This window comes from Bdellovibrio sp. (genome assembly GCF_047637665.1).
Lineage (GTDB): Bacteria > Bdellovibrionota > Bdellovibrionia > Bdellovibrionales > Bdellovibrionaceae > Bdellovibrio.
Genome location: NZ_JBLJBT010000039.1, coordinates 1 through 57,671 on the forward strand (window position 1 = coordinate 1; position 57,671 = coordinate 57,671).

A 57,671-nucleotide genomic window follows, 5' to 3' on the forward strand; every position below is an offset into this window, starting at 1 on the left:
TCCCTTTTATTAATCAGTACCTTTTTAGGGGTACAGATCATTCAGCCCCTTTTTTTATTTTGTAATCTGGAGTTCTTTTAAGGCGCCTTCAGTTGAGGACAGCGTTTTTTGATAAAAGCTGGAAATGTATTTTCAGAGTACTTGAAGATCACATCCCCATCGCTTGTGTATTTAAAAAGTTCACTGTTTCGAATCGAACAGGTTTTTCCCACCGAATCCTTCATCACCGAACTATTGCTGGCATTTCCCGTTGGAGCACTGCCAATTTTGAAGCCACCATCAAGCAAAAGCCCCTGGTAGTTCGTGATTTCCACACCCCCTCGATTGCCGGGTTCGACATAGTCAGCCACTTTTACGCTGGCGGCGCCCGAAATGCTTTTCAACCGTGCTTTGCGGGTGTCAAAGATAAACTTATCTCCCGTGACATGAGTGACTTCCAACTCTTGGGCATCGAAGTTCCATTTAAATTTAATGTCGCTCAGCGGGCGTGGGAACATAAAGAACTCTCGCGCTGCCGTCGTCTGAGATTCATCACCAGGGCCATAGGAGTTAAACACCATGAAGAGACCCTCGGTCGAAAATAGAAAATCACGATAGACTAAGTCCACGTAACCATCCATTGGGTGCACGGAGAAAAAGCAGGAGTTGGTCGCGTCTGACCAAATCATCTGCACTTGTGTGTTGTCCTGGCGCTCAACAATATCGGGACAGGTTGTGGGGTCTGCTGCATAGACCGAACTCACCATCATCAAAAGACCAAATAAGAATGACATAGGATTTTTCTCCTCTGTCTTCTAGCTCACTTTATGCCTCTTGAGTTGTCAGCATTTATTCGCGTTCGTTAATTCTTTGGGCTAGGTCGCGCTTATTCTCAAAGACTCCGACGATGACAACGGAAATCTCAAAGAGAAGCCACATGGGCGCCAGCATCATGATCATGCTTAAAAGGTCTGGTGGAGTGATCACTGCGGCAATCACTGCAATCGTCATAATCGCGTAACGACGGTTCTTTTTCAGAAATGCCTGACTTACGACCCCTAACATACCAAGAACGACAATGACTAATGGCAATTCAAACGCCACCCCGAACATCAAACACATCTGGGTAAAGAATCCCATGTATTGATCAATCGAAATCATGGGCTTATCGATGTCGCCCCCAAAGGTCATTAGGAACTGAAACGCCATAGGCAAGGCGATGTAATAAGAAAAAAGGGCTCCTAGAAGAAAAAGTCCTGTCCCTGATAAGATGAAACCCAAAGTGTATCGTCGTTCTTTCGCATACAGGCCCGGAGCAATAAACTTCCAGACTTGATAAAGCCAAAAAGGACAAGACACAAGAATTCCACACACAAATGCGAGCTTAAGATGGGCAATAAACTTATCGAGTGGACCCGTGTAGATCAAACCACCACCTGGAAGATAGGGCGCGATGGGGGCTCTCACAAAATTGAAGATCTTCTCGCTGAAGCCATAACAAATCCCGGTGGCAATCACGAGTATATAAGCGCAATTGATCAAACGCTTACGAAGATCCGCCAAATGCTCATACAAGGACTGCGCTTTAGAATCGAGTTCTTCACTTCTCATGACGGTTTATGCTCTTCTTTTTTTTCGTCGGAACCCGCTTGTTCTGCAGGGGCTTCCTGGGGAGTGCTTGAAGATTGCGGCGTGCGAGGGGGTGGTTCGTTGAAATCAACGCGGTCCACGCGAGCTTGTTGTTTCAGCTCTTCACCTAAGACATTCGTACTTCTTTTGAGTTCATTAAGAAAACGCCCCACCGTGCGAGCCACCTCAGGAAGCTCCTTCGGCCCAATCACAATCAGGGCGAGTATTGCGAGGAAAATAATTTCTGACATGCCAAGGCCAAACATGGCGTCAGAATAGTGGAATCAGCCCTGCTTGCCAAGCTTTACTTGGTCTTGAGGAAGAGTCAAAACCCCCATTTCCACAAGTTTTTCACGAGCCAGTTCTGAACCGGTTCTCATATACCGATCATAGAGGCGCAGAATGCTTTCATCGCTTTTTACAAAGGAATGGTGACTGATATAAGTTAGGACATCGACAAAATCCAAAAACCGATGCGCGAAGGTCTTATACACCTTGGCCATTGTGTCTTCCCGCGTACAATGAGCCAAAGACGCATAGGCGGCCCCACCGATCTCGGCATAATAATCAATATCCACGATTTTACGCGATAAAGAGTCACCAAAAAAGCCGCTGATATACAGCGTCCGATCTCCCAGCTTTCGCAACATCTCCACCCTCACCGGGGGCTCGGAGTTCTGTGCTGTGAGATACATTTCCGCCAAAGTTTTTGGATTCTTTTGCCCGCTCTCATTGGCGTACTCTGCCTCAAAGAGATTGCGTGCATCGAGATAGTGCTGAAGAAGATTTACAAGATAATTTTCCACCAAAGGAAAGGTTTGAATCTTCCTCTGCGAGAGACCTTTTTGAACAAGCTCTTGAAAGAACCCTTCGGGACTTACAAAAAGCTCAATTGATTCGCTTGACGCCTTTTCCCTCATAACTCTTAGTTTAACAAAACTGAGACAGTTTTCGGTTAATGTTTTTTTGTTCCTGGGCCTAAGTCTCAAAATAGAACAGAAAAGGCCCCCGAGGGCCCTCTTCTATTTCACGTCAGAGGGACCCACAAGACTGATCACTGTGGGCTGCGCGAAAATTCGTTGCGCCAATCGCTGCACCTCTTCAGGTGTGACTGCGAAATATTTTTCCGCCACATCCAGACTTTCGCGATAGTTTAAGCCATAAATGTCATCAAACAAAATGGCGTTCCCCACCGTGCTCTTGCGTTGCAATTCGATGTCGTGACGACCGATCAGATAGCGCTGAGCCCGAGTGAGTTCTTCGGAACTAATTTTTGTTTCTGCCAACTTCTGAAACTCAGCCTTCAACATCTGAACTGCTTTTTCGGATTTCTCTGGAGAGCAGCCGATGTATCCACCGAAATATCCACACTCGATGCCCTCCATGTGCATGGGTGAAACTGAATAAGCCAAAGAGTTCTTGTCACGAAGCTCAAGAAACAGTCTGCCACCCTGTCCACTTAAAATAGACTGAATAATCTCAAGCGTAAAACGCTCGGGATCTTTTAAAGTCAGCCCCCGATAGCCCACAATAATGTGGCTTTGTTCCTTTTTAAGCTCATGGAAAAGTTTTTTGTTCTCTTTAAGGTCGCCGATCGCAAAACTATTGGTGATCTTCTCGCCTCGTGGAAGTTCTTTTGTGAGAGCCTCCATCGACTTCACCCATTTATCCTTATTGACGTCCCCGACCACGCAGATGGTCAGGTTCTTGGCGTGGGCAATTTTTCCATAGTAATTTTTAAGTTCTTTGGTGCCAATGGCCGAAATAGACTGTTCGCTGCCAATGACGTCCCGAGAATACGGATGGCCCTTAAAGATCTCTTTCATGAAGTTGAGCACACAAATCTGTGCAGGGTTGTCGTTGCGGGATTTAATCTGGTTTTTGATGATGACTTTTTCACGCTCCAGAATAGATTCAGGAAACTGCGGCGTCAGCAACGAGTCAGAGTAAATTTCCAACATTCGATCTTCAAATGGCGATAGGTAGTCCATAGAAAGACCCACAGAGTTGCGTCCCCCAAAAGCTCCGATGCCCGCAGCCATTTCATCTACTTTCAGATTGATCTCGTCCTCTGAAAATTTCTTTGAGCCCGAAAGCCAGTTGCGCGAGAACAACTCGGTCAATCCGTTCTGACTTTCATCTTCGACCCGCACACCGCCCATGAAGGCCGCCTTCATGGCGACATAAGGAGTTTCTTTCTGTTCGCGAATAAGCAGTGTCGCCCCCGAAGAAAGGAGGATTTTTTCCGTCTTCGGGGTTTGTCGTTCCGCCCCCAGATTGATGTTAAACTTTTTTGCGACAAATTTTTGTTGGGCCTTCGCTGGCTTGATTTTTTCTAGGGCTTTTTTTAGATCTTTCGAAAAACTCTTTAAGATTTTTTCCGCTTCTTTCTTTTCCATATTGGTCAAAAGAGAAAGGCCAAAAGTGTTGGCTTTAAAATATTTCCTCGCCACCTTTTGAATATCTTCGGGTTTCAAGGCGTAGATCTGTTTCATGTACTTCTTATAGTAGTCATGATCTCCATAATAGAACTCGTTGCTTCCGGCTTTTCTCGCAATGTTATCCACAGTCTCCATGGAGTAGACCTCATGGCTTGCGAAGTTCGTAATCGCTTTTTGCATTTCTGCCGCCGTCGGCGGGGTTTCAATGATTCGGGTCATTTCAGGAATGAGTGCTTGCAAAGCCCTTCCTAGATTCTCCTTTTCAAGATTGAAGGAAATTGCAAAAAGACCGTCATCTTGCATCGAATAGCTAAATGATCCCACGGAGTTTGTAAGGGGTTCTTTGATGCGCAGACTTTGCATTAGGCGCGATGAGTCCCCCTGGCCCAGAATGGCCGACAACACCTCCAGCGCCGCAATATCCTTGTTTTTTACGCTGGGAATTCTCCAGGTCAGATATCCCGTTGTCTGTTCAAATTTAGCGTGCTCAACCTTAATGCGAATATTCTTTTGTGCGGGCTCTTTGCTGCGAGAAACCTTACGAAGCTTGTAAGGCGCAAATTCGCCAAACATTTGCTCCACCTTCTTTTTCATTTCTTTCGAATCAAAATCCCCGGCTACAACCAGGAACATATTTGAAGGCACATAGCGGCTTTGATAATACTCACGAATTTTCTTGGGGGACACCTTGTTCACAACTTTGTCGTAGCCGATCACGGGTCGGCCATAGGGACTTTTCTTGAATACGTTTGTGAACAAGAGCTGACTGGCGCGACGGCCGGGGCTGTCTTGACCTCGTTTGATTTCTTCTATGACCACTTCGCGCTCGTTATCAATTTCTTGCGAATCAAAGGTTGGAAAGCCCATCATCTCGCTAATCACATCCAAGGCGACATCCGAGAATTGCTTGGAAATCGTCACATAAAAGACGGTCTGATCAAAAGAGGTATAGGCATTAAGCTCTCCGCCAGATCCCTCAACAGTCGCCGCAATTTCTCCGACTTTATATTTGCGAGTGCCTTTAAAGACCAGATGCTCGATAAAGTGAGAAATCCCCTCCTCGCCCTTTTTTTCATCCGCAGAGCCTGTTTTCACCCACATTTGAACTGAGACCACCGGTGACTTATGGCTTTCCAAGAAAAGGACTTTGAGACCGTTTTTTAGTTGAAATTTTTTAGACATACTCTAGATAACTCCCATGGCATTTGGCGTCTACGTTCACATTCCTTACTGCATTCAGCGCTGCACATATTGTGACTTCGCAACTTACGAGCAAAGTAAGATTTTGCCGCCGGATCAGTACGTCGAATTGCTCTTTAAAGAAATTCGCCAGAAGCATCGGTATTACACCCCCCAAAGTCTTGATACGATCTATTTTGGAGGAGGAACACCCAGCTTGATCCCTGCTCATCTTATTGTAGCGATTATCAAAGAGCTGGGAAGGTTTGGGTATACAACTAGACCCGACACCGAAATCACTATCGAAATTAATCCGGCAACGATCGACGAAGAAAAATTGAAAGTCTATTTAGACCATGGAGTAAATCGTTTTAGTGTAGGCGCTCAAACTTTTGATGATCGCTTGTTGAAAGTGGTGAATCGCGAACACTCGGCCCGGCAAACTCTCCAGACGCTGGACCTTTTGCGAGCCTACGATCTTAACTTCAGCTTCGACATCCTATTTGCGCTCCCATCCCAAACGGTGGCTGGCCTTAAAAACGATGTCAAAATCGCCATTGAACAAGGCGCGCGACATATCAGTCCTTATTGCCTGACCGTTCCTGATGGTCATCCGCTATCTAAAGGCCGACCTGTCGACGACGAACAGATTGAGATGTTCGATATTATCGCCACAGAACTCACGGAGAATGGTTTTCAACAGTATGAGATCTCTAACTTTGCACGCCCCGGCTTTGAGTCTCGACATAATATGCTTTATTGGGTTGATGAGCCTTATTGGAGCCTTGGCCTGAGTGCCCACTCTTACTCCAAGGAGTCCGCCTGGGGAACACGCTATTGGAATATCAATTCTATCGGCGAATACCAAAAGCAGATCCTCGCCTTTGATGGTCAGGAATTTGCGACCCCCACCCAGCATTTACCGAAAGAGCAGTACGAGATCCTTGAAATGCATCAGGCGCTCACCGACTTTTGTCATACTTCGATGCGTTTAATGCGAGGGCTCAAAACAGAGCAGTTGGCTCAAAAATTTCCAGCCTCTGTTCAAGAAAAAGTATTTGGTCTTCTTAAAGGGCTTGAGGAAAAATCTTGGGTTCAACATGACAACGGGCATTGGTCTTTAACTCGTTCTGGCCTGGTTCTAAGCAACAAAGTATTTCAAGAACTGACCTTCCTTGAGGGGGATGTTTAGGGACTGGTCTGGGACCCTCGCGCATTGACAATCCTAAATCAATACACAATCTTAAGTATTGCGAAAGGATGTGCCATGTCAGAAGAAAACAACTCTCAAAACTCCAATCCTCCAAAGAATGAAAATTTGGATGCCTCTTCTGAAATTCAAAAGCTGCAAGAGCAAGCTGAGAAATTCAAAAATGACTATCTTTATCTGCGTGCCGAGTTTGAAAACTACAAGCGCAACGCCATCAAAGAGCGCTCTGATTTGATGAAATACGGGGGCGAACGTTTTATTCGCGAACTTCTTGAGGTTGTCGATAATTTTGAACGCGCCCTTCAGGTCAATGTCGGAGCAGAAAACTTCAACACCTATAAACAAGGTGTCGAGTTGACGGCCCAGGAGCTTAAGTCCTTGCTGCAAAGAAATGCCGTCACCGAAGTTCCTTCTCATGGAACTCCTTTTGATCCGATGGTGCATGAAGCTCTCGGTGCTGAGCCCTCTGAACAAGTCGCGCCGGGGCATATTCTTCGTGTCTTTAAAAAGCCATATAAACTTCATGATAAATTAATTCGTCCCGGGCAAGTGGTTGTCGCCAAAAAGCCGGAATAAGTGGGTGTTGATTGTCTAAAAAAGACTTCTACTCTATTTTAGGTGTTGCAAGATCAGCCTCTCCAGAGGAAATAAAAAAAGCGTATCGCAAGCTAGCGATGCAATATCATCCTGACAAAAATCCTGGAGATAAAAAGGCCGAGGAAAAGTTCAAAGAGATCAGCGAAGCTTACGACACCCTCAGCGATACCAAGAAACGTGAAATGTACGACCAATTCGGCCATGCTGGCGCCCAAGGATTCGGCGGCGCCGGAGGTCCCTTTGGGGGCGCTGGAGGCGGCTTTGGCGGTTTCGGGGGCGCAGGACGTTCACAAGCCGGTGGAGACCCTTTCCAAGATATCTTTGGCGATGTCTTTGGTGATATCTTCGGTGCAGGACGAGGCCCTGGCGCTGGAGGCCCTCGCACTCGTCGACAACAAACTAAGGGCACAGATCTTCGTTACACTCTCAATATTTCATTTGAAGACTCTGCTCTTGGTTGCGAAAAAGTGATCAGCTTTATGCGCCAGCGTGGCAACAAAGAGGAGTCCGCAAAACTCTCTGTCAACGTGCCTGCAGGCGTAAAGGAAGGTCAACGACTTAAGTTGGCGGGCGAGGGAGATGCTGCGCCTGGTGGCGGAACTCCCGGGGATCTTTACGTGATCGTCAACATTCAAGATCATGCCCTTTTTAAGCGCAGTGAAAACGATGTCACTTTGGATCTACCAATTATTTATACAGACGCCATTTTAGGAACAAACATTGAGGTTCCAACTTTAACAGGGAAAGCGATGATTCGTATTCCACCGGGAACTCACTCTGGCCAGACCTTCCGCCTGAAGGGAAAGGGTTTCCCTAAGATAGGTGGATTCGGATCTGGAGACATGTTGGTGCGAATTCTTGTCGATACTCCTCCTCATCTTTCCGCGCGACAAAAAGAACTTATCGAAGAACTGTCCAAGGGTGCGGAAACAACTCCCTTAGTAAAGTCTTTCCAGGAAAAAGTGTCTCAGCTTATGAGGAACAGAAAATGACCCCACGATTTACTCTTTTACTTGGGGCCTGCCTTTTGGCCTCGTGCACGACCGTCGCAACAAAGAAGCGCACCGCCTTCAAGCAACCCTATAAGCCACCGACAGCCGCTGCAGAAAAAAGACCCAAAGCCCTCGCGGGAATGAGCGCAGGAAAAGCTCCTGAACCGGCGAAGAGCGAGTCAAAAGCTCAGGACGCCATGGGGTACCTTAAGTCTTTAGTAGACAAGTCTGTCCAGGCGCCGAACAAGCAGGAGCAAGACTCTAACCGTCTTCACGCCATTGATATCGTCGAAAACAAGCTCAATGAAGAACAACTTGAGGACGTCGCAGACAATTCAGATTTTGGTTTCTTGCGCGGCCACGCGATGTTTAGATTGGGAGAAAACGCTCTTGAACACAAAGACACCTCGGCTGCAAAAAAATATTTTTCAGGAGTTATAGATTATCTGCCCGGAAGTGATCTTGCGGTTCGAGCTCAAGAAATCGTTCAACAACTTGAAGCCGCAAAGAACGTTCAAACTCAAACAGTCGGTGTTGTTCTACCTTTGAGTGGAAAAAACGCTCCTGTGGGTCAGCGCGCTTTGCGCGGCCTTGAGATGGGTTTGGGCCTTCACATTCCCGGTTCAGGATTTAAGTTGGCCGTCATGGACAGTGAGGGGAATCCCGACTCTGCCCGCCGAGGCGTCGAGCGTCTTGTTAAAGAAGATAACGTGATTGCCATCGTGGGAAGCCTGTTAAGCAAAACGGCACCTGCCGTGGCCGCAAAGTCTGATGAACTGGGTGTCCCGACCATTGCCCTCTCGCAAAGATCCGGTTTGACGGAAATTGGGCCGACAGTTTTTAGAAACTCCCTGACAAGTGGGATGCAAGTCCGCGCCTTGGTTCGCACCGCCATGGAAGACTTGGGTATGAAGAAGTTTGCTATTCTTTATCCCAACGATCTTTATGGGGTTGAGTTCACAAATATTTTCTGGGACGAAGTTTTAGCTCGAGGCGGGCAAATTACAGCGGTGCAAACGTATTCAACAAAAGAAACAGATTTCAGACTTGTCATTCAGCGACTCGTCGGAACGTATTTTGGAGAAGCTCGCCAAGACGAGTTTTCGGTACGACTGAAAGAGCTTCAACATGCTGACAAAAAAAGATCGGTCCGCCAATCCAACTTAGAAACAGTTCTTCCTCCCATTGCTGATTTTGATGCCGTCTTTATTCCTGACAGCGCAAAGGCCATGGGGCAAATCTCTGCCATGCTTTCCTACAATGACGTTCGCAACGTGAAGTTGATGGGAACAAATCTGTGGAACACCAAGGATGTCGCTCGCAGAGCTGGGAATTTTTCTAATAATCTTCTTTTTGTGGATAGCGTTTCTCCCACCACCCACAACAAGGCTCGTTTTGTGACTGAGTATAAAGCTCTTTACAATGAAGAGCCCTCCCTCATTGAGATTCAGGCTTACGATGCGGGCCTTATTTTGCGTCAATTGATCGCCTCAGGAGCCAGTTCTCGCGAAGACCTCACCAAGCGCCTGACTGAACTTAAACACTTCCCTGGAGCCCTGGGCTCTGTCTCCATGAGCTCCGAACGGGAGATTGAGCGCCCTGTGACCCCCCTAACTATTGAAAAAGGCGAAGTTATTCCCCTTAATGTCACCAAATAGAGTCCATAAGAATATTTTATGACGATTTTTTAACCCCCTTTTTGGGATGCCCCGTCTAAGAATCACCTGCGGCGAAGACGCTGCAAAATTCTAAAGAAGGGGGTTGTTATGACGAATCGTATTTCTGAAAACTTAGTGATGGAGTGCAGAAAGAAACTTCTTATTGCAAAGCAGGACGTTTTAAACCGCTTCAGAACAGCCCAGCGCGAACTTGTCCACGCCGAAAAAGGTGGTGACGAGGCCGATCAATCTGTCGCTCACATCGAGGAACACTCTTTTTTAGTTTCCCAGGAGCGCATGAGAAATCAACTGGTCGAGATCGAGATGGCCCTGGCCCGCATCGAACAGGGCACCTTCGGTGTTTGCGAGGAGACCGAAGAAATGATTGAAGCCGATCGCCTTTTAGCAATTCCTTGGACACGCCTCAGTATCGAAGGCGCAGAGCTTCGAGAAGCAGTCAGTCGTAGATTTGCGCGCTAGCGCTCGAGAATCGCCACAATGGCGCGAGTCATGGCGCTGCTTACTAAAGCATCACGCAGCGCTTTTTTGATGACATGAATCCATTCCCCCGTAATAAGGAATCCGACTTCGGCCAGGATCATCATATCGGGGGGTGAGATGAACGTAACCGAACTTTCGGAAACCGAGTTAAAAAATTTGAAGGACTCTTTGCTCTTCCAAAAGAGCTCGATCCTTAATAAGACACACGAGTTCAAGGCGGAACAATCCAGCATTTCATCCGTTGCGGATGAGGCTGAAGTAGCGTCACTTGATATCTCGAACAACATCTCCATTCATTTGCATGAAAGAGACCGCACGGCTCTTTACGCCATCGAAAAAGCGTTGGGTAAGATTGCGGATGGGACTTATGGTCAGTGTGAGTCCTGTGGTGAAACCATTGGGGCACGCCGACTTCAGGCCAGACCTTTCACGGCCCTTTGTATTGAATGTATGGAAGAACAAGAGAACCATTCTAATGTTTTCCAATAAAATCTGATTTATTTCATTGGATGAAGTCCGCTGACATGGATGTCAGTCCAATTTTTCAAATTTGATTCAAGCTCCCACTGTCTCACGCCGAGAAGACTCATACTAGAAAACATAAATTCCCGCATTACGCGGAGGAGCGGTATGAGTTTTGACGACAAAGTCCTAGAAATCCCACAGACCCTGCCCATGTTACCTGTGAGAGACATCGTAGTTTTCCCCTACATGATCATTCCCTTGTTTGTAGGTCGCGATGCTTCTATCCGTTCTGTTGAAGAGGCCTTGGCGAAGAATCGTTTGATCTTCTTGGCTTCTCAAAAAGATATCACCGAAGAAAATCCCTCTCCTGATAACATCTACACAGTAGGAACTGTGGCGATGATCATGAGAATGAGAAAGCTTTCTGATGGTCGCGTAAAAATCCTTATTCAAGGGGTTGCAAAGGGTCGCGTGAAAAACTTCACGAAGACAGCTCCCTCTTTTGAAGTGGCTGTTGAAAAGATCGAAGAAACTCCAACACCAAAAACTGTTGTAGAAAATGAGGCTTTGATCAGAACTGCGAAAGAACACATCGAGCGCATCATTGCTCTCGGCCGTCCCCTTTCGCCAGATATTCTTTTGGTTTTAGATGATGTCTCTGACCCAGGTCGCGTTGCAGATCTTATTGCTTCCAATCTTGGCGTTAAAGTTCAAGACGCTCAAAAAGTTCTTGAGACTTCTGATGCCACAGAAAGACTTAAGCTTGTGAACGAAATCTTGGCGGCAGAGCTTGAAGTGATGCAGAGCCAACAAAAAACTCGTGGTGGCGCCAAGGAAGATATGTCCAAGTCGCAACGTGAGTACTTCTTGCGTGAGCAAATGAAGGCTATAAAGAATGAGCTTGGAGAAGGCGACTCCAAATCCGAAGAAATGGATGAGCTTCGCGAAAAGCTGATGAATGCTGGAATGCCTCCTCAGGTTGAAACAGAAGCCTTAAAACAATTAGGCCGCCTTGAAAGAATGCACCCAGACGCTTCTGAAGCCACAATGGTTCGCACCTACCTTGACTGGATGGCGGATCTTCCTTGGAGTAAAAAGTCCGAAGATCATATTGATCTTAAACGTTCCAAGGAAATCTTGGACGAAGACCACTATGAACTAGAAAAAGCAAAAGATCGTATCATGGAGTTCTTGGCTGTTAGAAAACTTAAGCCAAACTTAAAAGGTCCAATCCTTTGTTTCGGTGGCCCTCCAGGGGTTGGTAAAACATCTCTTGGAAAATCCATCGCCAGAGCCATGGGCCGTGAATACTTCCGCATCGCCTTGGGCGGCGTGAAGGATGAGGCTGAAATCCGTGGTCACAGAAGAACTTATGTTGGCGCAATGCCCGGTAAAATTATCCAGGCCCTTCGCCAGGCGAAGACAAACAACCCTGTTATCGTTCTTGATGAAGTTGATAAATTGGGTTCTGACTTCCGTGGCGACCCCTCAGCGGCTATGCTAGAGGTGTTGGATCCAGAACAAAACTCAACTTTCCGTGACAACTATTTGAATGTCGATTTCGATCTTTCAAATGTGTTGTTCATCGCCACTGCCAATGTGTTGGAAAATATTCCACCCGCATTGCGCGATCGTATGGAAATTCTGAACATTCCTGGTTACACAGAGAATGACAAACTTTTGATCACTAAAAAGCATTTGATCAGAAGACAAGTGGAAGCTAATGGCATCACTGACGCCAACATCCGATTTACTGATGAAGGTATCAAGTACTTGATCGCGGGCTACACTCGCGAAGCAGGCCTTCGTAACCTAGAGCGCGAAGTGGGTTCTGTGTGCCGTAAAGTAGCAAAAATGGTTGTTATGGATGAAGCCCAATTTGTGGAAATCAACGCAACAACTGTTCCCGAGCTTTTAGGGCCTCCAAGATTCCAACGCGATGACAAGATCGCTGACTCTCAGGTGGGAGTAGTTCAAGGTCTTGCGTGGACACAGGCCGGTGGTGAAGTTCTCACTATCGAAGCTTTGAAAATGAAGGGGAAAGGGCATCTTGCTTTGACCGGCCAACTTGGCGACGTCATGAAAGAGTCTGCTCACGCAGCGATGTCTTATGCTCGCGCTCATCAAGAAGAGCTTGGGATCCCCGAAGACTTCTTTGAGAAATACGATGTTCACGTTCACTTGCCTGCGGGAGCGATTCCTAAAGATGGACCTTCTGCTGGTATCACGCTCACAACAGCTCTTGTGAGTTTGATGACGGGAACCCCTGTTCGTCACGATATTGCGATGACAGGTGAGGTGACCCTACAGGGTCGCGTTCTTCCGGTCGGTGGAATCCGTGAAAAATGTTTAGCCGCTTTGAATCTTGGAATTACAAACATCATCATCCCGCTGGCTTGCCAGAAGGATCTTGCTGATATTCCCAAGATTTTCAAAGACAAAATCAACTTTATCTTGGCTGAAAATCTTGATGAAGTATTTGCGGTGGCTTTCGATAAGAGCGCCAAAGCTCAAGAGAAAAAGCCAACGCTTAAGAAAGATCCAAAAAAATCAAAGAGCTTGGCTGCTTAATTACGAGTAGTTCAAGCCCATCGCCCCTCCCGAAACGATGAAGAAGAAGGACTGAGCAATCAGTCCTTCTTCTTTTTCAAATCCGAGAAAACTCAAAAAAGCACATGGGATCCAAAACCCGTTTTGTTTATTTGTCCGCTAAGGATCCACTCTGCTTCGTTTAGAAATATTAAATCTCTCCAGCCTCGGCCCAATTTTCCTTCCTGGCCTTCTTTTCCCACCTTCACTAACGCTACGATAGATGAATGGGGTTCAATAATGCGCGTTCTTGATCTCGGGGTTATTTCCAATAACGAAAGATTTCGCCGTCGAGCCGAACTTGTGGCGCGCTTTTTTGATTTTGAATTTCGCCTTTTTAAGAACGACGAAGATTTTTTTTCAAATTCAGGCGACTACAAAGGCATTAGCTGTGTTGTTCTGGATTGCAGTGAGTTGACCAAGCCCAACGAAGTGGCTGGTCAAGTTCAAGTGGCCAAACAGGCGGCTCCCGAAAGTTATATTCTCACGGTCGTCAGCTCTAAGCTGTCTCCCGAGGATGCGCGAATTGTGAAGACCTCCGGGGCGTCCTTAGTGATTATGGAGAACGAGTATTTTTCATCCAGCAAACCCGAGTTCATTCTTTCTCAGGTCATTCGCTCAACATATTTTCCCATTAAAGCCTTGGATCTGGTTCAAGGAACAGAGGTTTCGTTTCCCATCTTTCATCTTCTCTCTGTCAACAAGCGCTTTTTAAAAATCGCAAAACCAGGATACAAAGTTGGAAAAGACTTTCTGGAAAAATATGCCGACGTCGGCGACCTCTACCTTCAAAGAAGCGACTTGCCCGCGTGGGTTCAGTACACAAACCTTCACTCAACAGAGGGAGCTGAAAGTCACCTACGCAAGTGTCGTCTTCGATTCTTGCAATTAAATCAGTCTTTCTTAAACTTGATCCTTTTGATCACGGATCAAAGTTCGGCGGCTTCATTTGCTCAAGGGCGCGAGCTGTTTGAGATCTGTGAGGGTTTTGCCGCTGACTTGCTGGATTCCATGGCGGATCTTCCAGATCCTTGGAGCGTGATCAGCAATTCAGCAATTGGAGATTTCGGATCCGTGGAGCGTGCGCCGGCCATTGCCGCTTATGCGGGCATCTTAAGCTCTCAAGCACGAATGGGAAATCCAAAAGAAGTGATGATCGGAGCCCTGCTTGCGGATGTTGGCTTTCTGGATCTCAGTCCTTCAACGACCGAGAAGGTTCGCCAAAATCGATTGAATGACCTCAACGCTGAAGAAAAGATGGAATATCAGAAACACCCCATCTACAGCTTAAATCAATGTCTTTCAAGAAAGCTGCCTCTCAGCGAAGACATCAAAGAGATCATCATCCAAAGCCATGAACGTATGGATCAAAGGGGTTTTCCCCACCATGTACGCTCCGATAAACTCAATGAAGCCGGAATGTTGGTACGACTTTGCTGGGATTTGGATATGCGCTGCCAGGTGCGCATGGGCGAAAAGCGGGTCGATATTAAAGAAGTGAAACAAAAACTCTCGGAATCGGCCACCAATGATACTGGAAATTACTCGTTTATCTTTTTAAACAAGATTCTCAAGCTTCTTAATAAGCCAGAAAATAACGGCGAAGTGATAGTCGTCTAAAATTTATTGCTTAAAGCCTTTAAGGCGGTCGTTCTCAGATTCAAGCACGCGAACCAGAGTCTTCAAGTCAGAAACCTCGTCTTTCAGTTGAAAGATCTGCTCTTCCTTTTCTTGAAGAATCTGCGTGTAAGCTTTCTTGAGTTCATTGAGAAGCTTGTTGGCGGCGGTCAAAATGGGCTCATCCTTGTTTGCCTTGACTGTTTTGTCCTGTAGGTCCTGAGCCTTCATTTCGTCTTTTGAAGAAGCAGACATAGTGTCGTTACCTTTCATCATTCCTTGATGAGCACCCACCAAAGCGAGGTCGCTTTCTTGGGAGGGGCGATGTACTCTTTGATGGGTACCCATCGGTTCGTCCATGATGAAGTACTTGCCGTCTTCAAATCGGAATCTGATGTCGTCAGCCTTGATTCTACGGCGGAGTGTGCTCACACTAATTTTGTATTTAGTGGAGTAATCCGTTAGCGGTAACCAAGAACCTACTGACTCTACGTGCATCAAATCCCCATTCAGACTTTTGGGGAAGGTGGTCAGCCCTACTCAGTCTGCGTAGTCAACATTATCACAGGACTTCGGTCTGTCAAATTTTGTATGAGTAGTTATTCAAAATAAGTTAATTTCAGGACCTTGATCTGGCTACTCAGGGCCTATTCAATGAAATCTAACTAGACTAAGGACTGAGTATGCAACCCTAGGTCATAGATTTTCTGTCATCAGCAAAGATTTCTTTGCGCCTTCTGCACAGAAATCCGATACTTAACTCTAGATTATGCGGATACGAGAAAAGAAAAAAGTGGCCCTAGTTCTTAGTGGAGGCGGCATTAAAGCTGCGGCCTTCCACATTGGCGTTTGCCTTGCCCTTCAAGAGAAGGGCTTTCGCTTTGCCGGCGGAACCAAGGAGATGGTGCGTCAGAATTTTGCCGATGAGGATCCTTTGACCATTCGTCTTTACGTTGGGTCTAGTGCCGGTGCCTTTGTCGCTTCGATTTTGGCGGCCGGGTATTCCGTGGAGTCTTTGATCAATGCCTTTCAAATTGGATCCGGCACCAATCCGTCTTTTGATAAGTCCGACCTGCGCTATCTAAAGCCCATTTCTTATCGTGATATTTTCAATTTGAATTCCAGCGGCCTTCTTAAGTTTATTCCTCGAACATTGATGGAAAAAGCCTTGGTCACTGGAGGGCTTGAGTCCCTTCTTAAAAATGGTCTCAAACTCAACGGACTCTTTTCCACAAAGGGGATGGAAAGCTATCTTCGTAAAGAGGTTCTCCTTGATAATGATTTCGCACGTTTGGGAGTGGGGCTTTTCATCATCGGAACTCAGCTCAATCATACGCGGAAGGCGATCTTTGGAAACTTCCCCGAGTCCTACAAAACAGACACAACGAAATATATCAATTATGCCACGATCAGCGACGCCGTGGCCTGCTCGACCGCGCTTCCCCCCGTCTTTGCCCCCTACGGCATTAAACGACCGGACGGAAAAGAGATCTATTATTATGACGGAGAGATCCGCGACACTCTTTCCACTCACGTCGCTGCGGACTATGGAGCTGACTTAGTCATTTCTTCGTATTCCATTCAGCCCTATCACTACACGGAAGAGATGGGCTCTTTGCATGACTATGGAATTCCTTTGATCGCCAATCAGGCTCTGTATCAGGTTGTTCAACAGAAGATTGCCCGTCATATCCAATATAAAAGTGACATTCGAGGGATCTACAACGCGGTCGATGGCTATTTCAAGCAGGCAAACTTACCGCCCGAACATCGCGATAAACTTCTTGAAATCATTCGGAATCGTGTGAACTATCGCCCCGAAGTCGATTATATCTATATTTCTCCGCGGCCTCAAAACTATGAAATGTTCTTTGTAGATCACTTCAGCTTAAATCCCGAGATCTTGGCGCGCATTGTTCGTATAGGCTTTAAGTCGGCCATCAATGCTCTTCGTCGTCACGACATCTAGACGAAAAAAAAGCCCCGGGAATTCCCAGGGCTTTTAAAATTTCTCAACCAGAACGTCCCTTGGATTAGAAGAGACTCTTTTCGACTGCAGTAAAGATAGGACCCGAAACAAATCCCATCAAAACAATCGCCAAAGCCATGACCACCGCCGTGACTGTTGTTGCATTCAAAGAATGCCCAGCCACTTCCGCCTGGCCCTCTTTCATGTACATAACAACGATGGGTCTAAGGTAGTAGTAAACACCGATCACAGAATTCACAACACCCCAAATCGCCAGCCACAAAAGGCCTTCGCCGATGGCTGCGTTGAATAGATAAAACTTACCGAAGAATCCCAATGTTGGAGGAATTCCCGCCAAAGACAACAGGAACACCGTCAAACAAAGCGCCAACATAGGTCTTTGTTTTGCGAAACCAGCAAGGTCATCAATATTTACGATATGGTTTTCTGACTTCTCAAGCATGCTCGCGATTGCAAAGGCACCCAAGGTCATCAAAGCGTAACTCAAAAGGTAAAAGATCACCCCTGAAGCTCCAAATGCGCCGTTATCGCTCACCCCCGCCGTAATCACACCCACCAAAATATAACCCGAGTGAGCCACTGAAGAATAAGCAATCATGCGTTTGAAATTATTCTGAATGATCGCTGCCGTGTTACCCACGATCATTGTGATGACCGCAAGCCATTGCAAGATATCAAAAAGCTGATCAGATCCCACCAAAGACTTCGTCGCAATCACGCGCAAGAACGCAGCAAAAGAAACTGTCTTTACCGCTGTCGCCATGAAGGCGGTGTGCGGAGTCGGCGCACCCTGATAAACATCCGGTGTCCAGGCATGAAATGGAGCAATTGAAACTTTAAAGCAGAAGCCTAAAATCACAAACGTGATACCGAACAAGAACAAACGGCTTGTTTGCACAAGGTCCGCTGCTTTATCCATGAAACCTAAGATGTTTGTTCCACCTGTAGATCCAAAGATGAAAGCCACTCCATAAAGAAAGATAGCCGAAGCAAAAGATCCCAAGATGAAGTATTTCAAAGCGGATTCTTTAGATAGCTTCTCTTCGTGACTCATGGCGATCATCAGATATAGCGCCAAAGACATCATCTCAAGACCGATGAAAACCATTAAAAGGTCTACAGCAGAAACCAAGATCAACATTCCCACCGCTGAACTCATCGCCAAGAAAATCAACTCAGAAAACTGTCTTCCTGTTGTTGCTGGATTCTCATACATCATGATCATCGCAGAACCTGCCGCAGCCAGGGCAATCACGCCCATCCACTGAGTCACGCCATCAAAAATAAGACCGTTATTAAATGCGGTCTTTCCTGCACCACCGAATACAATCAACAAACCGATTGCAACCACAATCCCAATAAGAGCCTGAGAAAGAGTCACGAGTGGATGTTGTTCACGATTGCCACGCAAAACTTTGGCCGTGATAGGAATCAAACTGGCCAAGAACAATGCGATCATCGGAGAAATCAACAGAATGTCGCTAAGACCGATATTGATGTTCATTTTAGTTATCTCCTTGAGCTTGCTGCACAGTCGTCGCGCCGGGCTCAACAATTGTCAGATTGTAGTTACTTCTGTTGTTCACCAAGTAATCGATGCTTGCTTTTGAGTAGTTCAAGAAATGGTTCGGGAAAAGACCCATCCAGAACACCATGATAACCATCGGAACAAGAACCGCAATTTCGCGAGCACTCAAATCATGAAGAGGATGGTGCTCGTCTTTAACAAGCTCTCCCTGCTCTCCAAAGAATACCCGCTTAAACATCCACAACATATAGACGGCACCCAAAACAACGCCCGAAATTGCAAAGTAAGCAAATACCGGCTCAGCCTTGAACGTCCCCAAAAGAATCAGGAACTCGCCCACAAAACCGTTCGTCAAAGGCACGGCAATTGAAGACAGGGTGATGATAAAGAAGAAGATCGTAAAGATTGGAAGAACACCGGCAAGACCGCCGTATTTAGAAATCTCACGAGAGTGCGTTCTTTCGTAGATCATACCAATCAAAATGAACAGCGCCCCCGTTGAAATACCGTGATTCAACATCTGGTACAAACCGCCGGCCATCCCGTAAGCGTTGAAAGCAAATAGACCCAACAAGATGTAACCCATGTGGGACACAGAAGAGTACGCCACCAGCTTTTTCACATCCGGCTGAACCATCGCCACCAAAGCTCCATAGATGATGCCTACGGTTCCGATCAGCATGAACAACCAAGCCCAGTACTCAGAGGCTTCGGGGAAAAGAGGGATCACCCAGCGCATAAAGCCGTAAGTTCCCATCTTCAACATCACGCCCGCTAGAATCACAGAGCCGGGAGTGGGTGCTTCAACGTGGGCATCTGGCAACCATGTGTGCAACGGGAATACCGGCACCTTGATCGCAAAGGCCAAAGCAAAAGCAAAGAACAACAATGTTTGAAGACTGAAGAATGTTCCGCCAACAAATGGAATTTGAAGTTTATAAAAATCCAAAAGGCTGGCGCTCATTTGGCCTGTCGCTTCCTGGGTCAGATACATCATATAGATGATCGCCACAAGCATCAGAACCGAACCCGCCATCGTATAAATGAAGAACTTCACTGTCGCATAGATTCTGCGAGATCCGCCCCAGATACCGACCATGAAATACATCGGCACAAGAGACAATTCCCAGAATACATAGAAGAAAATCGCATCCATCGCCAAGAACGTTCCCAGCATCGCTGTCTGCAAAACAAAAAGAGCGACATGGAAACCTTTGACTCTTTCAGAAATCGACGTCCAACTAGCTAGAATAATGATTGGAGTTAAGAATGTGGTCAGAAGAACCAGCCACAGCGAAATCCCATCAATACCCATGAAGTATTGGATACCGAATCTTTCGATCCACATGAACTTCTCAACCATTTGCAGACCCGCAGAGTTGGGATCAAACTGTTGGAAAAGTGCCAAGCTCAGAAGAAACTCGATCACAGAAAGACCCAAAGCCAAGTGACGAATCGTATTGGACTTCGGCCAAACTGCGACGATCAGAGCGAACAAAAGAGGTAGAAAAACAATGCTACTTAGGATCATACATTACCTCATGATCACAAATGAAAGTGCCACAACAACACCGATGCCAATGTACATCGCATACTGCTGCATATTTCCGGTTTGAGTAGAACGAACCATAGAGCCCATGCCTCGCATAAGATCCCCCGCCCAGTACGTCATCTTGTCAATGAAGTTGACGTCAACATAGTACCAAGTGCTGCGGCTTAGATTTACAAGAGGATTGATGATCGCTCCAAAATAGGCCTCATCGACGAAATACTTGTTATACACAAGGTTGTACACAGGCTTGATGCTTTCAGCGATCTTCTTTGGAGTCTCTGGAGACTTCACGTAGAACTGATAAGCCACGACCGCCGAAATCGCCGCCAAACCAACAGAAACACCTATTAGAGTCCACTCGGTGGTCGCATCAATCGCCTGCCAGCCAGGGATCGGAGAAATCACAGGGTGCAACCAGTGTTCCCACACATTAGGAATGTGGCCAAGGTGCTCGCCGATCACATGAGGAATACCGATCCATCCACCAATCACAGAAAGAACCGCCAACACAATCAAAGGAATTGTCATAAGCGCCGGAGACTCGTGCGGATGAACGTGACTTGGAACGCGGCTCTTACCCCAGAAGGTCAGCGCCATCAAACGAGTCATATAAAACGCTGTCAAGGTTGCGCCCAAAGCTCCGCACACCCATAAAACAGGTGAACCCAGTGGAGAGTTAAACGCGTAAGCCAGGATTTCGTCCTTAGAGAAGAACCCCGCAAATGGCGGAACACCGATAATCGCCAACCATCCCAAAAGGAACGTGACGTGTGTGATTGGCAGATATTTTTTGAGTCCGCCCATCTTACGAATGTCCTGCTCTTCGTGCATCGCATGGATCACAGAACCAGAACCCAAGAACATCAATGCTTTAAAAAAGGCGTGAGTCATCAAGTGGAACATCGCGGCCCCGAAAGCGCCCACTCCACAAGCCAGGAACATATAACCAAGCTGAGACACGGTTGAATATGCTAACACCTTTTTAATATCCCATTGGGTCATGCCGATAGTCGCCGCCAAAACAGCTGTTGCCGCACCAATAATGGCAATAACCATCATTGTATTTGGCGCCATGATAAAGAGCGGATTCAAGCGCACGATCATATACACGCCCGCCGTCACCATCGTCGCCGCATGGATCAGCGCTGACACAGGAGTTGGACCCGCCATCGCATCCGGCAGCCAAACATACAAAGGTATCTGAGCTGATTTACCGGTAGCACCAATAAACAAGAACATCGTTCCCAAAGTCACAGCACCCAACCAAGACGCCTCGGCAACGGTTGGAGCTAGTGCATTCAACTCAGAAAAATTCAAAGTGCCAAAAGAGATGAAAAGAACAAACATTCCCAGAAGGAAGGCCGCGTCGCCCACGCGATTTGTGATAAACGCCTTCATTCCAGCCGCTGCCTTTTCTTTGTCCGTGAACCAGAAGCCGATCAACAGATAAGAGCAAAGACCCACGCCTTCCCAGCCGACAAACATAACCAACAAGCTGTCACCAAGAACCAGCAACAACATGTTAAAGATGAAAAGGTTCAAGTATGCAAAATATTTTGCAGCACCCTTATCGTGGTGCATGTACCCGATAGAGAACAAGTGGATCAAAGTACCCACACCCGTGATCACCAAAATCATAATAGAGCTGATCTGGTCTACCACGAATCCAGCATTGATCTTAAACTTATCAACCGCCATCCACTCAAAGAAAGTGACGGCAATTTTGCGTGCCTCAGCGGGCATCGCCACAACATCAACCACCAACAAAACCGCAGAGATGAAAGAAATTGCTATTGCCGTCGTTGCGATCACACCTGCCAAGTTAGCAGAATGTTTTTTATAGCGAAGTCCGTTGATCAAAAAGCCAACGAAGGGACTCAAAATCAAAAGGGCCATTAAAAGAGAATGATTCACTGTCGACTCCCTTATCCTTTCAAATGCTCAAAGAAACGAATATTGACTTCGTTAAAGCGTTTAAAGATCGAAACCGCCAACGCCAAACCTACCGCCGCTTCTGCTGCCGCGATGGTCATTACAAAGAAGACCATGATGTGGCCATCTAAAATTCCCAAGAATTTACTGAAGGCGACAAAAGTTAAGTTCACAGAGTTCAACATCAACTCGATCGACATTAGGAGCACGATCACGTTGCGACGAAGAAGAACCCCCGCCATTCCAGTTACAAACAAAAGAGCCGCCAACACAAGATAGTGTGTCAGGCCGATATTACTAATGATCTCAGTGTTCATGTGTTCCACCTTTACTGCGCGCTAGAGCCACCGCTCCGACGGCGATAACAAGCAAAAGAATTCCCAGCGCTTCAAATCCAAGGATGTATTTAGAGAAAAGAATATTTCCCAAAGCCTTTGTTGATTCCATTCCGGTCCCAACAAGAACAGGGTTGTCTGTCGTTTTCTCATTCAAAAGCCCTACAGACATGGCAATCGCGCCGACAACCAATCCCGCCAGAAGCCCCACGGAGGCAATTTTAACTGCCCCTGTAAAACGACCGCGCGTAAAGGCCTGAAGATCTTTTTTCAAGTCGAAAAGCATGATCACCATGACAAAAAGAACCATCACGGCGCCGGCATAGACGATCAACTGAACACCAGCAATAAAGTAGGCGTTCAGAGTTACGAAAAGAGCCGAGATTCCAACCATCGTCATCGCCAAACAAAGAGCCGAGTAGATGGGGTTGGACATAAGAATGACGCTTAAGCCACTCACCAGAGTGACAATCGCCAAGAACCAAAAAAGAAAAGCATCTGCTGTCACGTTAAACTCCTCACAAAGATGCGATGTAGATCACGAACGCGGTTAAGATGGTGTTTGCTAAAGCCCAAGGAAGAAGCGTCTTCCATCCGAAGTCCATCAACTGATCGTAACGGAAGCGCGGAAGTGTCCAACGAACCCAGATGAAGATCCACAAGAAGACGGCAAACTTAGCAAAGAAAGACAAGAAATGCAGAAGGGCAACCAAGCCACTTCCGTAGCCAATTGAAGCTGCCCACTGTTGGACCTCTTGAACGGACACATAAGGAATTCCGTAACCACCAAAAAAGAACAGCGCCATCAAGCCCGAGGCGATCATCATGTGACCATACTCACCGATGAAGAACATGTTAAACTTAAATCCGCCATACTCCGTGTGGAATCCGGCAACAAGCTCAGACTCACCTTCAGCCAAGTCAAACGGCAAACGGTTGGACTCTGCAAACGCGGTGGTGAAGAACAAAAGTGCACCCAGCGGTTGATAGAAGATGCCCCAGTTCGGAAGCCAGCTTGCACTGATGGTGTGCCCAAAAAGAGTGAATGCCAAAGGCCCTTGCTGAGCCACCGTCATTTCAGTCAGATTGAATGTTCCATACAGCATAATCACGCCGACGATGGAAAGTCCCAAAGCCAATTCGTAAGAGATCGTCTGAGCACTCGCGCGCAAAGCACCCATCAAAGAATATTTATTCCCCGATCCCCAGCCGGCCATCAACAAGGTGTAGGCTGCCAAAGAAGAAATTCCCAAGATAAACACGATGCCAACACCAATGTCGTAACCTTGAACAAGAAACGTATACGGGCCCCAAGTAGAGCCGAACATTTCAAAGGCCCCCACCTGAATTGGCGTCGACATGGGGATCGCAGAAAACGCGACTGCTCCAGGAATCAACGCAAACACCGGAGCTGCGTAGTACAAAAACGGTTTGGCAGTATCGGGAACAAAGTTTTCTTTCGTCAAAAACTTCACCGCATCAGCCAAAAGCTGCATCAGTCCCAGAGGTCCTACGCGGTTTGGTCCCAAACGATTTTGAATGAAGGCGGATCCACGGCGCTCAAGCCATACCAAGATGGGAACTGATTGTACCATCATCAAAAAGATGACGACGAGTTTCAAACCATTCACGGTTATTTCAAAAATGTCTTTACCCATTCCCATTGATTAGTCCCATTCCAATGCTTTTGATTTTACTTCCCAGAACAATCCGAAGATGAAGATGCCGATAAAGACCATCATCGAAAAGAATACGAAAGTACCTTGACCGGAAGCGATGAACTCGCGGAAGGAGATGGCCCAAGGATACATAAAGATGATCTCGATATCGAAAAGGATGAAGAGGATTGCTGTTAGATAGTACTTAACAGAAACTTTCGTATCCTTCTTATCAAGCGCAGGAAGACCACACTCGTAGGGCTCATACTTAATGGGGTGATAAACTGGTTTGCCGCCCGTCTTGGACGCAACCCATACTAAAAAAGCTCCAAAAAGAGCGATGAAAATGACGATGAATATGACTCCACCGAGTGGCACTGGACCCTCCAAAGTTGTCGTTATTATTTGGATTTCAATTAGTTATATATGCGTCGTCACTGAAATCCAAGAAATATGAATGGAAACAAGGCGATAAGCGTGGCAAGATGAGCCACCTCATGAAAGCTGAATCAACTCACACAAGGCTTGAATCCATCCTGGAAAGAGCCTTCGAAACGACGCGTGGAAAAATTCAGGTAACCGGAGCCGCCTCTCCGCTTGCCCTAGCTTACTTTTTGTCACAGACATACTCTAAAAAAATCAACAGCTTGCCGCATCTAGTTGTTACGGGAAGTTCCCAAGATGCCCTCCGACTTCAGCAGCTTTTGGAGTTCTTTGACCCAACTCGTCAGTGCCATATTCTTCCCGCTTTCGATGTTTCACCGTACTCCGGTCTTTACCCCAACTCCCGGGTGACCTCAGATCGAATTCGTTTTTTGATCCGAGCCCAACAGGCCAAGGCCGGGGAAATCTTTATATCTTCTTCTGACGCGCTGATACAAAAATCTTTGCCCGCCCGAGTGCTTAAAGAGTTTTCTCGGCAGTTAAAATCCGGGGATGAACTTCCCGAAGATATCGCCGAATACCTTAACTCTCTGGGGTATGTTTCCGCACCGATGGTCGAAGACAAAGGCCAGTATGCCTTGCGTGGAGGCATCGTCGATCTGTTTCCTCCAACGGAAGATCATCCCGTTCGTTTGGATCTTTTTGGAGATCAGATTGAATCCATCAGGCACTTTCATGTCTCAGATCAACGAAGTGCTGACGAACTCAATTCCTTTTTGTTAACCCCGGCTCGCGAGATTTTATTTCGGGATGAAAATCATGAACGTCTTTTGCAGCGAGTTCGAGGAAGCCTTGAGGGTCGAAGTGTTGATAAGGCTGATGCCGAAGAGATGTTGCGCTCTTTGGTTTTAAAGAATTCGCTTCCAGGAATTGAATTTCTTTTGCCGTACTTCTATGGAGATCTTTCGACCCCTGTTGAGCATTTTTCTGGGGCTTTAAATCTTTGGTTCTTAGATCCCGTCGAAATTTCTCGCTGTGCGGATGAGGCCTGGTCCGAACTTAAAACAGACTTCGCCTCCAGTGAACGCCATGTGATTCGACCAGAAATGGATCTACTTTACTCGTCGTTTGAAAAGCTTTCTTTCCCGCAAAATTCACGGGAAATCTATTTTTCATCTTTAGAGTATTTTGAAGAAGAAAACTCTGCCGACACTCGCGTGGAGTATCGAACCGCCCTCACCCAAGACTTCACCAATCTCAGTCTTTCCAATCCCGTCGGCTCCGAGCTGTGGCTGCAAGCCGCGACCAATAAACTTCATCGCTGGAAAGAGGACGGCTATCGTTTATTTATCGGCACCAAAAATCAATCTCACATCGAAAGACTCAAGCTTATTTTCGACAAGTTAGGTCTTAAGATCGCCAAAACTGGCGACGACGAGTATCGCTGGGACTCTTGGCTCATGGAACAAGATTCCGACTCGCAACTTGTTCATGTCATTCCTCGCTATCTTTCTGAAAGTCTTCGTCTGGATGAAGAAAAGCTGATCTTTCTTCGTGATGAAGACTTTTACGGAAAAAAACAACGCGCACGAGAATCCACGGGCGCACAAGATTTCCAAAAACAAGCCAAGCGCCTTGCCTTCGGTGACTTAAAACCGGGGGATCTGGTTGCGCACATTAAACACGGTGTGGGCCAATATGAAGGCCTCAAGATCATGAACATCGGTGGTGTTGAGTCTGAATACATCCAAGTTGGCTACAAAGATAAAGACAAACTCTATCTTCCTGTCTATCGCGTGGGTCAGTTGCAAAAGTTCTCCGGTGCGGCCGCCACCACGGTCTTGGATAAACTCGGGGGAACGGCTTGGGAAAAGACCAAGGCCAAAGTAAAAGCTCACGTTCGTGACATCGCTGCGGACCTTCTGGCTCTTTATGCCAAAAGAGCCGAAATGCACAAGCCTCCTTTTACATTTAAAGATCAAGAAATCGAACTTTTCGAAAACAGCTTTCCTTATGAGGAAACGGAAGACCAGATGCGCGCCATCAACGACATCTTACGTGATCTTCGCTCTACGAAGCCAATGGATCGTTTGGTTTGTGGTGATGTCGGCTTCGGGAAAACGGAAGTCGCCATGCGGGCCGCTTTCTTTGCAGTCCAAGCCAAGAAGCAAGTGGCCCTTCTGGCGCCCACCACCGTTTTAACGTTCCAGCACTTTGAAACTCTTAAAAAGAGATTTGACGGGTGGCCTGTCGACATCCGCGTTCTGAATCGTTTTGTTTCGACGGCAGACACAAAAAAAACTTTGCAAGACCTGAAGGACGGTAAGGTCGATATTATCGTCGGCACCCACAAACTTTTGGGATCCGCGATTCAATATAAAGACTTGGGCCTTCTGATCGTCGATGAAGAGCAAAAATTCGGCGTCACTCATAAAGAAAAAATTAAAAAGTTAAAAACCAGCGTCGACACTCTGACCTTGTCGGCAACCCCCATTCCGCGCACTCTCAACATGGCCCTTGTGGGCATTCGCGACCTCAGCCTGATAAACACCGCTCCGGTCGACCGTCTTCCGACCAGAACCTTTGTCACAAAGTTCGACGAAGAAACGATTCGTAAGGCGATCACGGCGGAAATCTCTCGCGGGGGACAGGTCTACTTCATTCATAATCGCATCGAGTCCATTTATGGTTTGGCTGATGAAATTCGCCAGATCGTTCCCGAAGCCCGAATTCGAGTCGGCCACGGACAGATGGAGGAACACGAGCTTGAAAAGACCATGCTTGCCTTCTTCCATCACGAGATTGACGTTTTAGTTTGTACCGCCATCGTCGAATCGGGAATGGATGTGCCACGCGCGAATACGATGTTTATTGACTCCGCCCACATGTTTGGACTTTCTCAGCTTTATCAGTTGCGAGGGCGCGTGGGGAGAAGCAAAACCCGCGCTTATTGTTATTTGATGATGCCCAGAAATCGCAAACTCGACAAAGAACAACAAGAGCGTCTTAAGATCATTCAAGAAAACACCGCACTGGGAAGTGGAATTAAAATTGCCCAGTACGACCTCGAACTTCGCGGCGTCGGAAATATTTTAGGCGAAGAGCAGTCGGGACATATCAACTCTGTTGGTTATGAACTCTATATGGATCTTTTGAATGAAGCCCTCGCCGAAGCCAAGGGTGAAAAAATCGAGGATATGGATCTAGACCCTGAGATCAATCTGCGTATTCCGGCCATGATCCCGGATAACTATATTTCTGATATCCGTATTCGCCTTAGTTATTATAAAGCCTTGGCTGACATTACTTCTAACGAAGATCTTGATCGCATCGAAGAAGAATTGCGTGATCAATTCGGCGCCATTCCCGAACCCACTGTGAACCTGATGGGCCTTATGTTAATTCGCCGTCAATGTAAAGAGCTCGGCGTGCGCGACATCAGCGCGGGGGTTAAATCTGTCTCTTTGATCTTTACAGAGAAGACCAAGCTGAAACCCGAAACTGTTATTCAGTTGGCAATTCGTGAAAATAAAAAATACTCGCTGACCCCTGACAATCGACTCAATATCAAGCTAGCAACCATCTCTTGGTCCGCCGTTCACGAGGAGCTTGAGCAGCTGCTCAGACTCATCTAGCCTTGAAGCATCGCAATACAAAAAGGTACGGCGTACCCTCTAGAATTCGAGACGGAGACCGGCTCCATAGAGGAGATCGGTTTCGGTGTTGGGGTCATCCACGGCGCTGGTTTTGGCATACTGGGTTGCGTAGAGATCAATAAACGTGTTCTCAAGGCCCCAATTAAATGTTGTGTTCTTGGCCGTTTCGTAATCGATCCAATCAAGCTGTAATAGAACTCCAACGGTGTAGTTAAAACCCATTTGCGTTGTTGCAGAGAAGGAGTTGGTCGGGCTTTTCTCATCAAGACTCATCTGCCAAACAACCACACCGACATAAGGCGCTAAATACGGCTCATCTAAAATCATATCGGCCGTGTACTTCACTCCCACGCCGTATTTTGTAATACCAAGAGTGCGATCAGCGCCGCTGCGATTGTCGCTCAAGGTTCCTTTTCCCAGATCCACGCCAAGAGATAAAGAGCCCAGAATAAAATTATATTTGTAGTCCACACTCAAGTGAACAAGGGGGATGGGGCTTGTGCCGAAAAGTTCGCCGTATGACTTTCCATCTAAAGTTGAAATGAAATTTTTAAGATCTAATCCTTCATAGTCCAGACCAATATAGGCCCCATGATCCTCACGGCGCTCTTTGTAGGGCGCCAGATTGTCTTGATAGTGTTGCACTTCCACCAGCTCCAGAACCTCTTCCGCCTGGGCCTGTGACACCGAACAAGTCAGCGCCAATAGAACAATACAAACTTTTGATTTAAGACTTTGGTGCAATTTCATGCTGTCTCTCAAATCTCACCTATCTTCATAGGGAACGAGTGATACGCTATTCCTATGGGCAAGTATATCAGGGAAATTATTCAGATTTTGAGTCTAACTCTGTTGATTTTTGTTTTTCCCAACCTTGTACTAGCTGCCCCGACCAAACTCCCGGAGATTATCCAGCAAAAGATCACCCGCATGAGCCTTGAAGAAAAGGTGGGTCAGCTTTTTATCGTCGGATTTCCGCAAAAATCCGTCACACCCGAACTAGAAAAGTTTATCTCTACGTATCGACCCGGGTCTTTTCTGCTCTTTAAAAGAAATATTCAATCCATCGAACAAGTGAGCCAACTAAATACCGCTCTCTATCGCGCCAGCTTTAAACACTCTCGCCTGCCCCCTCTTATTGCCATTGATCAAGAGGGCGGATCCGTCTCAAGACTTCCGATTTCACCCGCGCCTCCGAATGCGCTCTCGATTGGACAAACTCAATCACCGCTGATCGCCGAAGAGCTGGGTTTTCAAACCGGGCTTTTTCTACGAGAGGCCGGCTTCAACATGAATCTTGCCCCAGTTTTGGATGTGGCCGATCCTTTTAGCGGAAGTTTTATAGGTGTTCGGTCTTTCGGTGCGGATCCTCATGTGGTGAGTGACTTAGGTGTGGCCTATTCCAAGGGTCTTCTCAGGGCTCGCGTGATTCCCACCGCAAAACATTTTCCCGGCACAGGAAATCTTCATGCCGATCCCCACGTCGGCATTGTTCAAAATCTGTCCTCTTTCGAGGCCCTCAAAACCCAAGATTTGAAACCTTATGAGGCTTATTCTTCGCTTGGAAAAAATGTCGCCGTCATGCTCTCTCACCTTATTTACCCAGCCTTAGATGACACACGTGAACCTGCCAGTTTTTCCAAGAAAATTTCCACCGGGCTTTTGCGAGATGATTTGAAGTATCAAGGGCTCGTAGTAACCGACGACCTTCAAATGCAGGGCTCTCGACAATTTCTTCGTCCAGAGGCCGCCGCCCTCAAAGCCCTTCAAGCCGGTGCCGACGTGGTGATGTTAACATGGTCGTTTAAAGATCAAGGGAAGGCTTTTGAGTTTGTGAAAGCGGCCATTAAACGAGGCGATCTTTCTGAAGACGATCTCAATCAAAAACTTCACCGCATTCTGACGGTGAAAGCCTTCGCAAATCTCTATCGCCGGGATCCGCAGCTTCCGTCTCTCCGTCAGGGTGTGTTGCTCACCTCACCCAAATATGCCGAACTTGAATCGACAGTCTTAGATCTGAACCTTAAGACAAACCTTTTACCGCGCGAGCTTCCTGCGAAAGAAGTTGCCCCAAGCCGAAAACCCGCTGCGACCTCGAAGGTTTGTGTTCTTTCCCCGTCTTCGACATTTATTCGATCCTTCCTCAATAGCTCACCACGAGTGACGGCTTCCAAACACCTCTCTGGATCGTTAAGCAAAGAAGAGGTTTTATTTTGGATGAAAGAAAATAAGTGTCCCCGATCACTGGTCACAATCACGGGAGTGAAGACGGCGGCCCTGGTGAAGTCTCTTCCTCGTGCCACCAAACAGCGTCTGGTTGTCGTGAATCTGGGAGCTCCACGTCTTTTAAAGGGCCAGCGCGATTACTTGCGCACGCTTCAGCTCTACTTCAATCACCAAGAGTCCGGAAAGAAAATCGCACTTCATCTAGAAGAAATCCTGGATTCATCAGCCAAGTCGTATGTTCTAAAATAAGATCTGCGTGGCGTACAAAACAAAAAGGGCCTTCATTGAGAAGACCCTTTTCGCTAATTATATTTTATTGAAAAACTATTTTTTTCCTTGAGCCGTAGCAACTTCGATTTTTGCTCTCGACCTTGCCCACTCACGTTGGAACTCAACCCAGTCTTCGTCAGAAATAAGTTCGTTCATCACTTTCTTCTCTGACTCCGCCAAGTAAGCTTTTGTTGCTTCGACGTCGATTTCCTCTGGCAAATCAGCAATATTTGCCAAAATGTTCACACCCTCAGGACTTACTTGGCAATAGCCCCAGCTGATCACTGCAAGCTCTTGTCTTTCTTTTCCTTTGATTTTCCATTTCATCACGCCAGTTTCCAGAGTCGTGATCAAAGGGGCGTGACCAGGAAGAATATTGAGTTCTCCCTTAAATGCAGGAACCGTCACCTCGTCAACCTCTTGACCAACAAGGATGCGTTTTTCCGGTGTCACGATAGTCAACTTAAACATATCTCAACCTTTCAGTGGCAAGCCCCCAAAAGGCTCGCCGCTTCTCAAGGTTGCAAGGATTAACCCTGCAACTTCTTCGCTTTCTCGATAACGTCTTCGATAGTTCCAACAAGGTAGAACGCTTGTTCAGGAAGGCTATCGTGCTTACCATCAAGGATTTCGCGGAAACCCTTAACGGTGTCTTTGATATCAACGTACTTACCTTGAAGACCAGTAAACTGCTCAGCAACGAAGAACGGTTGAGACAAGAAACGTTGGATTTTACGAGAACGAGATACAACAAGTTTATCTTCTTCAGACAACTCGTCCATACCCAAGATCGCAATGATGTCTTGAAGTTCGCGGTAACGCTGCAACAACGCCTGAACATCACGAGCGCACTTATAGTGCTCTTCGCCGATAACTTGAGGATCAAGAAGACGAGACGTCGACGTCAACGGATGAACCGCAGGGAAGATCGCCATCGCAGCGATATCACGATCCAAGTTTGTCGTAGCATCCAAGTGAGTAAATGTTGTTGCAGGAGCTGGATCCGTATAGTCATCCGCAGGAACGTAAACCGCTTGTACGGAAGTGATAGATCCTTTTTTAGTAGAGGTAATACGCTCTTGCAAAGCACCCATTTCAGTTGCCAAGTTCGGTTGGTAACCCACGGCTGAAGGAATACGACCCAAAAGGGCAGACACTTCGGCACCCGCTTGAGTAAAGCGGAAGATGTTATCAACGAAGAAAAGAACGTCTTGATTTTCAACGTCACGGAAGTACTCAGCGACAGTCAAACCTGTCAAAGCCACGCGCGCACGAGCTCCAGGAGGTTCGTTCATTTGTCCGAACACAAGAGCCGTCTTAGAGATAACTCCAGACTCTTTCATTTCACGCCACAAGTCGTTTCCTTCACGAGTACGCTCACCCACGCCGGCAAATACAGAGAAACCACCGTGCTCAGTTGCGATGTTACGGATCAACTCTTGGATAAGAACTGTTTTACCTACGCCCGCACCGCCGAACAAACCGATCTTTCCACCTTTTGCGTATGGCGCCAAAAGATCCACGACTTTGATTCCCGTCATCAACATTGCTGCTGAAGTCGCTTGGTCTTCGAACTTCGGAGCAGATCTGTGAATGCCCCAATGTTCTTTCGCATTTACTGGACCCATCTCATCGATAGGTTCACCGATCACGTTGATAATACGACCCAAAGCCTCACGGCCCACGGGCGCCGTGATCATTTTGCCAGTAGCTTCAACTTTTTCACCACGCACTAAACCTTCAGTTTGGTCCATTGCGATTGTTCTTACCACGCTGTCGCCCAAGTGCTGAGCCACTTCAAGAACAAGGTTGAATTCTTTTTCAGAGATAAATTTATTCGTTACACGAAGAGCAGAGTTGATCGCAGGAAGATCGCCGCCTTCAAACTCTACGTCCACTACGGGACCCATTACTTGTTTTACTTTACCGAATGCCATTATTCAGCTCCCTATTTAAGCGCTTCTGCGCCCGATACGATTTCAGTCAATTCTGTAGTAATTTTTTCTTGTCTCAATTTATTGTATGTCAGCGTGAGCTTATTGATCATATCTCGCGCGTTGTTTGTCGCGTTCTCCATCGCACTCATACGAGCACCATGTTCACCGGCCACAGACTCTGACATAGTTCTGTAAACTTGAAGATCGAAGTGTTTCACAAGAAGCTCTTTAATAATCTCCTCGGGAGCCGGTTCGAAAATCATGTCGACAGAGAAACTTCCCGCCTGATTGTTATCAACATTGAAAGCACTCAAACCCATATCGATAGGCAAAATGGTTTCACAAACAACAGCTTGGGAAATTGCAGACTTGAATTCGTTATAAACAATGCGAACTTCGTCGTAATGACCTTCTAAATAGTCATTCATTACTCGGCTCGCCACCTTAGAAGCCAACTCATAAGAGATGTCTTTATCAAGCTTCGTGATGTAATCAACCGGCTGGATACCTCTCTTAGTGAAATAGTCGTGAGCCTTGCGGCCAACGAACAAGAAGTCGACTTTTTCAAGCTTGTTCTTATTTTCGTTATAATAGTTTTCGGCGAACTTGTTGATATTGCTGTTAAAGGCTCCGCAAAGTCCTCGATCAGAGCTAATGACAACAAGTAAAACACTTTTTACTTGGTCTTTAGCTTCCATCAAAGGATGCGATACTTTTTTAGTTACAGCGATATCCGCAATCACCTTACGCAAAGTCAGAGCATAAGGACGCATATTAACGATGTTATTCTGCGCCTTTCTCAACTTCGCAGCAGATACGAGCTTCATCGCCTTCGTGATCTGCTGGGTGTTTTTTGTGGACTCAATCCGAGCCCGGATATCCTTCAAACTTGCCATCTAAGCACCAAATTACTTCTTAGTAGAAGGTTGGAATACAGCTTTAAACTCTTCGAGAGCCGCCAAAAGCGCCTTTTTAGTATCGTCCGCAATCGCTTTTTTCTCAGAAATAGTCTTAAGAATGTCGGCGTGCTTGTTCTTCAAGAACTCGATCATTTCCTTTTCATATTTCTTAACGTCTGTCTCAGGATAAGCATCAACAAATCCATTAGAAGCCGCAAAGATCATAACGATTTGCTCTTCAACTTTTACTGGAGAGTACTGACCCTGCTTCAACACCTCAACCAAACGACGACCACGCGCCAATTGTTGTTGAGTAGCTTTATCCAAGTCAGATGCAAAGGCCGCAAAAGCTTCCATCGCACGGAACTGTGCAAGTTCAAGCTTCATAGAGCCCGCAACTTGTTTCATCGCCTTGATTTGAGCCGCACCACCTACGCGCGATACTGATTTACCTACAGAGATCGCAGGACGGATACCTTTATAGAACAAGTCTGATTCAAGGAAAATCTGTCCATCTGTGATAGAGATTACGTTAGTAGGGATGTAAGCAGAGATATCACCCGCTTGAGTTTCGATGATCGGCAACGCCGTCAAAGAACCACCGCCCTTGTCTGCAGACAATTTAGAAGCACGTTCCAAAAGACGGCTGTGTAGATAGAACACGTCTCCAGGATACGCCTCACGTCCCGGAGGACGACGAAGAAGCAAAGATACTTGACGGTAAGCTTGAGCTTGTTTCGTCAAATCATCATAAACGATCAAAGCATGTCTGCCAGTATCACGGAAGTATTCCGCCATCGCTGTTCCAGAGTATGCAGCCAAGAATTGAAGTGGAGCTGGGTCAGAGGCATTGGCCGCGATCACAGTCGTGTACTCAAGAGCACCCGCTGCACGCAACTTTTCAACCACAAGAGCTACAGTCGATTGTTTTTGACCAATGGCTACGTAGAAGCAATGAACGCCTTGGCCTTTTTGATTGATGATGGTGTCAACCGCGATAGCTGTTTTACCTGTTTGACGGTCTCCGATGATCAACTCACGTTGTCCACGACCGATTGGCACAAGAGCGTCGATCGCCTTGATGCCCGTTTGAAGAGGCTCTTCAACAGGATGACGATATACGATACCAGGAGCTTTTAATTCAACGACACGACTGTGAGGAGTATTGATAGCACCACGACCATCGATTGCGTTTCCAAGAGCGTCAACAACGCGACCAAGAAGAGCTTCCCCAACTGGAACTTGAACGATTTTCTTTGTTCTCTTAACAGTGTCGCCTTCTTTAATGTGACGGTCTTCACCGAAGATAACCACGCCCACGTGACCTTCTTCAAGGTTCAATACCATTCCGAATACTTCACCAGGGAACTCAACGAGCTCGCCCGCCATAGCATTTTCAAGACCGTAAATACGGGCAACACCGTCCCCTACGGAAAGAACGCTTCCTGTTTCGCTTACTTCAATCTTTTTGTTGTATTGATTGATTTGTTCTTTGAGAACACGACTGATTTCGTCAGCACGAATTTGTGTTTCCATTGTTAGTTGGCTCTCCTGTTTAATTCTTCATTCAATTTTTTTAAATGCGTGTCGAGGCTATCATCAAAAGTCCATCCGCCAACTTGAGCGACAACGCCACCCAAAAGCTTAGGATCTTGTTCATAGGTCAATACGATCTTCTTGTTGAGGACCTTATTGATTTTCTGTTCGATCTCTTTTTGAGCCTCAGCAGATAGCGGCTGAGCAGAGCGAACCACTCCGCGAGTCACACCCTCTTCAAGATCCAAAAGTTCTTGAAAAGCAAGCGCCACCTGGTCAAGAACTCCCATGCGGTTCTTTTCAGACAGAAGAATCAGCGTATTCAACACTTCTTCTGAAAGACCTTTTCCCGTAAGAGCACCTTTCACGGCATTTACTTTTTGATCAGGGCTGATCATCGGATTTTCGAAATAGTTTTTAATAGATGCGTCTGATGAAAACGCAGCGGCAACTGTTTGCAACTCAGCAAAAGCTTTTGAGTGAACGCCTTTTTGCTTGGTCACTGCCAAAAGAGCTTTGGCATATCTTTTTGAAACTTCACTAGCTACCATGCGCCTATACTCCGACGTGATTGATAAAGTCTTTTTGCAATTTTTGTTGATCAGAAGACCCTAGGTCTTTCGTCAAAACAACCCGAGCCGCCTCAACTGAATCTTTCAAAAGTTGAGAACGAAGCTCTTTTTGTGCGCGCTGAACTTCAAGTGTGACAGTCAACTCAGCGTCGTCACGGATGCGCTTACTAACGTCACTGGCCTCGCCAAGAATCTGTTTTTTTAGGTCATCAGCATGAGCCTTCGCTTTTTGCAAAGACTCTTCACGTGTCGCCTCAAGGGTCGCTAGCTTGTTCTTAATATCTACAAACTCTTTCTCGGCCTGCTCGCGAGCAAACGCAGACTTTTGAGCTGCTTCAAGATAAACCGCTTTGCGACCCGCAAAAAAAGACACGATTCCATCTTTAGTGAAATATACGATCCCCGCGATAAGAATCGTAATGTTGATAAGTTGGTAGATAACGGCTTTCGGGATACCCGCATCATGATGTTCCCCGCCAGAAGCCAAGACCACAGCAGGAGCCAAAAGAATAAATAGGTTTGCAAGAAGCTTCATATTCGACTCTTTCTTATTTTAACAACTTAGTAGTAATCGCCATGGCAACAGCCGTGGTCTGAGACTTCAAGTCAGCCGCCGCAGTTTGAACTGCTGCCGAAATCTTGCTGCGATTTTCTTGAACGAGTTTTTCAGAATCTGTGCGCACATTGGCAATAAGAGCTTCATACTCCTTATTTGCCTGTGATTTCGCGCTATCAACGATGGTCTTGATCTCGCCATTGAGAGTGCGAAGTTTTGTTTCGTATTCTGTCTGGAGTTCGACGGATTTATTTTGGTATTCGAGGGCTAAATCTTCTCCCCCCTTCGTTCTTCTTTGTCTCTCCTCAAGCGCATGCGCATACGGAGCAAAAACGACCTTACTCAAAAAAAGCAAAGCGATAGAAAAAAACACAAACTGGAAGGCGGCGGTGGTATTGATACCTAATTGTCCAAAAATGTCCATTTAGTTGAAATCCCTACTAATTTTTTGAGCTTCGGAATTAGCATTGGGCCCCAGGACGGTCAAGGTCAATTTCTAGTGTATAATGTTAATGCCTAAGACTTAGGCATGTAGGACGCACCCTCGAAAACAACCCCCTCGTCGATGCGAAGACTGGGCGATGTCACGGTGCCTTTAAATACTGCCGGGGGGTGCATAATAACCCTGCGACGAGCAAAGAGATTTCCCTCCACCCGGCCACTAATAACAATGGTATCTGCCTCGATTTGGGCGGCCACAAAAGCACCCTCATTGATGACGATAGTATCTTTAGTAAAGATTTCCCCTTTAAAATCTCCGCCGATCTGTACCGTTCCCTCGAAGCTGAGTTTTCCTTCGAAATGCGTTCCCTGGTCAAGGATTGCGGTCACATGGCCAGACAGAAGATCTTCTTGTGCGGAGGGGGGAAATGCTACTGCCATCCTTCTTTAAGCCTATCTACCAAATTGGTGAGTTCGTCGTCTGAGTAAAAGTGAATACTGATTTTACCCTTTGAGTTGGAATAATCAATGCTCACCTTAGTTCCAAGCATCTTTTGAAGCTCATCACTCAGGCCCGCGATCAGACGTTGGGTTACGTTTGAATCAAAGCTTACGGCCTCTTCTTTTTCATCCAAGCCTTTTACGGCGACCTGCACCATTTTTTCAAGTTTACGTACGGCGATCTTTTCGTTCACCACTTTTTTTGCAAACTCAATTTGCTTCTTCGAATCCTGTAAAGACAAAAGGACTTTCGCATGACCTACAGAAAGTTCATTTCCAGAAATCATCGTTTTGATTTCTTCAGGCAAAGACAAAAGACGAACGGCATTCGCGACGGTAGCGCGATCGCGGCCCACTTTTTCAGCGACCTGCTGCTGAGAAAGTTTAAACTCACTGATAAGGCGAGAATAACCTTCGGCCTCTTCGATGGGGTTCAAATCCTCTCGCTGAATATTCTCAACAATTGCAAGCTCAAGAGCTTCTTTGTCATTGAAATTTCTAAGGATAACCGGAACTTCATGAAGACCCGCAAGCTGGGAAGCTCTCCACCGTCTTTCACCGGCTACAATTTCAAGTTTTCCAGAAGTCGTTCTTCGCGCCACGATCGGCTGAAGAATTCCGTTTTCTTTGATGGACTGAGCAAGCTCTTGAAGAGGCTCTTTATCAAACTGACGACGTGGCTGATACTGACCTGGAGAAAGTTTATCAATTGCCACTTTCCAGATTTTGCTCTCAGGGTCTACGGGAGGGGCAACGGGAGTCGCCTGTTGAGAAGTCACTGGAATAGAGGGCTTTTGATTCGTATTTATCTCCGCAGTTACCGCCGGGGTCGCCTTGGGTGCGGGAGTTTCCGTGGGCGCAGGCCCACCCAGCAGCGATCCTAGTCCGCGGCCAAGTCCTTTTTTCTTGTTTGAGGATTCAACAGCAATATCAGACATTTAATTTCCCCTTCTTAGGCCATTTGTTCCGCTTGTGGAGCGGCTTCGTGGGTTGCTTTTACTTCCGCACGAGCGATCACTTCACGAGCAAGCTCCAAGTACCGTGTTGCGCCGATGGATTTGCTGTCGTATTCGAAGATGGATTGTCCATGGCTTGGTGCCTCACTGAGGCGCACGTTTCTTGGAATGATGGCGCTAAAAACTTTATCGCCAAAATGATTTTTGATCTCAGTCACCACCTGATGACTGAGGTTGTTTCGACTATCAAACATTGTAAGAACAATGCCCTCGATATGAAGCTGAGGATTTAGATTCTTCTTAATGAGGCCGGCTGTGTTTAACAACTGGCTCAATCCCTCAAGGGCATAGTATTCACACTGTAGCGGCACAAGGAAGCTATCGGCAGCATTCAAAGCATTCAGAGTAATCAACCCCAATGAAGGGGGGCAATCAATGATCACAAAATCATACTGATCAGCCACGGTGGCGACGGCTTGTTTAAGTCTGTATTCACGCTGCGGCATATCAACAAGCTCAATTTCAGCTCCAACAAGATCTGGGTTGGCCGTGGATATCTTCAGGTTTGGATTGGCGGTATTTTGAGTAGCCTCTGAAAGGGTTTTTTCGCCGATGAGTACGTGGTAGCTATTGCTATCCTGACTTTCATATCTTTTGATACCCAAACCGCTGGATGCATTTCCCTGAGGATCCATGTCGATCAAGAGTACTCTTTTTCCAAGAGCAGCGAGCGCCGAAGAGAGGTTTACAGACGTCGTTGTCTTGCCAACTCCACCTTTTTGGTTCGCTATGCAGATTGTTTTTGCCATTTTTCCTCCTTGAGAATCAAAAGTCGGCTTTTTTTAAAAAAGTTGCAAGCGCAAAGACCAGTTTTTCGCGCCACGCCTTATGTTTTTCGATGAAAACGCCGATGTTCCACGTGGAACAACTGTGTTTATGAGAATATTCAGCCTAATCATCATTCTTCTTTCTCTTGTCGCGTGTAATAAGCCGGATCCCAATCCAGAGCTGAAGGATCCTATTTATAATGACCTCAACACGTCCCTCGCGGCGGCTTCGCAGGCGCTCGAAGCTGAAAAGAAAACTCTCGAAGGTCATGAGCAGGAATTATTAGATGTTGTTCCTCAGACGGGGCAAATTAAATACGCTCAAAAGAGGGTCGAAGAGTCCAAGGGTCGAATCACCCTGTTGGAACAAGAAAAGCAGTATTTAGAGCTCAAAATTCAAGGCCGTAAAACCATCGCGAAGAAATCGTATACTCTTGCGTTCAGCAAGGGAGAAGCTTGGCCCGATCCCAAAGAGTGGGAGTCGTATCAACTAGAAAAAAAGATGAGGGCGGCAAAACGAACCTGGGATGTGAATCAGCGGCTCAAAGAACTGGGATTTAAAGACGAAAAAACCCCCGAACCAGCGGCCGGGGGTCATTAACAATGTTCCACGTGGAACATTAAGCAATTTTATCTGTTTTAACGATCGAAAACTTTACGGCGCCCACGGGAAGCTTATAGTCTCCCACCAATGAAGGCGTCCATATAGAACACAGCTGAGTCGGAATTTCTCCCACCTCAATTCCCCACTCCTCGCTCTTAAGGTGATAGAGAACCCCCCCCTTCACCATACACTTGCGAGTTACAAGAATCGTCTTAGAGATCGAAGAAAATCCACGAGCCATCGCATATTGAATGGAGTTTTCTGGTAAAGCCTCAACAGTCTTATTCTCAACCGTCACATTGGTGAGCTTGAGGTTAAAAACGATGTGTTTTAGGAACTCACACTTGCGCTGATCTATGTCCACAAGAACGACTTGCACTTGAGGATAGAGAATGGCGAAAATTATTCCCGGAAAACCATTCCCGCTCCCAAGATCAAAGATCTTGTCGATCTTAGGGTTTGAGCTGTAGATCGTTCGAGACGAAAGAATTGAATCCGCAAAATGAATCGCGTCCGCCACGAAGAGGGTTTTTAAAGAAACTAAGTTAAGTGTTCTATTAAACTTTATCAGTTCTTCATGGTAGGTCTTAAGTCTGGCTTTGACCTCAGGACTTAGATCTGGAAACCACTCATTTATGCGCCAATATATGGTCGGCGCTTCCTGTTCCTTGTTGTCCTTCAATCTCCATCTCCTTGATTTTCTTATGACCTTTAAGATGGATCATTATAGCCTGAATTGCTGAAGGATTAACACCACTGATGCGCTGAGCTTGGCCTAAGGTACGTGGTCTAACGCGACGCAGCTTATCCTTCTCCTCGTTAGAAAGACCTCGCACATCTTCATAGGAAAGACTGTCAGGAAGCAGCATTTCTTCAAGCCTCTTGGATTGATTAATAAGTTCCATCTGGCGCTTCACGTAGCCGGAGTACTTTACTTCAATCTCAACAGGTTCACTCACATTCGGATCAATATCCACACGGAAATTGAGCTGCTCAAGGTGAGAACAACTAACCTCGGGTCGGCGCAGCAACTCTTCGAATGTTAATGCTTTTGTTAATTCTGGCGTTGGAAATGTCGCCAACAACTCCTGAACATCTTTTGTTGGATAAACCTTTTCAGAGCGAAGTCTTTCCAGCAAATTCTTACGTTTATCCTGAAGATCCGACAAAACCTGCAGCGACTCTTCTGAGACAATACCAATCTTTGATGCTAAAGCCCCTAACCTATCGATTGTATTGTCTTCTCGCAAAACCAAACGATGTTCTGCGCGAGAAGTAAACATGCGATAAGGTTCTTTGGTGCCCTTGGTTACAAGATCATCAATCAACACGCCAATATAAGCTTCGTCGCGACCTAAAATAAACTCTTCTCGATCTAAAATACTATGGGCTGCATTAACGCCGGCAACAAAACCTTGAGCCGCCGCCTCTTCGTACCCAGAGGTCCCATTAATTTGGCCCGCCAAAAATAGTTGGCGAATAGTTCTCGTTTCCAAACGATGCCAAATCTGTGTTGGTTCGATGTAGTCATACTCTACAGCATAGCCGTATCGTGCGACCTTCACATTCTCAAGGCCCGGAATGGTTTTTAGGAACTCATCCTGAACCTCTTCTGGAAGACTCGTGGAAATTCCCTGGAGATATATCAAATCCGTCGAAAGGCCTTCGGGCTCAAGAAAAGTTTGATGACTGGTCTTTTCCGCAAATCGAGTGATCTTATCCTCTATAGAAGGACAATAGCGAGGACCCACCCCTTCAATGATCCCGCAAAACATAGGGGATTTATCCAAATTCTTTCGGATGATTTCGTGGGTGAGCTCCGTTGTTCGCGTGAGGTAGCACAAAATCTGCGGAAGCTTCAGCGCATTGGGAGAGCGATAACTAAACGGATAAATCTTTTCATCGCCACCCTGAGGAACTGTCTTGGACCAATCAATACTATCACGAAGAAGACGTGCCGGAGTTCCAGTTTTAAGGCGCTTCACCTCAAAACCAAACTGCGCCAGTTGGTCAGAAAGACCCACGGAAGGTTTGTCGCCAACACGGCCACCCGCCTCCTGACGAAGTCCGATATGCATAACCCCATTCATGAAGGTTCCGGTTGTGATCACCGTCGCCTTGGAAAAAATCTCGGAGCCATCTTGCAAAACAACGCCGACACACAAGTCCTTCTCCAAAATAAGGCGCTTCACCTCGCCTTCAAGAAGGTCTAAATTTTCCTGACTCTTCAAGGCCTCGGTCTGAAACTGAGAATAGAGATGCTTGTCGTTTTGCACGCGGGTCCCGCGAACCGCCGGCCCCTTGGATGAGTTTAAACGTTTATACTGAATACAGGTTTCGTCAGCAGCGATGCCCATTTGGCCACCGAGGACATCAATTTCACGAACCATGTGTCCTTTTGCAAGACCACCGATAGACGGATTACAGCTCATGTATGCTATGCGATTGATATTAGAGGTCACCATTAAAGTCTGAAGGCCCAAGCGAGCCGAGGCCAAACAAGCTTCCACGCCTGCGTGTCCCGCTCCGACGATTATCACATCATACTTTTTTGTGTTCATAAAATTTCTCTACTTATTTGCCGATGCAAAACTCTCTAAATACCCGATCCATAATCTGATCGTCGAACCGTTTACCCAGGGTCTCATGAATAGCAATTAAAGCTTCTTTAAGCTCAAGTGCGATGAACTCCTCGCCCATCCCACTTTCCACTAAACCTTGAGTGCGATGCACGTTCTCAAGGGCCCGGGTCAGATTCTCTAGATGACGAGAGTTAGAAATCAAAACTGTGTTTTCCATCTGCAAGTCAGCAAATTCCCTTACCAGCTCTTCAAGGACGCTTGAACGAACCTTTTTATCAAGAGCACTGACAAAGAACACCCTTCTTTTGAGGAAGCCCTCTAAGTCCTTGGTTTTTTGGAAAAATTTACTGTTCTGAAGGGCCTTTTGGACCTGTTCAATCTGAGGAGGAGTCGAAAGACGATCCACTTTATTAGCCAGAATATAGGTTCTCTGTGGATCTAACCCATCTAAAATCGCAATCTCTTCTGGAGAGAGGCCTTGCTCGATATCAAAAACAAAAAAAACGACGTCAGACTCTCCAGCCGCTTCTCGACTCTTTTGAATGCCGATTTTTTCCACCAAATCAGACACGGACTCGCGCAAGCCTGCGGTGTCCAAAAAGGTAAATTTGACACCTTTAAAACTCGTGTCTCCGTGAATCACATCCCGAGTCGTGCCGGGAATATCGGTCACAATAGCCCGCTCGTCTTCTAAAAATAAATTAAGAAGGCTGGACTTTCCAACGTTCGGAAGGCCCGTCAGTACCACTCGAAAGCCATCCTTTAAAATACGGCCAACTTTAAATGTGCCGACCAACTCTTGGAGGCCTTTTTCGATGCGCTCCAGTCGACTTAAAACAGCACTTTTTTCAACAACCTGAATTCCCTCTGTAGAAAAATCTATTCCCACTTCGGCGTGGGCAAGAATCCAAGTCATGTCATTTTCTATATCTTCAAGTCTATGGGAAACAGAACCTTTAAGTTGGCGCAACGCCAGTCGTGCGGCTTGCTGGCTTTGACTTTCAATCAACGAAAGAACGCTTTCGGCCTGCACTAAGTCCATCTTTCCATTCATAAAGGCGCGATAGGTGAACTCACCTCGATCCGCAGGTCGAGCGCCTAAAAGAACAAGCTGCTGAAGAATGGACTGACAGATAACCGGGCTTCCGTGACAAGAGATCTCGATAACCTCTTCCCCAGTAAAGGACTTGCCGTGTTTAAAATAAGTTGCCAAAACCTCATCAATCTCATCACTTTGGTGAGAGTCTTTAAGGATTCCAAAATAGGCCTTATGAGATTCAGGATGTTCGGGCAAAAAAGAACAGATTTTTGAAACGATAGAAAGAGTCTGGGGACCACTGACGCGAATAACAGAAATTCCGCCCACTCCATGAGGAGTGGAGACCGCACAAATAGTATCTTTATCACGATCTCCACGGAACATGGGTCCCCTCTTTTAATTAGTCGTTAGAAACAGCTTCTTCAGAAGCATTTCCTTGCGACTGTCCTTTTGCAGGATAGATTTTGATTTTCTTATAAAGACCATCTCCTAAAGAGCGGCTCTTTACGCGAGGATCTTTTGCCAAATATTGATGAACAACCTTGCGATCTTTGGGTGGCAAAGCGCGGTAATAAACAGATTTACCCTGCTCAATACAAATCGCTTTTAAATTTTCGGCACGCTCAATAAGAGCATTCGCAGACTCGTCGCGATATCCACCACAATCTACGGTGATATTTGTTTTATCATCCGGAAAGTTGTGTTGAACCACACGCTTAAGAAACAATTGAAAAGCGTCAAGCATCTGACCTTTTTTATCCTTCAGGATTTCTTCATCAGCACCGTTGAATTCGACGGACAAAGTAGATCCACCGTCTTCTTCTTTCTCAGTGTTGAGTTGGAAAGTCAGATCAAATTGTGCTTTCTCAATGATCCCCTCTAAGGTCTTTTGAACGAGCGCTTCAACTTCGCTATTAGCACCCTTGCTTTTCCCCCCGAAAAGCTTACTAAAAAAACCCATTTTACCTCCTAGTTAAAATCTCAATTAAAAATCCGCTCAAGAGCGACTACGCCGTTTTTCTTTCTCTCATCATCAAGTACTGCTGGGTGATTCCGAACAAGGTACTTACCACCATGTAAAGCGTTAAACCGCTTGGCAGTTGCAGCATAAAGACAGAAAAAATAACTGGCAAAAACAACATAATCTTAGCTTGCGTTGGATCCATGGTGGATGGCGTGATCTTCTGCTGAATAAACATGAAAACAGCCATCAAAACCGGAAGCACATAAAAAGGATCATGAGCACTTAGGTCATGAATCCATCCAATAAACGGCGAATTGTAAAGCTCAATGCTAGAGCCAATCACGCGGTACAAAGCAAAGAAAACAGGGATTTGCAGAAGCATTGGTAAACATCCACCCAATGGATTTGCACCATTTTGCTTCATCACGGCCATCATCTCTTGGTTCAAACGCATTGGATCGTCTTTGTATTTTTCTCGCAAAGACTGAATGATCGGTTGAACCTTTTGCATCGCCTTCATGGATTTGAAAGACATGATATTAAAGGGAAGAACGCACAAACGAACAAGAAGGGTCAAAAGAATGATCGCGAATCCCCAGTTGCCAACCATAGAATGGAAGGCCTTCATGACATAAACCAGAGGTCTAGCAATAAATGCGAAGAAACCGAAATCGATAATGTTAGCAAGTTCCGGATCCACAGCTTTTAAGGCATCGATGGATTTCGGTCCGGCATAAAAGATCTCAGAGAAATTCATCTCTGGTTTCACTTGCACAGGCTTATAAACAAGTTCAGCCAAAGCTACTTTTTCGCCGACAGAAGAAACAACCTTCACTTCAGGAATAATATCTGACTTATCAAGCACGGCCGCCGCAAAATACTGGGAGCTCACAGACAAAATAGACGCTGCTGAAAACTCTTTTAAGATGTTTTCTTTGGCATTACTAAAATTCACCGTCTCATGTTTTCCACCACTATGAATGACGAAAAAATCCTGGTGCTCATAAGAGGGAAACAAGAAGGAAGAAGATCCAGGGGAATGAATTTTTTCTGGAATAAGTAGGGAGAATCCCTTCTTAAAGTCTTCCGTCGGATTAGAGACCGTCACTGTGTTTGTGAAAGAAGAATTTTCGACATTAAACTTGAGCTCTCTCTTAATGACTGTTTCACCAACTTGAGCAGTTCCCACGTAGTGACCAGGTGCTTGTTCAGAGACATTGAAATCGAGAGCTTTTTCGTCACCCGCCCAACGCAACTCAAAAAGACCGTCTTTATCAGAAAGACCCACCTTAATGTTGTTCTTTTCTTTGTCCGTATAGTTTCGAATGGTGTAGTTTTTAAGGCCCATTCCTCGATTGGTCAGAGTGAAAGACACCTTATCATTTGAATAGTTAAAGACTTGTTCGTGAGCTGAAGGAGTCACTATTTCAGATTTTGTTTCAACAGGGCTAGAGGCTGCCGCAGGAGTTGATTCGGTTGTTTTTTGTTGCGACTGAGAGGATGTCGTCTTTCCGTATTGAGGATACTTCTTTCCTAAATAGGTTTGCCAGCCAAAATAGACAAGAGCAACTGTAGCCACCGCAATGATTGTTTTAGGTTCAAAGAAGGATGGGTTGTCATTCTTTTGTTGCATGGAGCTTTCCTCCTAAAGGGGGAACCGGATCATACCCATAAGGGCCACCGGGACGACATTTACAAACTCTCTTTGTGATTAACCAAAGAGCTTTATGAGTATGGTGAGTTTCGATGGCTTCAAGTGCGTAAGCAGAACAACTGGGCTCAAAACGACATGAACCACCAAGATGAGTGGTGCCAATGGTTCGATAAGCCGCTACGAAAAATAAAAGAAGACCTTTAAATATTTTTTCGAACGACGTCCAAACCACGGTCCATACTTTTAATAAACTCCTCATAAGGGAGGCCTTTATAAAAGTTGGCGTCCATAGGTTTAAAAATAATGTTGATGTCGGCTTCAATAGACTTTCCCGCCATAAGAGAAGCCCTAAAATACTCTCGCGACCAACGCTTTAATTTATTTCGAACAACAGCAGAGCCGACTTTACGACTCGCAGTTACTCCGAAACGCAACTGACCCACAGAGTTCTTTTGATAATTCAAAAGCAACCATTTGGTAGGCCAGTATCTTTTTCCCGTTTGTTTTAAAGAGAGAAATTCAGAACTTCGCTTAATTACTAGTGGAGAATTATTTTCCACCTGTAGAAACCGTTAAACGCTTTCTACCTTTAGCGCGACGACGATTTAGAACTTCTTGACCAGCTTTAGTAGCCATACGAGCGCGGAAACCGTGTGTAGTTTTACGACGTTTATTTGAAGGTTGGTATGTACGTTTCATTACTCTTCTCCCCAGAAAATTTTTACGACGCTAAATGACGTCAGTTACATCTATATGTGTATGCCACAAAGTTGAATTCAACTAGATACGTGGGGCACTAATAAAGCACGTTGCAGCAAGAAGGTCAACTGTTGAAAACTTCAGCTCCCCTTGTTAAGAGGTCCCTGCGTTGAGGGGAAATACGTGGAGTTAAACTCGTCCTTTTGGACACTTATTAAGACAAAGATGAAAAGCCGTAACGATAACAATAAGTTATTGGACACATGGCTTGATCCTATCGAGTATGTGAATACCACCGGCACTACGGACCGTCCCAGATTGATACTCGGTGTTCCTAATGCCCTTCATCAGTACTTCGTTATTGAGAACCTGCAGGATAAAATTTACACCGAGATTTCAGATACTTACGGGCGACCTTTTGAGGTCGAGTTTAGTATTACGGGGAACAAAGTAAATAATCATATTGAAACTTCAACGATGCATGAAGAAGTGATGGGTGGAACAGAGATCCTCCAAGCTCAGTTGGCGCGTGCTCAGAATATCCAGATTACTCAACCAAGGTCTGGTCCTGATACCTTAAATTCTGAACTCACTTTTTCGACCTTTGTCGTGGGTAAGAATTCTGAGTTTGCCCACGCTGCTTGCTACAATGTGGCCCGCAATCCGGGGGCAGATGATTATAATCCCCTCTATATATATGGACCCGTAGGTATGGGTAAGACGCACTTACTTCATGCTGCCGGAAACCATATTCGCGAACAATATCAACAACTTAGAATTACTTATATTTCGGCAGAACGCTTTATGAATGAGTGTATCTCGGCAATTCGGCGCCATGAAATGGATAAGTTTCGCCAAAAATATCGCGAAAACTCGGATATCCTTCTAGTGGACGACGTCCAATTTATTGCTCGCGGGGAAGCTGTCCAGGAAGAGTTTTTCCACACCATCAATAGTTTTATTGATAGCCGCAAGCAGGTCATTTTGGCGAGCGATCGTATGCCTAAGGATATCCACGGCCTTGAAGACCGTAGCCGAACCCGCCTTGAGCGGGGTTTGATTGCAGATATCACAATGCCTGATCTTGAAACTCGTATCGCAATCCTTCGTTATAAGGCTGAGAAGTACAATGTCCGCCTTCCTGAAGATGTGGTTAACTATATTGCGCGAATTTCAAAGCGATCGATCAGGGAACTTGAAGGAAACCTAAAAAAGGTAAAGATGTTCTCTGAACTCCAAGGCCTTCCTATTGATCACGAACTCGTAAAACGAATTCTTTCCCATCATGAAACCCAATCAACGATTTCAGTGGAAGAGATTATGAAGCTTGTGGCGGATCATTTTAAAGTCCGTGTTCTTGACCTGAAATCGTCCACGCGAGCAAAACCAATTGTCGTTCCACGTCAAATTGCGATGTATCTAATAAAGAAGTTCTTAGATAAATCGCTTGTCGATATTGGTAAGGCTTTTGGCGGAAAAGATCACACCACGGTGATGAACGCGCTGGATCGAGTGAAGAATCTACAATCTACCGATCAAGATATTTCTAAAGATATCGAAGATTTAGAGCAGAGAATCCACAATATCACAGGGGTGTGAATGTGGACTGTGGAAAGGCTTGTGGAAGAATTTGGGGTTTAAAATGTGGATCCGAGTTACCCCCAAATTTGCGCGAGTTAAAGAGAGTTTATGCAGAAGCTTTATCCACAAATGTTTTTTAGTGTTTACATGGATTTAGGAGATTTGTTAGGTTTTCCACGCCCCTACTACTACTACTAGTTATTTATATTAATAGTAATAGATAATATAAGGGCCCAAATTGAGGGTTATATGAAACTTGAAATTGATAAGAGAGATTTATTAAGCCTTATCGGAAAAACTCAAAACATTGTTGAGAAGCGCAATACCATGCCCATTCTCATCAACGTACTTTTAGAGGCCGATCAAAACTCTTTAAAAGTTTTTGCAACGGATTTGGAAGTCAGCTTAACTGATCAAATCAAAGTTCAAGTACATCAAGCCGGTAAAGTTGCTGTCAGCGCTAAGAGCCTTTTTGAAATTTCCAAAGAGCTTTCAGAAGGCCCGATTACATTAATCAAAAAAGACAATAATTGGCTTGAGATTAAACAAGGCAAATACACTTCAAAGATTGTAGGTATTTCTGCCGATGAGTATCCGATTTTTCCAACCTACAACTCTCAAGCATTCATCAGCATTGATGCTCAAGTGCTTAAAGAAATGATTGATAAAACAATCTATTCTGTTTCAAACGATGAAACACGATATCACCTCAACGGCGTCTTCTTTGAGTTAAGTCCACAAGGTGGATTTAAAATGGTTGCGACTGATGGTCATCGTATGAGCTTGGTGAATAAACCTTTGTCTGAAGTGAAAGTGACAACCACCCAAGGTGTGATCATTCCTCGTAAAGGTCTTCATGAGATTAAAAAAATCTTGGAAGGCATTGAAGGTAATGTTGAAATTGCAATTGAGGGATCTCAATTCGTATTAAAACACTCTTCAACAATTTTAATGATTCGTTTGATTGAAGGAAAGTATCCGAATTATCAACAGTTTATTCCACAGAAGCTTCCGCAAAAAGTGATGATCAGCCGAGACGCTTTCCTCACTTCATTGAAACGAGTTTCCCTTTTGGCAAATGCAAAATCAAAAGCGGTCCTTTTGAATCTATCTAATGGGCGTATGGAAATTTCTTCGAACAACCCCGAGTTGGGTGACGCTAAGGAAGAAATTGAAGTTGAGTATTCAGGGAACGATATCAAAATTGGCTTTAATGCTAAGTATATCACGGATATTTTAACGAGCATGAACCAGGATAAGATTGATTTCGAACTGAATGATCATCTTTCACCTGGTCTTATGCGACCTCACAACGATGCTTCATACACTTGCGTTGTGATGCCAATGAGAATCTAATGATTTTTGAAAAACTTCGTCTTGTTAATTTTCGTAATTATCGGGACGTTGTTATCCCCTTCTCTCCAAGGGTAAATGTCTTTCTTGGAGAGAACGGTCAGGGTAAAACAAATCTTCTCGAAGCCCTGTATTTGATTTCTCAAGGTGATTCTTTTCGCTACAGTGACAACTCGACCTTGATTAACACAAACAACCAAGAAGCGCTTATTCAAGCGTTGATTACTCAGAACGACCTTCACTACAAGTTAAAACTAGGTCTTACGAAAAGTCGCAAAGTTCTCACGTTGAACGACAAAAAAGTGAGTTCGACAGATATTCGAAAAATTTTTGCTAGTGTCGTGTTTAGTCCTGAAAGTCTTTCTTCGATCAAAGAAGGGGCTGATCACCGCCGCGAACTGGTTGATGAGCTCCTCATCACTTTTGATCGTCGAAATGCCGATTTGATCGCGGATTATAGAAAAGCTCTGAAAATGCGTAATAAGATCCTTAAGAACCATTTAGAGGGTCTGACCGATAAAACGGTCACGGTGGACCTTTTAAACAGCTTAGACCCCCAATTCTTGCGTTTAGGGGCCGATTTAGCCTACGCCCGAATCACCGCACTGGCCGGTTTATCCAAAGACTTCAATAATGCCATGCAATACATTTCTGGGAATTCTACTGTGGATATCTCAGTGGAATACGTGATTTCCGATCAAAACGCTGTGAATTTTTCGCGAGAAGAAGTCTTTTTTGCACTAAAAAAAAGAGTTCAAGAACTGCATGATGCAGAGCTCTCAAGTGGAGCGAGTCTAGTAGGCCCTCACAAGCACGATATTGTGTTCCTATATGGGCAAAAAGACTCAAGATTTTATTGTAGCCAAGGGCAGCAAAGAGCGATCATATTGTCTTTCAAAATGGCCCAAATTGTGTATCATAGGAAGGCTCACGGGACCTATCCTGTGCTGATGTTAGATGATGTTTTATCCGAGCTCGATAAAGCCAAAAGAAACGCCTTGATAACGTTCTTACACGAGATCAATACGCAGATTTTTGTAACGACCACGGATTTCTCATTACCTGACTCTTTCAGCCTCGATCAGCTTTCCGTATTGAGCATCAAGGATGGTCACATCCTTGACTAACGCTACTCCGGCAAAGCTGGAGTGTAAGCAGCTTTCTCAGTGAGGGGTACACAGTGTCAGTCGAAGAACAAAAAACATATTCCGCCGACTCGATTCAAGTTCTTGAAGGACTCGAAGCCGTTCGAAAACGTCCAGGGATGTATATTGGTGATACCGTCTTCAAAGGTTACCACCATCTTGTGTATGAAATTGTGGATAACTCGGTAGACGAACATCTTGCGGGATATTGCAAAACGATCAAAGTTACCATCAACGCCGATGAATCAATCACTGTTGATGATGACGGTCGTGGAATTCCTGTTGAGACACAAAAACAAACAGGTAAATCGGCTCTTGAACTGGTTATGACCGTTCTTCATGCTGGCGGTAAGTTCGATGGCGGTGGTTATAAAGTATCTGGTGGATTGCATGGTGTGGGTGCTTCGGTTGTAAATGCCCTTTCTGCACGTGTCAGTGTGGAGGTTCAACGTGATGGCTACTTCTGGAGACAGAACTATGAGCGTGGAAAAATCTTAGCTCCGGTTGAAAAAGGCGAGCCCTCCACAAAAACAGGAACCAAAGTTACTTTTAAACCAGATCGTGAAATTTTCAAAGATGAGACCATCATTTACGATTTCGCGACTCTTGCAAATCGTTTCCGTGAGTTGGCGTTCCTCAATGCGGGTCTGCATATTTCTCTTTCGGATGAACGCACAGGAAAGAAACAAGATTTCCAGTATTCTGAAGGTGTTGCTGAATTCGTGAAATACATGAATCAGTCAAAAAAATCCCTGCACAATGAAGTTATTTACTTTAAAGGCGAAAAAGAAGGTGTCGATGTTGAAATCGCACTACAATGGAATGATTCTTATTCCGAATCTATTTTTACTTACTGTAATAACATCAACACACATGAAGGTGGAACTCACTTAGTCGGCTTCCGTGCGGCGTTGACTCGTACTACAAATGCTTACGCGACTGAAAAAAATCTTTTGAAAGATCTTAAGGCCAACCTTGAAGGTGAAGATATCCGTGAAGGTTTGGCAGCGGTTATCTCAGTTAAAGTACGTGAACCTCAGTTTGAAGGACAGACGAAAACAAAATTGGGGAATACGGAAGTTAAAGGTATTGTTGAAGCTCTTGTGAATGAGAAACTTGCGGACTGGATGGATCGCAATCCTTCTGTTGCAAAAAACATTATCATGAAGTGTGTGGAATCGGCGCGTGCTCGTGATGCCGCTCGTAAAGCTCGTGATCTTACTCGTCGTAAAACGGCGCTGGATGGTGGATCTTTGCCTGGGAAAATGGCGGACTGCCAAGAACGTGACCCTGCCCTTTGTGAACTTTACCTGGTGGAGGGAGACTCGGCTGGTGGATCCGCGAAGCAAGGTCGTGATCGTAGAACACAAGCTATTTTGCCTCTCAAAGGTAAAATCCTTAACGTAGAAAAAGCGCGTTTCGATAAAATTATTTCTAGTGAAGAAATTAAAGTCATGATTTCCGCATTGGGAACCGGCATTGGTAAGGATAATGTGAATGTGGATAAAATCCGCTATCATAAAATCGTTATCATGACGGACGCCGATGTCGATGGTTCTCACATCATGACTTTGATTTTGACGTTCTTCTATCGCCAAATGCCTGAAGTCTTAGAGCGTGGTTATGTGTATATCGCACAACCTCCTCTTTATCGTGCAAAAAAAGGAAAAGAAGAAACTTACCTTAAAGATGAAGCTGCGTTGACAGAGTTCCTACTCAGTTCGGGGCTTAATAACTTTAAGATCAAAGGTAAGGAAAACTTATCAGAGTCCGTTCTTCGCCAGCTGATTTTAAATATTCAAAAATTTAACAACCTTCTGCGCGTTTCATCTAAGAAGTATGACAAAGACGTCCTGTACTTCCTTCTAAGTAAATATCCAGACTTTGAAGGCCTTCTGGCTGATGATAAAAAAATGGATGCGATGTTGAAGGACTTAGGCGCTTGGATTAGTTCTGATCCTAAACTGGGAATCACGGAATTTAAGGGTGAGCTCAAAAAGGATGAACAGACTGGCAAGTCCTATGTTGAAATGAACACTGTTCGTTATGCTGATCGTCTTACCACAAAATTTGGCCAGGAAAATCTGCGCTCTTCAGAAATTATCGAATTCAGAAGAATTTGGACGGAAATCCAGGCTGTCACAACTCTTCCTTTGACTATTTTAGAAGGTGAAACCGAAGTCCAATTTGAAAACTACAATGACTTCTACACACACGTTATGGAATCGACCAAAAAAGGAATCTACATCCAACGATATAAGGGATTGGGAGAGATGAATCCAGAGCAGTTGTGGGAAACTACGATGAATAAAGAAAATCGCAGTCTGTTGCGAGTCACCATTGATGATGCGGTGGCTGCGGACGAGACATTCTCTATTCTGATGGGTGAAATGGTAGAGCCTCGTCGTCAATTTATTCACGACAATGCCCTTCTGGCTCGCAGCTTGGATGTTTAATTATTTAGTTTTTTAGAATTGGTGATTTATGGAAAATACTAACGAAAAAGGCGTGACCCAGGTTGATATCAGTAAGGAGATGCGTGATGCGTATCTTCAGTACTCCATGTCGGTCATTGTAGGACGTGCTCTTCCCGATGTTCGTGATGGTTTGAAACCGGTACATCGTCGTGTGCTTTTCGCGCAAAGTGAAATGAACAATCGTCACAACAGGCCGTATCTGAAGTCGGCTCGTGTGGTCGGCGACGTTATCGGTAAATACCATCCTCATGGTGACTCTGCCGTCTACGAAACCATGGTTCGTATGGCTCAGGATTTTTCTTTGAGATATCCTCTTGAAGATGGTCAGGGAAATTTCGGATCCATCGACGGTGATAGCGCGGCAGCCATGCGTTACACCGAAGTTCGCATGACCAACCTTGCTGAAGAACTATTGAATGATCTCGAAAAAGAGACCGTACTATTTGGTCCGAACTACGATGACTCATTGCAAATTCCAACTGTTCTTCCTGCTAAATTTCCTAACTTGTTGGTGAACGGATCTGCGGGTATCGCCGTTGGTATGGCGACGAATATTCCTCCGCACAATCTAGGTGAAGTCATCGATGGTTGTGTGCATTTAATTAATAATCCGGACTGTCAGCTTGAAGATCTCATGCAACATATCAAGGGGCCTGACTTCCCGACTGCGGGAACGATTGCTGGTCGCGAAGGTATTTTACAGGCTTACAAAAAAGGCCGCGGTATTATTACTTTGAAGGCGGTAGCTGAAATCGTTCAGGTGAAAGATCGTGAAGAGATCGTCGTCACTGAAATTCCTTATCAAGTAAATAAAGCGAAACTGATTGAAAGCATGGCGGACCTGGTTCGCGACAAGCAGATCGAAGGAATTTCCGATATTCGTGACGAGTCTTCTCGTGAAGGTATGCGCATTGTGATTCAACTAAAGCGCGGTGAAAATGCCAGCGTCATTTTGAATCGCCTTTATAAGTATACACAAATGCAGACCAGCTTGGGTATCATCATGCTGGCGCTGGATGCAAAAAACCAACCCGTAACCTTTGACTTAAAAGGCATGTTGGAAGCCTTCGTTGATCACCGCCGTGATGTGGTGACAAAGCGATGTATCTTTGAACTTAAGAAAGCTCAAGAACGCGCACACATCCTTGAAGGTCTTAAAAAAGCGTTGGATCATATCGAAGAGGTTATTAAAACCATTCGTGCATCAAAAGAAGCCAATGCGGCTCGCGAAGCTTTGATGGAGAAGTTTGAATTCTCTGAAAAGCAGGCTGTGGCAATTCTAGAAATGCGTTTACAACGCTTAACGGGCCTTGAGCGAGATAAAATTATCGCGGAACTGGCTGAGTTGATGAAACAAATCGACTGGTTGAAGTTCGTTCTATCTGACGTTCGCGAGATCTACAAAATCATCGTAGGTGAACTTGAGGATATTAAAAAGCGTTACGCGGATCCTCGTCGCACACAGATTACCGGTGATTTGAACGATATCGAAGATGAAGATTTGATTGCCGACGAAGATATGGTTGTCACCGTTACTAATACGGGTCTTATTAAACGTATGCCGACAGCCGAATACCGCGTTCAAAAGCGCGGTGGTAAAGGCTTAAAAGGCATGGAGACCAAGGAAGAGGATTACGTCACAGATTTATTCTCTGCCAGCACGAAGACCATGCTGCTTGTCTTTACAGACAAAGGAAAAGTTTACTGGTGTAAGGTTCATAGACTGCCTTTAGGAACAAGAACATCTAAAGGAAAGTCGCTTGCAAACGTCGTACAGCTTTCGAGCGGCGAAAGCGTTCGCGCGATTCTTCCAGTGGATGAGTTTAGCGAAAATAAATATGTCGTTATGTTGACTGAAAAAGGTGTCATCAAGAAGACATCTTTAGATGCCTTTGCGAACCCAAGAACCGCAGGGATCATTGCTTTGACGACAGATCTTGATGATGGCGTTATTGACGTTAAGATTTCCGACGGCCAAAGCGACATCTTTATTGCAACTAAAGAAGGTATGTCGATTCGCTTTAACGAGGCGGATGTTCGCGGTATGGGTCGTACTGCGCGCGGCGTGAAGGCGATTACGTTGGCGAAAGAGGACGTTGTTGTTGCGATGGAAGTTCTTGAAAAGAACACCAAAGACACCATTTTGATGGTGACCTCAAAAGGTTACGGAAAACGTTCTGATGTGAGCGAATACCGTATTCAGTCAAGAGGTGGCGTGGGTATTATTACTCAAAAAACCACTGACAAAGTGGGCGTTGTGATCGGCACGAAGAAGGTTTCTGAAAAGCATGAGTTGATCTTGTCTACTGACAAAGGACAAGTGATCCGCATGAAGATGACGGACATCTCAGTGCTTGGCCGTAACACTCAAGGTGTTCGTCTGATTAATATTGATGAAAAAGAAGAAACAGTAACGGGAGTTGCTGTTGTCGAAGATGAAGGCGGAGACGATGTTGTGACCCCTCCTTCAGACGGAGCTGTTCACTAAGATGATCAGAGTTGTTCTGGTTGTCTTAGTGCTGGCCCTCACCGCCTGTTCCACTCAGGAAGAGGCGGATTATAAGCAGGCACAAAAGGCGATTGCCCAGGAGCACTATCGAATTGCCCTGGGCTATCTGGATCGAGTTATTAAAAGAAACGCCGACTCAAAATTTCCGCTTGAGGCTGCTCGTGAGGCCGCGCGAATTTCGTTTTTTGAAATCAAAGACTTTAATAAGGCCATCAATTATCATCATTTCATTGTTCTGCACTCTCCGAATGAAAAAGAGCGTTTAGAATCGCAGAAGCAAATTGCCGAGATATACTTCAATAATCTTCAAAGTTATCAGCAAGCCATCATTGAATATAGCAAACTTCAGCAAATGCCTCATACCGATATGGAGGCCGCACAATATAAAATGAATGTGGCCAGGGCTCAGTATTATCAGAATAACTTCTTTCAAGCAGAGTCGGAAATCGACACTTTGTTGAAATTAAAAAGCGACGACAACACTCGATTTAGCGCCTTGATGTTGAAAGGAAATATTCTCGTAGCAAAAAAAGATTTTGTAAAAGCGGCAGAGATTTTTAAGGAGCTTATTAGAAGCTATCCAGAGAAGGCGATTCAGGAAAACGTCGCTCTCACTTTGGCCGTTTGTTATGAAGAAAATCTTGATTTCAAAAGCGCCGTCGCTATTTTGGAGGAGCACCGAAACAAGTACAAGCCGCCGGAATACATTGAGCTTCGAATCAAACGACTGCAAGAACGCATGAAAAACGCTCCCGGCGCGAAAGGCTTTAGGAAGTGATGAAAAAGTATATAATTTTTGCATCTATCGGCTTTGAGCTTGTCGGTTTAATCATAGGATGTTTTTACCTCGGACAATATCTCGATCAAAAGTACAACACCAAGGGGATGATCTTTGTCGGTTTGACCTTTGCGTGTTTGATCGGATGGTTGTGGAGGGTCATATGGCTTCTTCGCAAGATGCAAAAAAGTGAAGAAGAAGCGGACCTTAAAAACTCCGAAAAAAAGTAAACATGAAGATTGTTCTAGTCATCCAAGCTGCCGTCACCCTCCTCGGAGGAGCCCTTTTGGCTTATTTTTATGCGCCACAGCAGGCCTTTTCTTTTATGGCGGGCGCTTTTGTTATCTTAACCAGCTTTTTTCTTCTGGGAATTGGCTTTGGGATGATCTTTCAGAAGAAATTGATTGCCCTTGCCATGGGGATCATTGTATTTAAGTACGCGATTTTAGGGATTATTATCTTTACGCTGGTTAAACTTTCTTGGTTCAATCCGTTGTGGTTTTCCATGGGAGTGGCAAGCTTTGTTCTTTCAGCGCTGATTTATGCATTGAAAGAAGCCTTAAGAGAAGGAAACACAAATGTCATTTAACTGGACACAACTTATTCCTGGTGTTGGTCACGAATACGCACACGTTGCAACGTTAGGACTTGCGACTGCGAGTGTGTTTGCGATTGGAGCCGCCGCTCGTGCCTCTCTTGGTACTGGTGAAACAGCCATTCTTCCTGCGAGCAAGTTTTCTCTTCGCGGAATTATGGAGATGCTAACGGAAATGATGTCAGGTCTTGCCGACATGGTTATCGGTGAACACGGTAAACACTATGTTCCGTTCTTCACGTCTGTTTTCTTCTTTATTCTGTTTAACAATTTAATTGGAATGATTCCGGGGATGACTCCCGCAACTGAAAACATCAATACCACTTTTGGTTTCGGTGTTTTGATGTTCTTGTTTTATAACTTCCAGGGTGTGAAGGAAAATGGCATCGTCGCCTATCTTAAACACTTCATGGGTCCAGTGATCTTCTTGGCTCCTTTGATGTTCGTGATTGAAATCGTGTCTCACATGGTTCGTCCGTTCTCATTGGGTCTTCGTCTTGCGAACGTTATGATGGGTGACCACACGGTCCTGTCTGTGTTCCTTGACCTTGTACCCATTGGCGTACCAATTCCATTCTACATAATGGGATTGTTCGTCTGTTTTGTTCAGGCTTTTGTATTTACATTGCTTTCAATGGTTTATGTGGCATTCGCGATTGCACACGACCACTAAGAAGCAAAACTAACCACTCATATTGAGGAGAAACACATGAAAAAAATGATCGTTGCAATGGTTGCTATGTTGGCTACTACATCTGCATTCGCACAAGAAGCTGCTGCTCCAGTTGTTGCTGCTAGCTCTGACCGTGGTTTGGTAGCTATCGCTGCTGCTATCGCTATCGCATTGTCTGTATTCGCAGGTGCTATGGCTCAAGGTAAAACAGCTTCTACAGCTCTTGACGGTATCGCTCGTAACCCAGCAGCTTCTGGTAAGCTTTTGATCCCAATGATCTTGGGTCTTGCTCTTATTGAGTCTCTAGTTATCTACGCGTTGATCATCGCTCTTCGTTTGGCGTAATTGTCAGACTCTGACTGATCAAGCAAAAGGCTGGGTATCCCCCGGCCTTTTTTATTTGTG

At 45.5% G+C, this 57,671-nt stretch carries 55 protein-coding genes; 22 read left to right on the forward strand and 33 right to left on the reverse strand.

Annotation, left to right across the window (positions count from 1 at the left end; translation table 11 throughout):
- Window positions 1-77 precede the first annotated feature (77 nt).
- The 5 genes from ACM64D_RS12825 to ACM64D_RS12845 all read right to left on the reverse strand — a co-directional run bounded on the left by ACM64D_RS12825 (window position 78) and on the right by ACM64D_RS12845 (window position 5,231).
- Window positions 78-773 (reverse strand): hypothetical protein, encoded by a 696-nt coding sequence (locus ACM64D_RS12825; protein WP_415063620.1) that lies wholly within the window; start codon window positions 771-773, stop codon window positions 78-80.
- A 55-nt stretch (window positions 774-828) separates the two neighbouring features.
- Window positions 829-1,590, reverse strand: coding sequence for a twin-arginine translocase subunit TatC (tatC, locus tag ACM64D_RS12830; RefSeq protein WP_415063621.1), 762 nt, complete (start codon window positions 1,588-1,590; stop codon window positions 829-831).
- Window positions 1,587-1,874 (reverse strand): twin-arginine translocase TatA/TatE family subunit, encoded by a 288-nt coding sequence (locus ACM64D_RS12835; RefSeq protein WP_415063622.1) that lies wholly within the window; start codon window positions 1,872-1,874, stop codon window positions 1,587-1,589. Before ACM64D_RS12835 ends, tatC begins: the two co-directional genes overlap by 4 nt.
- An 18-nt stretch (window positions 1,875-1,892) precedes the next feature.
- Window positions 1,893-2,528 (reverse strand): hypothetical protein, encoded by a 636-nt coding sequence (locus tag ACM64D_RS12840; RefSeq protein ID WP_415063623.1) that lies wholly within the window; start codon window positions 2,526-2,528, stop codon window positions 1,893-1,895.
- A 102-nt stretch (window positions 2,529-2,630) separates the two neighbouring features.
- Window positions 2,631-5,231, reverse strand: coding sequence for a M16 family metallopeptidase (locus ACM64D_RS12845; RefSeq protein WP_415063624.1), 2,601 nt, complete (start codon window positions 5,229-5,231; stop codon window positions 2,631-2,633).
- A gap of 16 nt (window positions 5,232-5,247) precedes the next feature.
- Here ACM64D_RS12845 and hemW point away from each other — a divergent pair, with 16 nt between their 5' ends.
- The 5 genes from hemW to ACM64D_RS12870 all read left to right on the forward strand — a co-directional run bounded on the left by hemW (window position 5,248) and on the right by ACM64D_RS12870 (window position 10,165).
- Window positions 5,248-6,420, forward strand: a complete 1,173-nt coding sequence (gene hemW, locus ACM64D_RS12850) for a radical SAM family heme chaperone HemW (RefSeq protein WP_415063625.1) — start codon at window positions 5,248-5,250, stop codon at window positions 6,418-6,420.
- Window positions 6,421-6,495: 75 nt separating this feature from the next.
- The gene (gene grpE, locus ACM64D_RS12855; protein ID WP_415063626.1) at window positions 6,496-7,014 is read left to right on the forward strand and encodes a nucleotide exchange factor GrpE; all 519 of its coding nucleotides are present in this window, start codon (window positions 6,496-6,498) and stop codon (window positions 7,012-7,014) included.
- A gap of 11 nt (window positions 7,015-7,025) precedes the next feature.
- A complete protein-coding gene (locus ACM64D_RS12860) occupies window positions 7,026-8,027 on the forward strand; it encodes a DnaJ C-terminal domain-containing protein (RefSeq protein WP_415063627.1) in 1,002 nt (333 codons plus the stop codon).
- A complete protein-coding gene (locus ACM64D_RS12865; RefSeq protein ID WP_415063628.1) occupies window positions 8,024-9,685 on the forward strand; it encodes a penicillin-binding protein activator in 1,662 nt (553 codons plus the stop codon). Before ACM64D_RS12860 ends, ACM64D_RS12865 begins: the two co-directional genes overlap by 4 nt.
- A gap of 108 nt (window positions 9,686-9,793) precedes the next feature.
- Window positions 9,794-10,165, forward strand: coding sequence for a TraR/DksA family transcriptional regulator (locus ACM64D_RS12870; protein ID WP_415063629.1), 372 nt, complete (start codon window positions 9,794-9,796; stop codon window positions 10,163-10,165).
- Here ACM64D_RS12870 and ACM64D_RS12875 read toward each other — a convergent pair.
- Complete coding sequence (locus ACM64D_RS12875) at window positions 10,162-10,290, reverse strand: hypothetical protein (protein ID WP_415063630.1); 129 nt, start codon at window positions 10,288-10,290, stop codon at window positions 10,162-10,164. The two genes, ACM64D_RS12870 and ACM64D_RS12875, sit on opposite strands and share 4 nt — an antisense overlap.
- A 13-nt stretch (window positions 10,291-10,303) precedes the next feature.
- Between ACM64D_RS12875 and ACM64D_RS12880 the strand changes: the two genes are divergently transcribed.
- From ACM64D_RS12880 to ACM64D_RS12890, 3 genes are all read left to right on the forward strand, one after another.
- Window positions 10,304-10,675 (forward strand): TraR/DksA family transcriptional regulator, encoded by a 372-nt coding sequence (locus ACM64D_RS12880; RefSeq protein WP_415063631.1) that lies wholly within the window; start codon window positions 10,304-10,306, stop codon window positions 10,673-10,675.
- 141 nt (window positions 10,676-10,816) lie between these two features.
- On the forward strand, window positions 10,817-13,222 hold the full coding sequence (lon, locus tag ACM64D_RS12885) for an endopeptidase La (protein WP_415063632.1): 2,406 nt from the start codon (window positions 10,817-10,819) through the stop codon (window positions 13,220-13,222).
- Between the two features lie 258 nt (window positions 13,223-13,480).
- Window positions 13,481-14,860 (forward strand): HD domain-containing phosphohydrolase, encoded by a 1,380-nt coding sequence (locus ACM64D_RS12890; protein ID WP_415063633.1) that lies wholly within the window; start codon window positions 13,481-13,483, stop codon window positions 14,858-14,860.
- Window positions 14,861-14,863: 3 nt separating this feature from the next.
- Here ACM64D_RS12890 and ACM64D_RS12895 read toward each other — a convergent pair whose 3' ends face one another.
- Window positions 14,864-15,289 (reverse strand): hypothetical protein, encoded by a 426-nt coding sequence (locus ACM64D_RS12895; RefSeq protein ID WP_415063634.1) that lies wholly within the window; start codon window positions 15,287-15,289, stop codon window positions 14,864-14,866.
- A 337-nt stretch (window positions 15,290-15,626) separates the two neighbouring features.
- Here ACM64D_RS12895 and ACM64D_RS12900 point away from each other — a divergent pair, with 337 nt between their 5' ends.
- Window positions 15,627-16,826, forward strand: a complete 1,200-nt coding sequence (locus ACM64D_RS12900; RefSeq protein WP_415063635.1) for a patatin-like phospholipase family protein — start codon at window positions 15,627-15,629, stop codon at window positions 16,824-16,826.
- Between the two features lie 64 nt (window positions 16,827-16,890).
- On the opposite strand, the gene ACM64D_RS12905 is transcribed toward ACM64D_RS12900, so the two are convergent.
- From ACM64D_RS12905 to ACM64D_RS12935, 7 genes are read right to left on the reverse strand one after another with little or no spacing between them, the layout of a single operon-like run.
- Window positions 16,891-18,351, reverse strand: a complete 1,461-nt coding sequence (locus ACM64D_RS12905) for an NADH-quinone oxidoreductase subunit N (protein WP_415063636.1) — start codon at window positions 18,349-18,351, stop codon at window positions 16,891-16,893.
- A 1-nt stretch (window position 18,352) separates the two neighbouring features.
- Window positions 18,353-19,906, reverse strand: a complete 1,554-nt coding sequence (locus tag ACM64D_RS12910; protein ID WP_415063637.1) for a complex I subunit 4 family protein — start codon at window positions 19,904-19,906, stop codon at window positions 18,353-18,355.
- Window positions 19,907-19,909: 3 nt separating this feature from the next.
- On the reverse strand, window positions 19,910-21,823 hold the full coding sequence (gene nuoL, locus ACM64D_RS12915) for an NADH-quinone oxidoreductase subunit L (protein ID WP_415063676.1): 1,914 nt from the start codon (window positions 21,821-21,823) through the stop codon (window positions 19,910-19,912).
- A 29-nt stretch (window positions 21,824-21,852) separates the two neighbouring features.
- Complete coding sequence (gene nuoK, locus ACM64D_RS12920) at window positions 21,853-22,176, reverse strand: NADH-quinone oxidoreductase subunit NuoK (RefSeq protein WP_415063638.1); 324 nt, start codon at window positions 22,174-22,176, stop codon at window positions 21,853-21,855.
- Window positions 22,166-22,702, reverse strand: coding sequence for an NADH-quinone oxidoreductase subunit J (locus ACM64D_RS12925; protein WP_415063639.1), 537 nt, complete (start codon window positions 22,700-22,702; stop codon window positions 22,166-22,168). Before ACM64D_RS12925 ends, nuoK begins: the two co-directional genes overlap by 11 nt.
- Before the next feature lie 10 nt (window positions 22,703-22,712).
- Window positions 22,713-23,852: a complex I subunit 1/NuoH family protein gene (locus tag ACM64D_RS12930; RefSeq protein ID WP_415063640.1), complete on the reverse strand. Its 1,140-nt coding sequence runs from the start codon at window positions 23,850-23,852 to the stop codon at window positions 22,713-22,715.
- 9 nt (window positions 23,853-23,861) lie between these two features.
- Window positions 23,862-24,230 carry an NADH-quinone oxidoreductase subunit A gene (locus ACM64D_RS12935; RefSeq protein ID WP_415063641.1) on the reverse strand — a complete coding sequence of 123 codons (369 nt, stop codon included), beginning with the start codon at window positions 24,228-24,230 and terminating at the stop codon, window positions 23,862-23,864.
- Window positions 24,231-24,349: 119 nt separating this feature from the next.
- Between ACM64D_RS12935 and mfd the strand changes: the two genes are divergently transcribed.
- Window positions 24,350-27,871 (forward strand): transcription-repair coupling factor, encoded by a 3,522-nt coding sequence (gene mfd / locus ACM64D_RS12940; protein WP_415063642.1) that lies wholly within the window; start codon window positions 24,350-24,352, stop codon window positions 27,869-27,871.
- A 39-nt stretch (window positions 27,872-27,910) separates the two neighbouring features.
- Here the strand turns inward: mfd and ACM64D_RS12945 are convergent, their stop codons facing one another.
- Entirely contained in the window at window positions 27,911-28,642 is a 732-nt protein-coding gene (locus ACM64D_RS12945; RefSeq protein WP_415063643.1) for a hypothetical protein, read from the reverse strand.
- A 54-nt stretch (window positions 28,643-28,696) separates the two neighbouring features.
- On the opposite strand from ACM64D_RS12945, the gene ACM64D_RS12950 reads away from it, so the two are divergent.
- Window positions 28,697-30,367: a glycoside hydrolase family 3 protein gene (locus tag ACM64D_RS12950; RefSeq protein ID WP_415063644.1), complete on the forward strand. Its 1,671-nt coding sequence runs from the start codon at window positions 28,697-28,699 to the stop codon at window positions 30,365-30,367.
- Window positions 30,368-30,442: 75 nt separating this feature from the next.
- Here the strand turns inward: ACM64D_RS12950 and atpC are convergent, their stop codons facing one another.
- The 10 genes from atpC to ACM64D_RS13000 form a co-directional block, all read right to left on the reverse strand.
- Window positions 30,443-30,859 (reverse strand): ATP synthase F1 subunit epsilon, encoded by a 417-nt coding sequence (atpC, locus tag ACM64D_RS12955; RefSeq protein ID WP_415063645.1) that lies wholly within the window; start codon window positions 30,857-30,859, stop codon window positions 30,443-30,445.
- Window positions 30,860-30,918: 59 nt separating this feature from the next.
- On the reverse strand, window positions 30,919-32,325 hold the full coding sequence (gene atpD / locus ACM64D_RS12960) for a F0F1 ATP synthase subunit beta (protein ID WP_415063646.1): 1,407 nt from the start codon (window positions 32,323-32,325) through the stop codon (window positions 30,919-30,921).
- 11 nt (window positions 32,326-32,336) lie between these two features.
- Entirely contained in the window at window positions 32,337-33,221 is an 885-nt protein-coding gene (gene atpG, locus ACM64D_RS12965; protein WP_415063647.1) for an ATP synthase F1 subunit gamma, read from the reverse strand.
- Window positions 33,222-33,233: 12 nt separating this feature from the next.
- Window positions 33,234-34,760, reverse strand: coding sequence for a F0F1 ATP synthase subunit alpha (atpA, locus tag ACM64D_RS12970; protein WP_415063648.1), 1,527 nt, complete (start codon window positions 34,758-34,760; stop codon window positions 33,234-33,236).
- A 2-nt stretch (window positions 34,761-34,762) separates the two neighbouring features.
- The gene (gene atpH, locus ACM64D_RS12975; protein ID WP_415063649.1) at window positions 34,763-35,311 is read right to left on the reverse strand and encodes an ATP synthase F1 subunit delta; all 549 of its coding nucleotides are present in this window, start codon (window positions 35,309-35,311) and stop codon (window positions 34,763-34,765) included.
- A gap of 4 nt (window positions 35,312-35,315) precedes the next feature.
- Window positions 35,316-35,867, reverse strand: a complete 552-nt coding sequence (locus ACM64D_RS12980; protein WP_415063650.1) for a hypothetical protein — start codon at window positions 35,865-35,867, stop codon at window positions 35,316-35,318.
- A gap of 13 nt (window positions 35,868-35,880) precedes the next feature.
- The gene (locus ACM64D_RS12985; RefSeq protein ID WP_415063651.1) at window positions 35,881-36,312 is read right to left on the reverse strand and encodes an ATP synthase F0 subunit B; all 432 of its coding nucleotides are present in this window, start codon (window positions 36,310-36,312) and stop codon (window positions 35,881-35,883) included.
- A 92-nt stretch (window positions 36,313-36,404) separates the two neighbouring features.
- Complete coding sequence (locus ACM64D_RS12990) at window positions 36,405-36,770, reverse strand: bactofilin family protein (protein ID WP_415063652.1); 366 nt, start codon at window positions 36,768-36,770, stop codon at window positions 36,405-36,407.
- Window positions 36,761-37,768 (reverse strand): ParB/RepB/Spo0J family partition protein, encoded by a 1,008-nt coding sequence (locus tag ACM64D_RS12995; RefSeq protein ID WP_415063653.1) that lies wholly within the window; start codon window positions 37,766-37,768, stop codon window positions 36,761-36,763. The genes ACM64D_RS12990 and ACM64D_RS12995 overlap by 10 nt, the downstream gene beginning before the upstream one ends.
- A 14-nt stretch (window positions 37,769-37,782) precedes the next feature.
- Window positions 37,783-38,595 carry a ParA family protein gene (locus ACM64D_RS13000; RefSeq protein WP_415063654.1) on the reverse strand — a complete coding sequence of 271 codons (813 nt, stop codon included), beginning with the start codon at window positions 38,593-38,595 and terminating at the stop codon, window positions 37,783-37,785.
- A gap of 79 nt (window positions 38,596-38,674) precedes the next feature.
- Between ACM64D_RS13000 and ACM64D_RS13005 the strand changes: the two genes are divergently transcribed.
- Entirely contained in the window at window positions 38,675-39,214 is a 540-nt protein-coding gene (locus ACM64D_RS13005) for a hypothetical protein (RefSeq protein WP_415063655.1), read from the forward strand.
- Window positions 39,215-39,233: 19 nt separating this feature from the next.
- On the opposite strand, the gene rsmG is transcribed toward ACM64D_RS13005, so the two are convergent.
- Genes rsmG through rpmH form a run of 8 tightly spaced genes read right to left on the reverse strand, consistent with a single transcriptional unit; the run spans window position 39,234 to window position 46,155 of the window.
- Window positions 39,234-39,899, reverse strand: coding sequence for a 16S rRNA (guanine(527)-N(7))-methyltransferase RsmG (gene rsmG, locus ACM64D_RS13010; protein WP_415063656.1), 666 nt, complete (start codon window positions 39,897-39,899; stop codon window positions 39,234-39,236).
- Window positions 39,847-41,778: a tRNA uridine-5-carboxymethylaminomethyl(34) synthesis enzyme MnmG gene (mnmG, locus tag ACM64D_RS13015; RefSeq protein WP_415063657.1), complete on the reverse strand. Its 1,932-nt coding sequence runs from the start codon at window positions 41,776-41,778 to the stop codon at window positions 39,847-39,849. The genes rsmG and mnmG overlap by 53 nt, the downstream gene beginning before the upstream one ends.
- Before the next feature lie 13 nt (window positions 41,779-41,791).
- Window positions 41,792-43,222 carry a tRNA uridine-5-carboxymethylaminomethyl(34) synthesis GTPase MnmE gene (mnmE, locus tag ACM64D_RS13020; protein ID WP_415063658.1) on the reverse strand — a complete coding sequence of 477 codons (1,431 nt, stop codon included), beginning with the start codon at window positions 43,220-43,222 and terminating at the stop codon, window positions 41,792-41,794.
- Between the two features lie 16 nt (window positions 43,223-43,238).
- The gene (locus tag ACM64D_RS13025) at window positions 43,239-43,799 is read right to left on the reverse strand and encodes a protein jag (protein ID WP_415063659.1); all 561 of its coding nucleotides are present in this window, start codon (window positions 43,797-43,799) and stop codon (window positions 43,239-43,241) included.
- A gap of 46 nt (window positions 43,800-43,845) precedes the next feature.
- A complete protein-coding gene (gene yidC, locus ACM64D_RS13030) occupies window positions 43,846-45,435 on the reverse strand; it encodes a membrane protein insertase YidC (RefSeq protein WP_415063660.1) in 1,590 nt (529 codons plus the stop codon).
- On the reverse strand, window positions 45,419-45,715 hold the full coding sequence (yidD, locus tag ACM64D_RS13035; protein ID WP_415063661.1) for a membrane protein insertion efficiency factor YidD: 297 nt from the start codon (window positions 45,713-45,715) through the stop codon (window positions 45,419-45,421). The genes yidC and yidD overlap by 17 nt, the downstream gene beginning before the upstream one ends.
- The gene (rnpA, locus tag ACM64D_RS13040) at window positions 45,657-46,016 is read right to left on the reverse strand and encodes a ribonuclease P protein component (RefSeq protein WP_415063662.1); all 360 of its coding nucleotides are present in this window, start codon (window positions 46,014-46,016) and stop codon (window positions 45,657-45,659) included. Before rnpA ends, yidD begins: the two co-directional genes overlap by 59 nt.
- A complete protein-coding gene (rpmH, locus tag ACM64D_RS13045) occupies window positions 46,006-46,155 on the reverse strand; it encodes a 50S ribosomal protein L34 (RefSeq protein ID WP_011166211.1) in 150 nt (49 codons plus the stop codon). Before rpmH ends, rnpA begins: the two co-directional genes overlap by 11 nt.
- Before the next feature lie 183 nt (window positions 46,156-46,338).
- Here rpmH and dnaA point away from each other — a divergent pair, with 183 nt between their 5' ends.
- From dnaA to ACM64D_RS13095, 10 genes are all read left to right on the forward strand, one after another.
- Window positions 46,339-47,754: a chromosomal replication initiator protein DnaA gene (gene dnaA / locus ACM64D_RS13050; RefSeq protein ID WP_415063663.1), complete on the forward strand. Its 1,416-nt coding sequence runs from the start codon at window positions 46,339-46,341 to the stop codon at window positions 47,752-47,754.
- A gap of 231 nt (window positions 47,755-47,985) precedes the next feature.
- Window positions 47,986-49,092: a DNA polymerase III subunit beta gene (dnaN, locus tag ACM64D_RS13055; RefSeq protein WP_415063664.1), complete on the forward strand. Its 1,107-nt coding sequence runs from the start codon at window positions 47,986-47,988 to the stop codon at window positions 49,090-49,092.
- Complete coding sequence (recF, locus tag ACM64D_RS13060; protein ID WP_415063665.1) at window positions 49,092-50,216, forward strand: DNA replication/repair protein RecF; 1,125 nt, start codon at window positions 49,092-49,094, stop codon at window positions 50,214-50,216. Before dnaN ends, recF begins: the two co-directional genes overlap by 1 nt.
- A 53-nt stretch (window positions 50,217-50,269) precedes the next feature.
- The gene (gyrB, locus tag ACM64D_RS13065; protein WP_415063666.1) at window positions 50,270-52,690 is read left to right on the forward strand and encodes a DNA topoisomerase (ATP-hydrolyzing) subunit B; all 2,421 of its coding nucleotides are present in this window, start codon (window positions 50,270-50,272) and stop codon (window positions 52,688-52,690) included.
- 28 nt (window positions 52,691-52,718) lie between these two features.
- A complete protein-coding gene (gene gyrA, locus ACM64D_RS13070; protein WP_415063667.1) occupies window positions 52,719-55,199 on the forward strand; it encodes a DNA gyrase subunit A in 2,481 nt (826 codons plus the stop codon).
- A gap of 1 nt (window position 55,200) precedes the next feature.
- A complete protein-coding gene (locus ACM64D_RS13075) occupies window positions 55,201-55,998 on the forward strand; it encodes a tetratricopeptide repeat protein (protein ID WP_415063668.1) in 798 nt (265 codons plus the stop codon).
- Entirely contained in the window at window positions 55,998-56,228 is a 231-nt protein-coding gene (locus tag ACM64D_RS13080; protein ID WP_415063669.1) for an AtpZ/AtpI family protein, read from the forward strand. Before ACM64D_RS13075 ends, ACM64D_RS13080 begins: the two co-directional genes overlap by 1 nt.
- 2 nt (window positions 56,229-56,230) lie before the next feature.
- Window positions 56,231-56,587: a hypothetical protein gene (locus tag ACM64D_RS13085; protein WP_415063670.1), complete on the forward strand. Its 357-nt coding sequence runs from the start codon at window positions 56,231-56,233 to the stop codon at window positions 56,585-56,587.
- Window positions 56,577-57,266, forward strand: coding sequence for a F0F1 ATP synthase subunit A (gene atpB, locus ACM64D_RS13090; protein ID WP_415063671.1), 690 nt, complete (start codon window positions 56,577-56,579; stop codon window positions 57,264-57,266). Before ACM64D_RS13085 ends, atpB begins: the two co-directional genes overlap by 11 nt.
- Before the next feature lie 36 nt (window positions 57,267-57,302).
- The gene (locus tag ACM64D_RS13095; protein WP_415063672.1) at window positions 57,303-57,611 is read left to right on the forward strand and encodes an ATP synthase F0 subunit C; all 309 of its coding nucleotides are present in this window, start codon (window positions 57,303-57,305) and stop codon (window positions 57,609-57,611) included.
- The last annotated feature ends 60 nt before the right edge of the window (window positions 57,612-57,671 follow it).

What these genes read in the sequence shown, in the direction of transcription:
- ACM64D_RS12930 (WP_415063640.1), bottom strand. Translation starts at nt 23,852, where the DNA reads ATGGGTAAAGACATTTTTGAAATAACCGTGAATGGTTTGAAACTCGTC.
- mnmE (WP_415063658.1), bottom strand. Translation starts at nt 43,222, where the DNA reads ATGTTCCGTGGAGATCGTGATAAAGATACTATTTGTGCGGTCTCCACT.
- ACM64D_RS12985 (WP_415063651.1), bottom strand. Translation starts at nt 36,312, where the DNA reads ATGGACATTTTTGGACAATTAGGTATCAATACCACCGCCGCCTTCCAG.
- recF (WP_415063665.1), top strand. Translation starts at nt 49,092, where the DNA reads ATGATTTTTGAAAAACTTCGTCTTGTTAATTTTCGTAATTATCGGGAC.
- mfd (WP_415063642.1), top strand. Translation starts at nt 24,350, where the DNA reads ATGAAAGCTGAATCAACTCACACAAGGCTTGAATCCATCCTGGAAAGA.
- mnmG (WP_415063657.1), bottom strand. Translation starts at nt 41,778, where the DNA reads ATGAACACAAAAAAGTATGATGTGATAATCGTCGGAGCGGGACACGCA.
- hemW (WP_415063625.1), top strand. Translation starts at nt 5,248, where the DNA reads ATGGCATTTGGCGTCTACGTTCACATTCCTTACTGCATTCAGCGCTGC.
- ACM64D_RS12845 (WP_415063624.1), bottom strand. Translation starts at nt 5,231, where the DNA reads ATGTCTAAAAAATTTCAACTAAAAAACGGTCTCAAAGTCCTTTTCTTG.
- grpE (WP_415063626.1), top strand. Translation starts at nt 6,496, where the DNA reads ATGTCAGAAGAAAACAACTCTCAAAACTCCAATCCTCCAAAGAATGAA.
- tatC (WP_415063621.1), bottom strand. Translation starts at nt 1,590, where the DNA reads ATGAGAAGTGAAGAACTCGATTCTAAAGCGCAGTCCTTGTATGAGCAT.
- nuoL (WP_415063676.1), bottom strand. Translation starts at nt 21,823, where the DNA reads ATGGCCCTTTTGATTTTGAGTCCCTTCGTTGGCTTTTTGATCAACGGA.
- rpmH (WP_011166211.1), bottom strand. Translation starts at nt 46,155, where the DNA reads ATGAAACGTACATACCAACCTTCAAATAAACGTCGTAAAACTACACAC.
- ACM64D_RS12875 (WP_415063630.1), bottom strand. Translation starts at nt 10,290, where the DNA reads ATGATGATCCTGGCCGAAGTCGGATTCCTTATTACGGGGGAATGGATT.
- ACM64D_RS12995 (WP_415063653.1), bottom strand. Translation starts at nt 37,768, where the DNA reads ATGTCTGATATTGCTGTTGAATCCTCAAACAAGAAAAAAGGACTTGGC.
- ACM64D_RS12835 (WP_415063622.1), bottom strand. Translation starts at nt 1,874, where the DNA reads ATGTTTGGCCTTGGCATGTCAGAAATTATTTTCCTCGCAATACTCGCC.
- ACM64D_RS13085 (WP_415063670.1), top strand. Translation starts at nt 56,231, where the DNA reads ATGAAGATTGTTCTAGTCATCCAAGCTGCCGTCACCCTCCTCGGAGGA.
- ACM64D_RS12910 (WP_415063637.1), bottom strand. Translation starts at nt 19,906, where the DNA reads ATGATCCTAAGTAGCATTGTTTTTCTACCTCTTTTGTTCGCTCTGATC.
- ACM64D_RS12980 (WP_415063650.1), bottom strand. Translation starts at nt 35,867, where the DNA reads ATGAAGCTTCTTGCAAACCTATTTATTCTTTTGGCTCCTGCTGTGGTC.
- yidC (WP_415063660.1), bottom strand. Translation starts at nt 45,435, where the DNA reads ATGCAACAAAAGAATGACAACCCATCCTTCTTTGAACCTAAAACAATC.
- ACM64D_RS12945 (WP_415063643.1), bottom strand. Translation starts at nt 28,642, where the DNA reads ATGAAATTGCACCAAAGTCTTAAATCAAAAGTTTGTATTGTTCTATTG.
- ACM64D_RS12890 (WP_415063633.1), top strand. Translation starts at nt 13,481, where the DNA reads ATGCGCGTTCTTGATCTCGGGGTTATTTCCAATAACGAAAGATTTCGC.
- yidD (WP_415063661.1), bottom strand. Translation starts at nt 45,715, where the DNA reads ATGAGGAGTTTATTAAAAGTATGGACCGTGGTTTGGACGTCGTTCGAA.
- ACM64D_RS12950 (WP_415063644.1), top strand. Translation starts at nt 28,697, where the DNA reads ATGGGCAAGTATATCAGGGAAATTATTCAGATTTTGAGTCTAACTCTG.
- lon (WP_415063632.1), top strand. Translation starts at nt 10,817, where the DNA reads ATGAGTTTTGACGACAAAGTCCTAGAAATCCCACAGACCCTGCCCATG.
- ACM64D_RS12900 (WP_415063635.1), top strand. Translation starts at nt 15,627, where the DNA reads ATGCGGATACGAGAAAAGAAAAAAGTGGCCCTAGTTCTTAGTGGAGGC.
- ACM64D_RS13075 (WP_415063668.1), top strand. Translation starts at nt 55,201, where the DNA reads ATGATCAGAGTTGTTCTGGTTGTCTTAGTGCTGGCCCTCACCGCCTGT.
- gyrA (WP_415063667.1), top strand. Translation starts at nt 52,719, where the DNA reads ATGGAAAATACTAACGAAAAAGGCGTGACCCAGGTTGATATCAGTAAG.
- atpB (WP_415063671.1), top strand. Translation starts at nt 56,577, where the DNA reads ATGTCATTTAACTGGACACAACTTATTCCTGGTGTTGGTCACGAATAC.
- atpH (WP_415063649.1), bottom strand. Translation starts at nt 35,311, where the DNA reads ATGGTAGCTAGTGAAGTTTCAAAAAGATATGCCAAAGCTCTTTTGGCA.
- ACM64D_RS13025 (WP_415063659.1), bottom strand. Translation starts at nt 43,799, where the DNA reads ATGGGTTTTTTTAGTAAGCTTTTCGGGGGGAAAAGCAAGGGTGCTAAT.
- ACM64D_RS12840 (WP_415063623.1), bottom strand. Translation starts at nt 2,528, where the DNA reads ATGAGGGAAAAGGCGTCAAGCGAATCAATTGAGCTTTTTGTAAGTCCC.
- atpA (WP_415063648.1), bottom strand. Translation starts at nt 34,760, where the DNA reads ATGGAAACACAAATTCGTGCTGACGAAATCAGTCGTGTTCTCAAAGAA.
- ACM64D_RS12825 (WP_415063620.1), bottom strand. Translation starts at nt 773, where the DNA reads ATGTCATTCTTATTTGGTCTTTTGATGATGGTGAGTTCGGTCTATGCA.
- ACM64D_RS13095 (WP_415063672.1), top strand. Translation starts at nt 57,303, where the DNA reads ATGAAAAAAATGATCGTTGCAATGGTTGCTATGTTGGCTACTACATCT.
- nuoK (WP_415063638.1), bottom strand. Translation starts at nt 22,176, where the DNA reads ATGAACACTGAGATCATTAGTAATATCGGCCTGACACACTATCTTGTG.
- ACM64D_RS13080 (WP_415063669.1), top strand. Translation starts at nt 55,998, where the DNA reads ATGAAAAAGTATATAATTTTTGCATCTATCGGCTTTGAGCTTGTCGGT.
- dnaN (WP_415063664.1), top strand. Translation starts at nt 47,986, where the DNA reads ATGAAACTTGAAATTGATAAGAGAGATTTATTAAGCCTTATCGGAAAA.
- ACM64D_RS12870 (WP_415063629.1), top strand. Translation starts at nt 9,794, where the DNA reads ATGACGAATCGTATTTCTGAAAACTTAGTGATGGAGTGCAGAAAGAAA.
- ACM64D_RS12880 (WP_415063631.1), top strand. Translation starts at nt 10,304, where the DNA reads ATGAACGTAACCGAACTTTCGGAAACCGAGTTAAAAAATTTGAAGGAC.
- ACM64D_RS13000 (WP_415063654.1), bottom strand. Translation starts at nt 38,595, where the DNA reads ATGGCAAAAACAATCTGCATAGCGAACCAAAAAGGTGGAGTTGGCAAG.
- atpD (WP_415063646.1), bottom strand. Translation starts at nt 32,325, where the DNA reads ATGGCATTCGGTAAAGTAAAACAAGTAATGGGTCCCGTAGTGGACGTA.
- ACM64D_RS12990 (WP_415063652.1), bottom strand. Translation starts at nt 36,770, where the DNA reads ATGGCAGTAGCATTTCCCCCCTCCGCACAAGAAGATCTTCTGTCTGGC.
- atpC (WP_415063645.1), bottom strand. Translation starts at nt 30,859, where the DNA reads ATGTTTAAGTTGACTATCGTGACACCGGAAAAACGCATCCTTGTTGGT.
- ACM64D_RS12865 (WP_415063628.1), top strand. Translation starts at nt 8,024, where the DNA reads ATGACCCCACGATTTACTCTTTTACTTGGGGCCTGCCTTTTGGCCTCG.
- ACM64D_RS13005 (WP_415063655.1), top strand. Translation starts at nt 38,675, where the DNA reads ATGTTTTTCGATGAAAACGCCGATGTTCCACGTGGAACAACTGTGTTT.
- ACM64D_RS12905 (WP_415063636.1), bottom strand. Translation starts at nt 18,351, where the DNA reads ATGAACATCAATATCGGTCTTAGCGACATTCTGTTGATTTCTCCGATG.
- atpG (WP_415063647.1), bottom strand. Translation starts at nt 33,221, where the DNA reads ATGGCAAGTTTGAAGGATATCCGGGCTCGGATTGAGTCCACAAAAAAC.